The organism is Pusillimonas sp. SM2304 (assembly GCF_031628915.1).
Lineage (GTDB): Bacteria > Pseudomonadota > Gammaproteobacteria > Burkholderiales > Burkholderiaceae_B > Pusillimonas_C.
Genome location: NZ_JAVLUJ010000003.1, coordinates 848,250 through 904,512, shown reverse-complemented (window position 1 = coordinate 904,512; position 56,263 = coordinate 848,250). Strand labels below are relative to the sequence as shown.

General features: G+C 63.4%; 52 protein-coding genes, 1 tRNA gene and 1 other RNA gene (2 of these 54 only partly in view). 27 read left to right on the top strand and 27 right to left on the bottom strand.

Translation table 11 applies throughout. From position 1 onward, the window contains the following. Nucleotides 1-1,285: the 3' portion of an acyl-CoA dehydrogenase gene (locus tag RE432_RS19175; RefSeq protein WP_310935122.1), read on the top strand. Its footprint begins 953 nt before the window's first position; only the last 1,285 of its 2,238 coding nucleotides appear in the window; its start codon lies off the left edge, out of view; it ends in the stop codon at nt 1,283-1,285. A 21-nt stretch (nt 1,286-1,306) separates the two neighbouring features. Here the strand turns inward: RE432_RS19175 and gloA are convergent, their stop codons facing one another. From gloA to glyQ, 6 genes are read right to left on the bottom strand one after another with little or no spacing between them, the layout of a single operon-like run. Further along, complete coding sequence (gene gloA, locus RE432_RS19170; protein ID WP_310935121.1) at nt 1,307-1,702, bottom strand: lactoylglutathione lyase; 396 nt, start codon at nt 1,700-1,702, stop codon at nt 1,307-1,309. Between the two features lie 37 nt (nt 1,703-1,739). Then, entirely contained in the window at nt 1,740-2,618 is an 879-nt protein-coding gene (locus tag RE432_RS19165; RefSeq protein ID WP_310935120.1) for a SprT family zinc-dependent metalloprotease, read from the bottom strand. Further along, nucleotides 2,605-3,348 (bottom strand): lysophospholipid acyltransferase family protein, encoded by a 744-nt coding sequence (locus tag RE432_RS19160; protein ID WP_310935119.1) that lies wholly within the window; start codon nt 3,346-3,348, stop codon nt 2,605-2,607. Before RE432_RS19160 ends, RE432_RS19165 begins: the two co-directional genes overlap by 14 nt. 4 nt (nt 3,349-3,352) lie before the next feature. After that, the gene (gene gmhB, locus RE432_RS19155) at nt 3,353-3,892 is read right to left on the bottom strand and encodes a D-glycero-beta-D-manno-heptose 1,7-bisphosphate 7-phosphatase (RefSeq protein WP_310935118.1); all 540 of its coding nucleotides are present in this window, start codon (nt 3,890-3,892) and stop codon (nt 3,353-3,355) included. After that, a complete protein-coding gene (gene glyS / locus RE432_RS19150) occupies nt 3,889-6,042 on the bottom strand; it encodes a glycine--tRNA ligase subunit beta (RefSeq protein WP_310935117.1) in 2,154 nt (717 codons plus the stop codon). The genes gmhB and glyS overlap by 4 nt, the downstream gene beginning before the upstream one ends. Next, a complete protein-coding gene (glyQ, locus tag RE432_RS19145) occupies nt 6,042-6,950 on the bottom strand; it encodes a glycine--tRNA ligase subunit alpha (protein WP_310935116.1) in 909 nt (302 codons plus the stop codon). The genes glyS and glyQ overlap by 1 nt, the downstream gene beginning before the upstream one ends. Nucleotides 6,951-7,149: 199 nt before the next feature. Between glyQ and RE432_RS19140 the strand changes: the two genes are divergently transcribed. From RE432_RS19140 to RE432_RS19120, 5 genes are all read left to right on the top strand, one after another. Continuing rightward, nucleotides 7,150-7,917, top strand: a complete 768-nt coding sequence (locus RE432_RS19140) for a crotonase/enoyl-CoA hydratase family protein (RefSeq protein ID WP_310935115.1) — start codon at nt 7,150-7,152, stop codon at nt 7,915-7,917. Nucleotides 7,918-7,981: 64 nt separating this feature from the next. Beyond that, nucleotides 7,982-9,508: a fumarate hydratase gene (locus tag RE432_RS19135; RefSeq protein WP_310935114.1), complete on the top strand. Its 1,527-nt coding sequence runs from the start codon at nt 7,982-7,984 to the stop codon at nt 9,506-9,508. Between the two features lie 226 nt (nt 9,509-9,734). Then, a complete protein-coding gene (locus tag RE432_RS19130) occupies nt 9,735-10,565 on the top strand; it encodes a MaoC family dehydratase N-terminal domain-containing protein (protein WP_310935113.1) in 831 nt (276 codons plus the stop codon). A gap of 2 nt (nt 10,566-10,567) precedes the next feature. Next, entirely contained in the window at nt 10,568-11,797 is a 1,230-nt protein-coding gene (locus RE432_RS19125; protein WP_310935220.1) for a CaiB/BaiF CoA-transferase family protein, read from the top strand. Next, a complete protein-coding gene (locus RE432_RS19120) occupies nt 11,797-12,609 on the top strand; it encodes a CoA ester lyase (RefSeq protein ID WP_310935112.1) in 813 nt (270 codons plus the stop codon). Before RE432_RS19125 ends, RE432_RS19120 begins: the two co-directional genes overlap by 1 nt. On the opposite strand, the gene folK is transcribed toward RE432_RS19120, so the two are convergent. The 4 genes from folK to hda are packed head-to-tail and all read right to left on the bottom strand — an operon-like array spanning nt 12,606 to nt 15,861. Then, nucleotides 12,606-13,088 carry a 2-amino-4-hydroxy-6-hydroxymethyldihydropteridine diphosphokinase gene (gene folK, locus RE432_RS19115; RefSeq protein ID WP_310935111.1) on the bottom strand — a complete coding sequence of 161 codons (483 nt, stop codon included), beginning with the start codon at nt 13,086-13,088 and terminating at the stop codon, nt 12,606-12,608. The two genes, RE432_RS19120 and folK, sit on opposite strands and share 4 nt — an antisense overlap. Further along, nucleotides 13,085-14,446: a polynucleotide adenylyltransferase PcnB gene (gene pcnB / locus RE432_RS19110; protein WP_310935110.1), complete on the bottom strand. Its 1,362-nt coding sequence runs from the start codon at nt 14,444-14,446 to the stop codon at nt 13,085-13,087. Before pcnB ends, folK begins: the two co-directional genes overlap by 4 nt. A 9-nt stretch (nt 14,447-14,455) precedes the next feature. Beyond that, nucleotides 14,456-15,154, bottom strand: a complete 699-nt coding sequence (locus RE432_RS19105; protein ID WP_310935109.1) for an HAD family hydrolase — start codon at nt 15,152-15,154, stop codon at nt 14,456-14,458. 2 nt (nt 15,155-15,156) lie between these two features. Further along, on the bottom strand, nt 15,157-15,861 hold the full coding sequence (hda, locus tag RE432_RS19100; protein ID WP_310935108.1) for a DnaA regulatory inactivator Hda: 705 nt from the start codon (nt 15,859-15,861) through the stop codon (nt 15,157-15,159). 112 nt (nt 15,862-15,973) lie between these two features. Between hda and purM the strand changes: the two genes are divergently transcribed. Continuing rightward, nucleotides 15,974-17,026 (top strand): phosphoribosylformylglycinamidine cyclo-ligase, encoded by a 1,053-nt coding sequence (purM, locus tag RE432_RS19095; RefSeq protein WP_310935107.1) that lies wholly within the window; start codon nt 15,974-15,976, stop codon nt 17,024-17,026. A gap of 33 nt (nt 17,027-17,059) precedes the next feature. Here purM and miaA read toward each other — a convergent pair whose 3' ends face one another. Together miaA and mutL are read right to left on the bottom strand one after the other, a co-directional pair. Beyond that, nucleotides 17,060-18,001: a tRNA (adenosine(37)-N6)-dimethylallyltransferase MiaA gene (miaA, locus tag RE432_RS19090; RefSeq protein WP_310935106.1), complete on the bottom strand. Its 942-nt coding sequence runs from the start codon at nt 17,999-18,001 to the stop codon at nt 17,060-17,062. Next, nucleotides 17,998-19,875, bottom strand: a complete 1,878-nt coding sequence (mutL, locus tag RE432_RS19085; RefSeq protein ID WP_310935105.1) for a DNA mismatch repair endonuclease MutL — start codon at nt 19,873-19,875, stop codon at nt 17,998-18,000. The genes miaA and mutL overlap by 4 nt, the downstream gene beginning before the upstream one ends. A 106-nt stretch (nt 19,876-19,981) precedes the next feature. Here mutL and RE432_RS19080 point away from each other — a divergent pair, with 106 nt between their 5' ends. After that, on the top strand, nt 19,982-20,623 hold the full coding sequence (locus tag RE432_RS19080; RefSeq protein ID WP_310935104.1) for a VTT domain-containing protein: 642 nt from the start codon (nt 19,982-19,984) through the stop codon (nt 20,621-20,623). Between the two features lie 34 nt (nt 20,624-20,657). Here the strand turns inward: RE432_RS19080 and RE432_RS19075 are convergent, their stop codons facing one another. Genes RE432_RS19075 through RE432_RS19065 form a run of 3 tightly spaced genes read right to left on the bottom strand, consistent with a single transcriptional unit; the run spans nt 20,658 to nt 23,413 of the window. Beyond that, nucleotides 20,658-22,016 (bottom strand): N-acetylmuramoyl-L-alanine amidase, encoded by a 1,359-nt coding sequence (locus tag RE432_RS19075; RefSeq protein WP_310935103.1) that lies wholly within the window; start codon nt 22,014-22,016, stop codon nt 20,658-20,660. Continuing rightward, a complete protein-coding gene (gene tsaE / locus RE432_RS19070; RefSeq protein ID WP_310935102.1) occupies nt 21,950-22,504 on the bottom strand; it encodes a tRNA (adenosine(37)-N6)-threonylcarbamoyltransferase complex ATPase subunit type 1 TsaE in 555 nt (184 codons plus the stop codon). The genes RE432_RS19075 and tsaE overlap by 67 nt, the downstream gene beginning before the upstream one ends. A gap of 6 nt (nt 22,505-22,510) precedes the next feature. Continuing rightward, nucleotides 22,511-23,413 carry an AEC family transporter gene (locus RE432_RS19065; protein ID WP_310935101.1) on the bottom strand — a complete coding sequence of 301 codons (903 nt, stop codon included), beginning with the start codon at nt 23,411-23,413 and terminating at the stop codon, nt 22,511-22,513. Between the two features lie 192 nt (nt 23,414-23,605). Here RE432_RS19065 and RE432_RS19060 point away from each other — a divergent pair, with 192 nt between their 5' ends. Together RE432_RS19060 and RE432_RS19055 are read left to right on the top strand one after the other, a co-directional pair. Then, nucleotides 23,606-24,595, top strand: coding sequence for a tripartite tricarboxylate transporter substrate binding protein BugE (locus RE432_RS19060; RefSeq protein WP_310935100.1), 990 nt, complete (start codon nt 23,606-23,608; stop codon nt 24,593-24,595). A gap of 129 nt (nt 24,596-24,724) precedes the next feature. Continuing rightward, nucleotides 24,725-24,799 (top strand) — tRNA-Arg (locus RE432_RS19055). Nucleotides 24,800-24,823: 24 nt separating this feature from the next. Here RE432_RS19055 and RE432_RS19050 read toward each other — a convergent pair. The 6 genes from RE432_RS19050 to RE432_RS19025 all read right to left on the bottom strand — a co-directional run bounded on the left by RE432_RS19050 (nt 24,824) and on the right by RE432_RS19025 (nt 31,716). Next, nucleotides 24,824-26,935, bottom strand: coding sequence for an acetate--CoA ligase family protein (locus tag RE432_RS19050; protein ID WP_310935099.1), 2,112 nt, complete (start codon nt 26,933-26,935; stop codon nt 24,824-24,826). 52 nt (nt 26,936-26,987) lie between these two features. After that, nucleotides 26,988-27,962, bottom strand: a complete 975-nt coding sequence (locus tag RE432_RS19045) for a tripartite tricarboxylate transporter substrate binding protein (RefSeq protein ID WP_310935098.1) — start codon at nt 27,960-27,962, stop codon at nt 26,988-26,990. A 69-nt stretch (nt 27,963-28,031) separates the two neighbouring features. After that, nucleotides 28,032-28,394 carry an OB-fold domain-containing protein gene (locus RE432_RS19040; protein ID WP_310935097.1) on the bottom strand — a complete coding sequence of 121 codons (363 nt, stop codon included), beginning with the start codon at nt 28,392-28,394 and terminating at the stop codon, nt 28,032-28,034. Then, on the bottom strand, nt 28,391-29,536 hold the full coding sequence (locus RE432_RS19035) for a thiolase family protein (RefSeq protein ID WP_310935096.1): 1,146 nt from the start codon (nt 29,534-29,536) through the stop codon (nt 28,391-28,393). Before RE432_RS19035 ends, RE432_RS19040 begins: the two co-directional genes overlap by 4 nt. A gap of 24 nt (nt 29,537-29,560) precedes the next feature. Next, nucleotides 29,561-30,334: an IclR family transcriptional regulator gene (locus tag RE432_RS19030; protein ID WP_310935095.1), complete on the bottom strand. Its 774-nt coding sequence runs from the start codon at nt 30,332-30,334 to the stop codon at nt 29,561-29,563. A 161-nt stretch (nt 30,335-30,495) separates the two neighbouring features. Next, entirely contained in the window at nt 30,496-31,716 is a 1,221-nt protein-coding gene (locus RE432_RS19025; RefSeq protein WP_310935094.1) for an MFS transporter, read from the bottom strand. A gap of 139 nt (nt 31,717-31,855) precedes the next feature. Between RE432_RS19025 and RE432_RS19020 the strand changes: the two genes are divergently transcribed. Next, nucleotides 31,856-32,626, top strand: coding sequence for a helix-turn-helix transcriptional regulator (locus tag RE432_RS19020; protein ID WP_310935093.1), 771 nt, complete (start codon nt 31,856-31,858; stop codon nt 32,624-32,626). 90 nt (nt 32,627-32,716) lie between these two features. On the opposite strand, the gene RE432_RS19015 is transcribed toward RE432_RS19020, so the two are convergent. Both RE432_RS19015 and RE432_RS19010 read right to left on the bottom strand, forming a co-directional pair. After that, nucleotides 32,717-33,880, bottom strand: coding sequence for a mandelate racemase/muconate lactonizing enzyme family protein (locus tag RE432_RS19015; protein ID WP_310935092.1), 1,164 nt, complete (start codon nt 33,878-33,880; stop codon nt 32,717-32,719). A 46-nt stretch (nt 33,881-33,926) separates the two neighbouring features. Beyond that, nucleotides 33,927-34,892 carry a tripartite tricarboxylate transporter substrate binding protein gene (locus tag RE432_RS19010; protein ID WP_310935091.1) on the bottom strand — a complete coding sequence of 322 codons (966 nt, stop codon included), beginning with the start codon at nt 34,890-34,892 and terminating at the stop codon, nt 33,927-33,929. Nucleotides 34,893-35,007: 115 nt separating this feature from the next. On the opposite strand from RE432_RS19010, the gene RE432_RS19005 reads away from it, so the two are divergent. Next, nucleotides 35,008-35,907, top strand: coding sequence for a LysR family transcriptional regulator (locus tag RE432_RS19005; RefSeq protein ID WP_310935090.1), 900 nt, complete (start codon nt 35,008-35,010; stop codon nt 35,905-35,907). A gap of 54 nt (nt 35,908-35,961) precedes the next feature. Here the strand turns inward: RE432_RS19005 and RE432_RS19000 are convergent, their stop codons facing one another. Further along, the gene (locus RE432_RS19000; protein WP_310935089.1) at nt 35,962-36,453 is read right to left on the bottom strand and encodes an aminoacyl-tRNA deacylase; all 492 of its coding nucleotides are present in this window, start codon (nt 36,451-36,453) and stop codon (nt 35,962-35,964) included. Between the two features lie 37 nt (nt 36,454-36,490). Further along, complete coding sequence (gene xerD / locus RE432_RS18995; RefSeq protein ID WP_310935088.1) at nt 36,491-37,390, bottom strand: site-specific tyrosine recombinase XerD; 900 nt, start codon at nt 37,388-37,390, stop codon at nt 36,491-36,493. Nucleotides 37,391-37,551: 161 nt separating this feature from the next. Between xerD and modA the strand changes: the two genes are divergently transcribed. Genes modA through RE432_RS18980 form a run of 3 tightly spaced genes read left to right on the top strand, consistent with a single transcriptional unit; the run spans nt 37,552 to nt 39,742 of the window. Next, nucleotides 37,552-38,307: a molybdate ABC transporter substrate-binding protein gene (gene modA / locus RE432_RS18990; RefSeq protein ID WP_310935087.1), complete on the top strand. Its 756-nt coding sequence runs from the start codon at nt 37,552-37,554 to the stop codon at nt 38,305-38,307. An 11-nt stretch (nt 38,308-38,318) separates the two neighbouring features. Next, a complete protein-coding gene (gene modB, locus RE432_RS18985) occupies nt 38,319-39,008 on the top strand; it encodes a molybdate ABC transporter permease subunit (RefSeq protein WP_310935086.1) in 690 nt (229 codons plus the stop codon). Further along, the gene (locus tag RE432_RS18980) at nt 39,005-39,742 is read left to right on the top strand and encodes an ATP-binding cassette domain-containing protein (protein WP_310935085.1); all 738 of its coding nucleotides are present in this window, start codon (nt 39,005-39,007) and stop codon (nt 39,740-39,742) included. The genes modB and RE432_RS18980 overlap by 4 nt, the downstream gene beginning before the upstream one ends. On the opposite strand, the gene RE432_RS18975 is transcribed toward RE432_RS18980, so the two are convergent. Beyond that, a complete protein-coding gene (locus RE432_RS18975) occupies nt 39,694-40,521 on the bottom strand; it encodes a TOBE domain-containing protein (RefSeq protein ID WP_310935084.1) in 828 nt (275 codons plus the stop codon). The two genes, RE432_RS18980 and RE432_RS18975, sit on opposite strands and share 49 nt — an antisense overlap. Nucleotides 40,522-40,728: 207 nt before the next feature. Between RE432_RS18975 and RE432_RS18970 the strand changes: the two genes are divergently transcribed. Continuing rightward, nucleotides 40,729-41,946 (top strand): ABC transporter substrate-binding protein, encoded by a 1,218-nt coding sequence (locus RE432_RS18970; protein ID WP_310935083.1) that lies wholly within the window; start codon nt 40,729-40,731, stop codon nt 41,944-41,946. A gap of 59 nt (nt 41,947-42,005) precedes the next feature. On the opposite strand, the gene RE432_RS18965 is transcribed toward RE432_RS18970, so the two are convergent. Beyond that, nucleotides 42,006-42,845, bottom strand: a complete 840-nt coding sequence (locus RE432_RS18965) for an AraC family transcriptional regulator (RefSeq protein WP_310935082.1) — start codon at nt 42,843-42,845, stop codon at nt 42,006-42,008. A gap of 42 nt (nt 42,846-42,887) precedes the next feature. Between RE432_RS18965 and RE432_RS18960 the strand changes: the two genes are divergently transcribed. From RE432_RS18960 to RE432_RS18910, 11 genes are all read left to right on the top strand, one after another. After that, nucleotides 42,888-43,718, top strand: a complete 831-nt coding sequence (locus RE432_RS18960) for a phosphoenolpyruvate hydrolase family protein (protein WP_310935081.1) — start codon at nt 42,888-42,890, stop codon at nt 43,716-43,718. A 14-nt stretch (nt 43,719-43,732) separates the two neighbouring features. Next, nucleotides 43,733-44,176 carry an SRPBCC family protein gene (locus RE432_RS18955; protein WP_310935080.1) on the top strand — a complete coding sequence of 148 codons (444 nt, stop codon included), beginning with the start codon at nt 43,733-43,735 and terminating at the stop codon, nt 44,174-44,176. Then, nucleotides 44,173-45,414: a Tm-1-like ATP-binding domain-containing protein gene (locus tag RE432_RS18950; protein ID WP_310935079.1), complete on the top strand. Its 1,242-nt coding sequence runs from the start codon at nt 44,173-44,175 to the stop codon at nt 45,412-45,414. The genes RE432_RS18955 and RE432_RS18950 overlap by 4 nt, the downstream gene beginning before the upstream one ends. A 107-nt stretch (nt 45,415-45,521) precedes the next feature. Next, complete coding sequence (locus RE432_RS18945; RefSeq protein ID WP_310935078.1) at nt 45,522-48,176, top strand: PD-(D/E)XK nuclease family protein; 2,655 nt, start codon at nt 45,522-45,524, stop codon at nt 48,174-48,176. Beyond that, nucleotides 48,166-51,507, top strand: a complete 3,342-nt coding sequence (locus RE432_RS18940; RefSeq protein ID WP_310935077.1) for a UvrD-helicase domain-containing protein — start codon at nt 48,166-48,168, stop codon at nt 51,505-51,507. The genes RE432_RS18945 and RE432_RS18940 overlap by 11 nt, the downstream gene beginning before the upstream one ends. A 71-nt stretch (nt 51,508-51,578) precedes the next feature. Beyond that, nucleotides 51,579-51,676, top strand: an RNA gene (gene ffs, locus RE432_RS18935) — signal recognition particle sRNA small type. A gap of 98 nt (nt 51,677-51,774) precedes the next feature. Further along, on the top strand, nt 51,775-53,916 hold the full coding sequence (locus tag RE432_RS18930; RefSeq protein ID WP_310935076.1) for a DNA polymerase III subunit gamma/tau: 2,142 nt from the start codon (nt 51,775-51,777) through the stop codon (nt 53,914-53,916). A gap of 61 nt (nt 53,917-53,977) precedes the next feature. Then, nucleotides 53,978-54,304, top strand: a complete 327-nt coding sequence (locus RE432_RS18925) for a YbaB/EbfC family nucleoid-associated protein (RefSeq protein ID WP_310935075.1) — start codon at nt 53,978-53,980, stop codon at nt 54,302-54,304. Next, entirely contained in the window at nt 54,304-54,912 is a 609-nt protein-coding gene (gene recR / locus RE432_RS18920) for a recombination mediator RecR (RefSeq protein WP_310935074.1), read from the top strand. Before RE432_RS18925 ends, recR begins: the two co-directional genes overlap by 1 nt. 98 nt (nt 54,913-55,010) lie before the next feature. After that, nucleotides 55,011-56,051 (top strand): ABC transporter substrate-binding protein, encoded by a 1,041-nt coding sequence (locus tag RE432_RS18915; RefSeq protein WP_310935073.1) that lies wholly within the window; start codon nt 55,011-55,013, stop codon nt 56,049-56,051. Continuing rightward, nucleotides 56,044-56,263 carry the 5' portion of an ABC transporter ATP-binding protein gene (locus RE432_RS18910; protein ID WP_310935072.1) on the top strand. It continues 590 nt past the right edge of the window, so the window shows 220 of its 810 coding nt (coding positions 1-220); it begins with the start codon at nt 56,044-56,046; its stop codon lies off the right edge, out of view. Before RE432_RS18915 ends, RE432_RS18910 begins: the two co-directional genes overlap by 8 nt.

Sequence of the window (56,263 nt, the reverse complement as noted above, 5' to 3'; positions counted from 1 at the left end):
CATATCGCTGCCGTCCTTGTCGGCGGCCGCCTGCACTTTTACCGCGCATACCGCCGGCGCCTATGCGCGGGTACGCACGCAGTTCGGCATACCGGTCGGCCAGTTCGAGGGCGTGCAGGAAATGCTGGGCCGCCTGGCCGCCAATGCCTATCTGGTCGAAGCCGCGCGCCGTTTCACCTGCGCCGGCCTTGACCTGGGGTACAAGCCCTCGGTGATCTCGGCGATCATGAAGCTGCATGCCACCGAGCGCATGCGCCAGTCGGTCAATGCCGCCATGGATATTCATGCCGGCAAGGCCGTCATCGACGGCCCGTCCAACTATCTAGGCAACCTGTACCGGGCGCTGCCGGTGGCCATCACGGTAGAAGGCGCCAACATCCTGACGCGCAGCCTGATTGTGTTTGGGCAGGGCGCCATACGCGCCCACCCTTATCTGATGCAAGAGATCGTCGCTGTCGGCAACAGCGATCGGGCGGCCGGCGAAGACGCCTTCGATGCCGTGATCTGGAAGCATTTGTCCCATAGCGTCAAGAACGCCTTGCGGGCCACAGGCATGGCCTGGACGGCGGGCGTATTTGCGCGCGCGCCCAAAGAGGCCGGGCCCACCGCCAAGTACTATCGCAGCCTGAGCCGCTATGCGGCGGCCTTTGCGCTGGTGGCGGAACTGACCTTGCTCACGCTGGGCGGCTCGCTCAAGCGCAAGGAAATGCTGTCGGGCCGTCTGGGAGATGTGTTGGCGGAGCTTTTCCTGGTGTCGGCGGTATTGAAGCGCTGGCTCGACGAGGGCCGGCACGAGTCCGACCTGCCTCTGGTCAGGCTGTGCGCCCTGCAGAGCTTTGCCACGATCGACAGAAGGCTGGACGAGGTCCTGCTGAATTTCCCCTCCAAGGGGCTGGCCTGGACCTTGCGCGTCTTGCTGCTGCCGGCGGGGCTGCGCTCTGCGCCGCCCGCCGACAAGGTGGCCGCCGCTTGCGCCAACATTCTGCTGGAACCGTCGGATACCCGGTCGCGCCTGGTGGGCGCGGTCTGGGAGGGGCACGACAGCCCCAGCGTCGAGCAGTTGGAACGCGCCTTTGAGCTGGTGATAGAAGTGCAGCCGCTGCTCGACCGGATCAAGCATGCCGGGCTGAAGGATTGGCGCATGGCGCATGAAAAGGGCGCGCTGACCGATGCCCAGGCCAGTGCGCTGGAAGCGGCGGAACAGGCCGTTGCGCGGGTGATCGAAGTGGATGACTTCGCGCCCGGCGAATTGGCCCGTCCGCCCGCGGCAGGCCTCGGGGCCTGAGCCTGAACGGGCCGCTGGGATTCAGTCGGCCCGGCTCTTGCGCTGTATCAGTTCGATCTTGTAGCCGTCGGGGTCCTCGACAAAGGCGATGACCGTCTGGCCATGCTTCATGGGGCCGGCTTCACGGGTGACGTTGCCGCCTTTTTCCTTGATGCGGGCACAGGCGTCATAGGCGTCTTCGACTTCCAGCGCGATGTGGCCGTAGCCGTTGCCCAGGTCGTAGGAAGGCGTGTCCCAGTTATGGGTCAGTTCAATGACGGCGCCTTCGCTTTCGTCCTGGTAGCCCACGAAGGCCAAGGTGAATTTTCCGTCGGGGTAGTCTTTCCGGCGCAGCAGTTTCATGCCCAGCACGTCGGAATAAAAAGCCAGCGAGCGATCCAGATCGCCCACGCGTAGCATAGTGTGCAATAAACGCATCAAAAATCTCCTTGATGGTTGTTAAGGAAAGGATGTATCAGATCAGCGGCAGCGAGCCGGGGTCATGCTGGCGCAGGGCGTCGCGCGCACGCTCGAAACCCGGCAGTATGCGGCCGACTTCACGCCAGAAGTCCTTGCTGTGGTTCATGACGCGCAGATGCGCTATTTCGTGCGCAATCACGTAATCGATGATGTCAGGCTCAAAGTGTATCAAGCGCCAATTAAGCATGATGTTGCCGTCGCTGCTGCATGAGCCCCAGCGGGTTGCGGCCGACGACAGCCGCCAGCGCCGGATGCTCAGGCCGCTGACGGCCAGAAAGTGCTGCAGGCGCAGCTCGAACCAGGCCAGCGCCTGCTGTTGCAACCATGAATGAACGCTATCGCGTATGCGGCTGCGTCCGGCGTTGGCCGGCAGCGCCAGGCATAGCGGGTCGCCGTCCCTGGGCGAGAACGGCGACCCGGTAAACACGGGTGTCTTCTGGGTATCGTCCAGGGCCAGGACGATACGCTTGCCCAGATAAGGGATCTGGCCGCCATGCTGCCATAGTGTGTCGGCGGTGGCCAACTGCTGTTGACGCGCTTGCCGAAGGCGCAGCTTGCCCAGCACCCAGGCCGATTTCTCGATCACGGCGGCGTCTATCTGGCCCAGCGTCACCCAGTTGGGCGCGGTCACTTGCAGCCCGTCGTCATTGATGGTCAGGCCTATGCTTTTACGCCGCGAGCGTTGCAGGACGAAGCCTATGGGCTGTTCAGGCGCCCGTACTTCGCGCCAGCGCGCGCCGGGCGGCAATGAAGGCGGGCAGGCCGTGGGGATGGCGGACTCGGATGGGGAAGGGCGTGGCGCGGGAACGGGAACAGGAGCGGGTTGCGCAGCGGGCGTGTCGGAAAACAGTTCGAGTTGCTTAATGTGGCCCATATCGTTCGGGATTCAGTACGCGCATTTCGGATTCGATCCAGTCCTGCACCTTCTGGTTGACGGCATCCGGGCTCAGGCCCGCAGGATCGATCAGCGGGCCGATCGAGACGGTCACCAAGCCAGGCTTCTTGATGAAGGCCTTGCGGCGCCAGCATTCGCCTGCATTGTGGGCGACGGGAATGATGGGCGTGTTAGTGCGTGTGGACAGCAAGGCCCCGCCCATTTTGTAGCGGCCGGCTTTGCCTGGCGCGATGCGTGTGCCTTCGGGGAACAGTATAGGCCATCGGCCTTCGTCAATCCGTTGCTGGCCGGTGCGCACGACTTGCTCGAAGGCATCGCGCCCTTTGCTGCGGTCGATGGGGATCATGCGCAGCAGGGCCAGGCCCCAACCGAAAAATGGAACCCAATGCAGTTCCCTTTTATAGACGAAGCACAGCTCGCGCGGCATATAGGCGGGGAAGAACAGGGTCTCCCACGCCGATTGATGCTTGGACAGCAGGATGCCGGGGCCGTCAGGCAGGTTTTCGGCGCCTTTCAATTGCCAGCGTATGCCCAGGATGACTTTGGCGCCCCACACCGCCAGCCGCGGCCAGCCCACCGTCAGCCGGTAGCGCCAGTGCAGGGGCAAGGGCGACCACAGCACACAGGCAATGGCATAGGGGATGACGGTCACGATCAGGAACAGTTGATAAACCGTTGCGCGCAGGGCGGCGACGCTCAGTGTGAGCATGTGTTCATTCCTCGGTCAGCCAGGCGTCGACCGCTGCGGCCAGATTGCCGGCGATTTGCGTTCCGGCGGGCATGCCGCCCTTGTCCCGGGTTTTTTGCCCGTTGCCCGTCAGCACCAGCCAGGGCGAGCAGCCGGCCGTGGCGGCGGCTTGCAGGTCGCGCTGCGAGTCGCCGACAGCGGGCACGCCCTGAAGGCTGACGTCATAGCGGTTGGCAATGTCCAGGAACATGCCGGGCAAGGGCTTGCGGCAGGCGCAGCCATCGTCGGGACCATGCGGGCAGATGAAGATGGCATCGACCACGCCGCCCGCCTGTGCGGCCTCGCGGCGCAACTTGGCGTGGATGGCATTGAGCGTATCCATGCTGAACAAGCCGCGCGCGACGCCCGACTGATTGCTGGCAATGACCACGCGCCAGCCCGCACGCGACAGCCGTGCAATGGCTTCCATGCTGCCGGGCAGGGCGACCCATTCGTCGGGGCTTTTGATATAAGCGTCGCTATCCTGGTTGATGACGCCGTCGCGGTCGAGTATGGCGAGTTTCATCGCGCCAGCCTGGAAATATCGGCAACCTGGTTCATGATGCGGTGCAGGTCATTCAGCAGCGCCAGGCGGTTGGCGCGGATGTCGGGGTCGTCGGACATGACCATGACGTCATTGAAAAAAGCATCGACGGCATCCCGTGCCTGCGCCATGGTGGCCAGGCTGGCGCTGAAATCACCCTGAGCCAACTGCGCCTGCGCCTGCGGTTCCAGTTTGACGATGACGTCGGCCAGCGCCCGCTCCGCGGGTTCGACCAGCTTGCCGTGCTCGACCTGGCCCAGTGCCGCATCGGCTTTTTTCAGCAGGTTGGCAATCCGCTTGTTGGCCGCCGCCAGGCTGTCGGCTTCCGGGCGTTGCGCAAAGTCGGCGCAGGCCGCCACACGGGACTGCACCTGATGCAAGGCCGGCGCCAGGGCCAGCACGGCCTCGACGACGTTGCGGTCGAACTCGTTGGCCAGCAGGTTGCGATAGCGTTCGTAGATGAATGCCTGGACCTCGTCGATGGTGCTGGGGGCCAGGACGCCCAGCGCAAAGGTGCCGGCCGCATGCTTGAGCAAATCGTCCAGGCGCAGCGTGGTGTCGTCATGGGTCTGAAGATAGCCGCCCGCCTTCAACTGCTCGAACGCGCTGATCAGGCCCAGTGCGGCACGGCGCAGGGCATAAGGGTCGCGTTCCCCGGTGGGGGCGAGCCCTATGCCCCAGATGCCGACCAGGGTTTCCAGCCGTTCGGCCATGAATAGGATGGCGGAAGTCAGCGTGCCCGCGTCCACGGCGGTATCCAGGCGGATGCGGTACTGGTTCTTCACCGCCAGGACGACGTCGCCGGGCTCGCCATCGGCGGCGGCGTAATAGGCGCCCATGATGCCTTGCAGCTCGGGGAATTCCCCCACCATATTGGAGCCCAGGTCCGCCTTGGCCAGCAGGGCGGCGCGGCCGGCATGGGCAACGTCGGCGCCCAACTGCTCGGCGAGGTGGCGTGCCAGCTTGCGTACGCGCTCGACGCGATCCAGCTGCGAGCCCAGTTTGTTGTGATACACGCTGGAGGCCAAGGCCACGACACGGTCGGCCAGCGGCGTCTTCAAGTCGGTTTCGAAGAAAAACTGGGCGTCCGCCAGGCGGGGGCGCACCACGCGCTGATTGCCCTCGATAATGTGCGAGGGATCGTCAACCTGCATATTGCTGACGATCAGGAAACGATGGGTCAGCTTGCCGCTATCGGGCTCGAACAGAGGGAAGTATTTTTGATTCAGGCGCATGGTCAGAATCAGGCATTCGGGCGGCACGCTTAGGAACTGTTCCTCGAAGGCGCCCACGTAGACGGTGGGATGTTCGACCAGCGCCGTGACCTCGTCCAGCAGGGCATCGACGTCAGGACCGGCGCCTATCGTGGCGTGCAGCGCTTGTGACTGTGCCTGCAACTGGTCGTTGATCAGCGTCCGGCGGGCGGCAAACGATGCGATGACTTTGCCTTGCTCCAGCAATTGCTGTTCGTAGCTGTCCGGGCTGCGCAGATCGATAGGCTGCTGCGACATGAACCGGTGCCCCAGCGTTTGACGGCCCGCGGTCAGGCCCAGCGCCTGTACAGGGATGATCTGCTCGCCCCATAGCGCGACGAGCTGGTGGGCCGGCCGCACGAACTTGACGCTGCTGACGCCGTCGGCCAGCTGATAGCGCATGACCTTGGGGATGGGCAGGTGGGCAATGGCAAAGTCCAGCGCTTCCTGAAGGGCATCGGCCAGCAGGGCGCCGCTGGCTACCCCCTTGGCGTACAGATAGTCCTGCTTGCCGTCGGATTCGTGGATCAGGTCGGCGGCGGTCACGTGCTGCAGGCCCTTGCTGGCCAGCTTTTTGGCCAGGGCGGGCGTCATGTCGCCGGTTTCCGTCAGCCCGATCTTGGCGGGCATGAGTTTTTCGGTATAGCGCTGCTCCGGCGCCTGATCCAGCACCGCGCTCAGGCGTACGGCCAGGCGGCGCGGTGTGGCGAAATCCGTGCTGGTGCAGTCGCTGGCCAGCAGATGGTGCTGGTCCAGCGTCTTGCGCAGGCCTTCGGCAAAGGCCTGGCCCAGTTTCTGCAAAGCCTTGGGGGGCAGCTCTTCGGTCAGCAGTTCAATCAGCAGCGGCCGCGTGCTTGCGGTAGAGGGCGTGGACGTCATTATTTCGCCTCCGCGGCCAAGGGCTGGACGAGCATGGGGAATCCTAGTTTTTCTCGTGAATCAAAATAAGCCTGGGCAACGGCGCGCGACAGGTTGCGGATGCGGCCGATATAGGCGGCGCGCTCGGTGACGCTGATCGCACCGCGCGCATCCAGCATGTTGAAGGTATGCGCGGCCTTGAGCGCGGCCTCGTAGGCGGGCAGGGCCAGCGGCACGGTGATCAGGCGCTGGGCTTCGGCTTCGTAATCGTTGAAGTGGGCGAACAGCATCGTGGTCGACGCGTGCTCGAAGTTGTAGGTGGACTGTTCGACTTCGTTCTGGTGGAAGACGTCGCGGTAGAGCACCTTGCGTCCGTCCGCCGATTCGGTCCAGACCAGGTCGTAGACGCTTTCTACGCCTTGCAGGTACATGGCCAGCCTTTCCAGGCCGTAGGTGATTTCGCCGGTGGTGGGCGTGCAGTCCAGGCCGCCTACTTGCTGGAAGTAGGTGAACTGGGTGACTTCCATGCCATTGAGCCAGACTTCCCAGCCCAGGCCCCAGGCGCCCAGCGTGGGGTTTTCCCAGTCGTCTTCGACAAAGCGGATGTCGTGCACCAGGGGATCGATGCCCAGTTCTTTCAGTGAACCGATGTACAGATCGATGATCTCGGGCGGGGCGGGCTTGAGCACCACCTGGTATTGATAATAATGCTGCAGCCGGTTGGGGTTTTCGCCGTACCGGCCATCTTTGGGGCGGCGCGATGGCTGTACATAGGCGGCACGCCATGGCTCGGGCCCGATCGACCTTAAAAAAGTCGCGGTATGCGAGGTGCCGGCGCCGACTTCCATGTCGTAGGGTTGCAGCAGCGCGCAGCCCTGCCTGTCCCAGTATTGCTGAAGCGTTAAAATAATTTGCTGAAATGTGAGCATGAACGAAAGCCAGTAAAGCGAAAAGCCGCAAAATTTTTCAATTTTAACTGGTTCCGCGTCAAAGACGGTATGCCCCGGGCCAGGGTCCGGCGCAATTGGTCGTATGATGTCGGCTTGCCGGCCGACTCAAGGGCGGTTCGCAGTGCTCAAACGATTCGTTACCTGTGCGTTCGCGCCGCAGCTTTTTAAGGATAGCTTTATGTCTGACTTGGTAAAGGTGGAAGTGGTTGACCGTGTCCAGATCATCACGATCAACCGGCCCGAGGCGCGCAACGCCATCAATTACGAAACCGCCCACGAGCTGGCCCGGGCGTTCGATCGGCTCGACGCCGATGACGACGCTGTCATCGGCATTCTGACCGGCGCGGGCAATACTTTTTCATCCGGGATGGACCTGAAGGCATTCGCGCATAATGGCCAGCGCCCCCTGGTTGAAGGCAGGGGGTTTGCCGGCTTGTGTGAAAAACCGCCCCGCAAACCGATGATTGCGGCCGTGGAAGGCTATGCCCTGGCGGGCGGCTTCGAAATGGCGCTGGCCTGCGACCTGATCGTTGCCGCCAACAATGCCACGTTCGGCCTGCCGGAAGTCAAGCGCGGCATTGTCGCAGGGTCGGGCGGCATGGTGCGCCTGCCCAGCCGCATTCCCTATCATATCGCCATGGAAGCCGTGCTGACCGGCGAGATGCTGCCCGCCCAGCGCGCCCATGGATATGGCTTGATCAATCGCCTGGTCGAGCCCGGCCAGGCGCTGGACGGCGCGCTCGAGCTGGCCCGGGTCGTGGCCGCGAACGGCCCCCTGGCCGTGCAGACGGCCAAGAAGATCGTGGCCGAATCCCGTGATTGGCGCCAGGCCGACATGTTCGATCTGCAGCGCCCGCGCGTGGCGCATATTTTTACCTCGGCCGACGCCAAGGAAGGCGCCACCGCCTTCGCGGAAAAGCGCAAGCCTGTGTGGCGCGGCAAGTAAGTCCCCGCGTTGTCAATGAACCTTCGGGACTGCATGCAGTCCCCTTTTTACGATAGCAAGCCTTATGACCACCCTGATCAAAGAAAGCGACCTGATACAGTCGATCGCGGACGCTGTGCAGTTCATCAGTTTTTATCATCCCGCCGACTACATCAAGCATCTTGCCCGCGCCTACGAACGCGAGGAAAGCCCGGCCGCCAAAGACGCCATTGCCCAGATTCTGACCAATTCGCGCATGTGCGCCGAAGGGCATCGCCCCATTTGCCAAGACACGGGCGTCGTCAACGTTTTCCTGAAGGTCGGCATGAACGTGCGCTTTGATACGCAACGCAGCATGCAGGAGCTGTGCGACGAGGGGGTGCGCCAGGGTTATCTGAATCCCGACAACCCGCTGCGGGCGTCTATCCTGTCCGATCCGCTGTTCACGCGCAAGAACACGCGCGACAATACTCCCTGTATTGTCAGCGTCGAGCTTGTCGCGGGCGACAAACTCGACATACAGGTCGCGGCCAAGGGCGGCGGTTCCGAGAACAAGTCCAAGTTCGCCATGCTCAACCCCAGCGATTCGCTGGTCGACTGGGTGCTGAAGACCGTGCCGCAAATGGGCGCGGGCTGGTGTCCGCCCGGCATGCTGGGCATTGGGGTGGGCGGCACGGCCGAAAAGGCCATGCTGATGGCCAAGCAGTCGCTCATGGAAGACATCGACATGTACGAGCTGCTGCAGCGCGGGCCGCAGAACAAGCTTGAAGAGCTGCGCATCGAGCTCTACCAGAAGGTCAATGCCCTGGGCATTGGCGCCCAGGGCCTGGGCGGGCTGACTACCGTGCTGGACATCAAGATCAACACCTTCCCCACGCATGCGGCCTCCAAACCCGTGGCCATGATCCCGAACTGTGCGGCAACCCGCCACGTGCATTTCGAACTCGATGGCTCGGGCCCGGCGGCACTGACCCCGCCGTCATTGTCGGACTGGCCCGATGTGCATTGGGCGCCCGATTACAACAAGTCGCTGCAAGTGGATCTGAACACGCTGACCAAAGAGCAAGTCGCCAGCTGGAAGCCGGGCCAGACCTTGCTGCTGTCCGGAAAAATGCTGACGGGCCGCGATGCGGCGCACAAGCGTATCCAGGATATGCTCGATAAAGGCGAACCGCTGCCTGTCGATTTCACCAATCGCGTCATTTACTACGTCGGCCCGGTCGACCCGGTGGGCGGCGAGGTCGTGGGGCCCGCGGGCCCCACCACGGCGACCCGCATGGACAAGTTCACCGATACCATGTTGTCCAGGACGGGCCTGATTTCCATGATCGGCAAGGCCGAGCGCGGGCCGGTCGCCATCGAATCCATACGCAAGCACGGTTCGGCCTACCTGATGGCCGTGGGCGGGTCCGCCTATCTGGTGTCCAAGGCCATACGCGCTGCGCGGGTCGTGGGCTTCGAAGACCTGGGCATGGAAGCGATCTACGAGTTCGACGTCCAGGACATGCCTGTGACCGTCGCGGTCGACTCGCAAGGGACTTCGGTCCATGAAACCGGGCCCAAGGCCTGGCGCGCCCGCATTGCGGAAATTCCATTGGTGCCGGTCGCTTAGGTCAGTTCGCGTTCCACCAAAAAACCGGGGCAGTGCACTGCATCCGGTTTTTTTGCATGCCGGCCGCGAGGTGGACCGCGAGCCAAAGACATGGCTTGGGGGCTTTCTTGTCGGCCTGCCCGCTGTTTGCTATCTGAAAACCAGGCCTTATCCAAAAACGAATTCAAAAAGCGGCGGTATGCAGGCAAGCTAGAGGCTGTACGATTTTCGACCTGGAACCAAACTGATGACGACACAAGGTTGGGATGCCTGGATTGGCCGCAGTGAGCGCTGCGACGACAATCTTGATATCGGGCACATACAAAAAATTGCGCTGAGCCTGGATGCGCCCGCGCCGGAGCACGGCGATCCCCTGCCTTTGTTGTGGCAATGGGGCCTGTTCATCAAGGGCTTGCCCTACAGCGAGCTGGGCGCCGACGGCCACCCCAAACGGGGCGGCTTCCTGCCGCCTGCGGACGACCGCAACCGGATGTGGGCCGGCGGGCGGCTGACCTTCCTGCAGCCCCTGCGTGCCGGGATCAAAGGCCATAAAACGTCCACCATCGTAGGGGTCAAGGAAAAAGAAGGCCGCACGGGCAAGCTGCTGTTCGTGACCGTCAAGCACGAATATGTGCAGGACGGCACGTTGTGCATCACCGAGGAACAGGACATCGTCTATCGCGAGCCCAGCCCGCCCAAGCTCGAAGGCAGCATCCCGACGCCCTCGGCGCAATGGTCCGAAACGGTGGATCCCAGCCCCGTCATGCTGTTCCGCTATTCGGCCGTGACGTTCAACGGCCACCGCATCCATTACGACGAGCCCTATGCCACCCAGGCCGAGGGGTATCCCGGCTTGGTCGTGCACGGCCCCATGATCGCCACCTTGATGTGCCGCGCATTTACGCGCGCCCACCCCGGCAAGACGGCCGCGTCGCTGTCGTATCGCGGCCTGCGGCCCCTGATTTCGCCCAAGCCGTTCAATGTGCAGGGCGTTTTGTCGGAAGCAGGCGTGGCCCAGTTGTGGGCGGAGCAGGACGGCACCCTGGCGCACCAGGCCGAATTAAGGTTCAAGGTATGAATATGAACACCGATCACATTGACCCGAAGGCGGCTGCGGGGCGGTCCGACAGGCCGCGCCCCCTGGATGGCGTGACCGTCATCAGCCTGGAGCACGCGATTGCGGCGCCGTTCTGCACGCGCCAACTGGCCGACCTGGGCGCACGCGTCATCAAGGTCGAGCGCCCGGGCGTGGGGGATTTTGCGCGCGGCTATGACGAGCGCGTCAAGGGGCTGGCGTCGCACTTTGTCTGGACCAACCGCTCCAAGGAAAGCCTGGCGCTCGATCTGAAGCATCCCGATGCCATCCGGGTCCTTGACCAGTTGCTGGCGCAAGCCGATGTGCTAGTCCAGAACCTGGCGCCGGGCGCCGCGGCGCGCCTGGGGCTGTCCTTCGAGGCCTTGCACGAAAAATACCCCCGCCTGATCGTCTGCGATATTTCAGGGTACGGCGAAGGGGGGGCGTACCAGGACAAGAAGGCCTACGACCTGCTGATTCAAAGCGAAAGCGGCTTCCTGTCGGTAACGGGCGACCCCCAAAGCCCCGCCAAGGCAGGCTGCTCCATTTCGGATATTGCCGCGGGCATGTATGCCTACAGCAGCATTTTGTCGGCCCTGATGCTGCGCGAACGCACGGGCGAGGGCAGCCGGCTCGATGTCTCCATGCTTGAAAGCATGGTGGAGTGGATGGGTTTTCCCATGTACTACGCCTTCGATGGCGCATCGCCTCCGCCGCGGGCGGGCGCTTCGCACGCCACCATTTACCCCTACGGGCCTTTTCCCGTCTCGGACGGGAGCGAGGTCATGCTGGGGCTGCAGAACGAGCGCGAATGGGCCTCGTTCTGCACAAAAGTGCTGCAGCAGCCCGACATGGCCACCGACAGCCGGTTCAGTTCGAACACCCAGCGTGTGAGCAACAAAGAGGCGCTGCGGGTATTGATCGTCACCGCCTTTGCCTCCTTGTCGCGGGAGCAGGTCATTGAACGGCTTGAAGCCGCCCATATCGCCAACGCCAGCGTCAATACCATGAGCGATGTGTGGGCGCATCCGCAACTGGCCGAACGCGGCCGCTGGCGCGACATCGACAGCGCCGTCGGCACCCTGCCGGCCCTTATTCCGCCGGCCAGCAGTTCGGCTTTCGAGGCTCGCATGGACAAAGTCCCTGCCTTGGGCGAGCATTCGGCCTCCATTCTTGGCGAGCTGGGCTATACCGAAGCGCAAATACAGTCATTCGCCGAACAAGGGGTCATTTAATGGAACCAGCCATCAGAGCGGCGCTGTTCGTCCCGGCCACCCGGCCGGAGCGCTTCGCCAAGGCGTTGGCCGCGGGCGCCGAGGCGGTCATCATCGATCTTGAAGACGCGGTCGAGCGGCACCTGAAAGACCAGGCGCGCGACCATCTGCGCCAGTTTGCGCAGGCCAACCCGCAGGCGGCGGTCCTGGTGCGTGTCAATGATGCCACCACGGCCTGGTTCGACGACGACCTGGCCGCCTGCGCGGCGCTGGACGCGGTCACAGGCATTGTGCTGCCCAAGGCCGAGTCGGCCGAGCAGATAAAGCGGGCGGCCGCCGCCGGCAGGCCGGTGCTGCCCATTGTGGAAAGCGCAAAAGGCGTGCTGGCGCTGGAGGGCATTGCCGGCGCCGCCGGGGTAGAACGCCTGTCATTCGGCAGCCTGGACTTGATGCTTGAAACCGGCACCACCCCCGACACCGCAGGCGCCCGGCTTCTGCTGGATCACATCCGCTGCCAGATCCTGCTGCACAGCGCCGCGCACGGCCTGGCCGCGCCGCTTGACGGCGTGTATCCCAACTTCTCCGACCAGGAAGGCCTGGCGGCCATCGCGGGCCAGGTGCGCGATATGGGCTTCGGCGGGATGCTGTGCATACATCCGGCGCAGATTCCCGTCATACAGCGCGCATTCGCCCCCACCGATGCCGACCGGGCATGGGCAAAACGTGTCGTCGATCTTGCCGAGTCCACAGGCTCGTCGGCCTTTCAGCTGGATGGCAATATGGTGGATGCGCCCGTCATCGAGCGGGCGCGGCGGATACTGGCGCAGGGCTAGTCCTGGGCGGGGATCACGCTCAGGATTTGATCCGAGCAGGCCTGCAGCAGCACGGGCAGCGTCCCCTGGCGCAGCTGCAATGCCGGCGCCAGCTCGTGCAGGGGGCGCAACACAAAAGCCCTTTCGTGCATGCGGGGATGCGGCACCGTCAGCCCGGGGGTGTCGATCGCCTGATTGCCATACAGCAGCAGATCCAGGTCCAATGTTCGCGGCGCATTGCGGTAAGGCCGCAGCCGCCCGTGGTCCTGCTCTATGTGTTGCAGCGCGGCCAGCAGCGCCGTAGCCGTCAGGCTGGTGTGTATTTCAGCCACGGCATTCACATAGTCCGGCCCGCTGGAATCGATGGGTGCGCTGCGATAAAAGCGCGATAATCTGAGCGCCGTAATGCCGGGCGTGGCCGACAGCGCCTGGGCCGCCTGCCGCAGGCTGGCCAGCGGGTCGCCCAGATTGGCGCCCAGGCCGATATAGGCCGTGATCACGCTTGCGGCGTGGTGACGGCCTGTGTGGCGGGCCGCTTGCGCGGCCGCCGCCGGCGCTTGGCTCCGGCGGGCCGGCTGCCGCGCGTCTGGGCCTGATAGCTTTCTATCATCTCGCCGCGGGTCGCGTGATCGGCGTCGGCCAGATCCATCCACCACTGCGCTTGTACGCTGTCGACTTCGCGGGCTTCGGCGCGCAATTGCAGGAAGTCGACGGCGGCGCGAAAGCGGGGTTGCTCGAGCATGCGCCAAATGGCTTTGGCATTGACGCGGTCGAAGCGTGCCTGCATGAACCAGATTTCGCGCATATCGGCCTGGAAGCGGCGCTGTATGGCCAGTTTGCGGGTCTGTTCCGCGACGACGGAGTCGGCTGCCTGCATCAGGGCCTGCGCGGGGGGCTCGCCCGAGGCGCACAGGGATTGCCAGCGCTTGTTGACCAGTTTCCAAAGCAGGGCGGCAAACAGGAAGCTGGGGCTGACCGTTTTGCCGGCGCGCACGCGCGCGTCGGTGCGCGCCAGGGCCAGGTCCACGAATTGTTCGCCGCCTTCTTCCGCGAAGATGACGTCGATCAGGGGCAGCAGCCCCCGGTGCAGGCCCGCTGTCTGCAGTTGGCGCAGGCAGTCCATGGCATGGCCGCAGGTCAGCAGCTTAAGGGTTTCGTCGAACAGGCGCGATGACGGCACGTGTTCGATCAGATCGGCAAGCTGGTTGATGGGCGCCAGGGTGGCCGGGTCAATGGTGCCATTGAGCTTGGCGGCAAAGCGCAGGGCGCGCAGCATGCGCACCGGGTCTTCGCGGTAGCGCTTGTCGGGGTCGCCGATCATGCGCACGACGCGGTTCTTCAGGTCGGCCACGCCGCGATGGTAGTCGATCACTTCTTCATTGATCGGGTCGTAATACAGCGCGTTCAAGGTGAAGTCGCGGCGCGCGGCGTCTTCCTCTTGGGTGCCGAACAGATTGTCGCGCAGGATGCGGCCGTGCTCGTCCGTGTGTTCGTCGCTCGAGGTGCTGGCCCGAAAGGTGGAGGTTTCGATAACCTCCTGCCCGAACACCACATGCACCAGTTGAAAGCGCTTGCCGATGATGCGGGCGCGGCGGAACAAGGGGCGGATCTGATTGGGCGTGGCGTTGGTGGCCACGTCGAAATCCTTGGGTTCCAGCCCGACGATCAGATCGCGCACGGCGCCGCCCACGATGTAGGCATCGTAGCCTTCGGCGCGCAATACTTCGCACACTTTGATCGCATGGCGCGACACATTCCTGCGGTCTATGCCGTGCTTGTCGCGTGAAAGACGCTCGGGGCCGCTGACGGGCGCGGCAAACAGGCGGCCGACAAAGTTTTTTATTGTTTGTTTAAGCATGGCTGTATTTTAGGACTTTGCGTCCTGCATGTCCTTGAACAGATCCAGTATGGGCCAGCCGCGCTCGCCGGCCAGTTGGCGCAGCGTGGGGCTGGGGTTGGTGGCGACAGGGTGGGTGACGGCTTCGAGCAGCGGCAGGTCATTGGGTGAGTCGCTGTAGAAATAAGACGATTCGAAGTCCGGCAGCGCCAGGCCCATGCCGTCCAGCCAGGCGTTCACGCGCACGACCTTTCCGGCCTGGAAGCTGGGCACGCCCTGGATACGTCCGGTATAGCGGCCATCCCGGGTTTCCGGAATGGTGGCAATAAGGTGCGGGATGCCGAAGGCGCGCGCGATGGGCGCCGTGACGAATTCGTTGGTGGCCGTGACGATGGCGCACAGGTCGCCCTGGGCGATATGCTGTTGGACCAGCTTTTCGGCAATGGGCAGGATGGCCGGGCGCACGACCTCGGCCATGAAGGTTTCGTGCCATTCGGCCAGTTCCGTCATGGCGGCGCGGCTGAGCAGGCCCAGCATGAATTCGGCCGACTGCTCGGCAGTCAGGTTGCCGGCGTTGTAGCGTTCCATCAGCTCTTCGTTGCGGCGCTGGGCTTGGGCGGGGTCGCCTGCGCGGCCGGTGCGGGCCAGGAAATCGGCCCATTGATAATCGCTATCCAGGGGCAGCAGGGTGTGGTCAAGGTCAAATAAGGCCAGGCGTTTTGCAGACATGATCAGTTATCGGTTTGGTTGGCGGGCTGGCCGGAGGCCAGCAGGTCCTTTAGCAAGGGCAAGGTAATTGCCCGGTGTTTTTCCAGCGAGTAGCGATCCAGGGCGTCTATCAGCGCGCTCAGGTGCCGCATGTCGCGGGTGTAATGGGTCAGCACCCAGTTGACGACTTCGGGTGAAAGCTGCAGGCCGCGGTCGCTGGCCCGCTTCGACAGGGCCTGGGCACGCGCTTCGTCCGACAGCTGTTCAAGGCGGAAGACCAGGTCCCAGCCCAGCCGGGTCCGCACATCTTCCCGCAGCGGCATGGCCAGCGGCGCCCGGTCGCCCGCCAGCACCAGCGCAAAGCCCCGGCCTGTCGAGGCGACCTCGCGCCAGCGATTGTACAGGGCGAACAGCGCGGCCTGCTGATCGGCGTCCAGGCTTTCGACGTTATCGATGGCAATCAGCCTGTGCTGCAAGGTGTCCGCCGTGGCAATGGCTTTCAAGGACTGGGCCTGGTCGCCATGGTGGAAGTACAGCGTTTCCGGGCCCGAGGCGGCCGATTGCAGCAGATGGGTGCGCCCGACGCCCGGCGGGCCCCACAGATAGATCGCCCGGCCTGGCCGGCAGTCCCGCAAGGCTTGCACAGCCGCTTGATTCTGCCCAGCCTCGAAGTTGTCCAGCGTGGGGGGCGAAGGGGGCAGAAGGTCTAATATCAGTTGCTGTGTCATGTGTTGTTTAATGGGAGGCCGCCCGCCGCGGAAAAGCCAGCCGCATTCATCGTAAAATCAAGCTTGGTAATTCATTCAACACGCAATTCTTACATATCCCACGGCATTTCTCATGACAAACAAACATTCCGCCTCCCTGACCTATCGCGATGCAGGGGTTGATATCGATGCCGGCGATGCGCTGGTTGACCGCATCAAGCCGCTTGCCGCCAAGACCATGAGGGCGGGCGTCATGGCGGGCATAGGCGGTTTCGGCGCGCTTTTCGAAGTGCCGCGCCACCTGAAAGAGCCTGTGCTGGTATCGGGTACCGATGGCGTCGGCACCAAGCTGCGGCTGGCGTTCGAGTGGAACCGGCACGATACCGTGGGCATCGATCTGGTCGCCATGAGCGTCAACGATATTCTGGTGCAGGGCGCCGAGCCCTTGTATTTTCTTGATTATTTTGCCTGCGGCAAGCTGTCCGTCGATACCGCCGCCGCCGTGGTCGGCGGCATTGCCAAAGGCTGCGAGCTCTCGGGCTGCGCGCTGATCGGCGGCGAAACCGCCGAAATGCCCGGCATGTATCCCGATGGCGAGTACGACCTGGCGGGTTTTGCCGTCGGCGCGGTTGAAAAATCGCGCATTATCGATGGCAAGTCGATCGCCGCCGGCGATGCCGTGCTGGGCCTGGCTTCCAGCGGCGCGCACTCTAACGGGTTTTCCTTGCTGCGCAAGATTCTGACGCATGCCAACGCCCGGCCTGGCCAGGAACTGGCCGGCCGTCCGCTTGAAGACGTTGTCATGGAACCCACCCGCATCTACGTCAAGTCTGTGTTGGCGGCCCTGGCCGAACACGGCCCCGCCATCAAAGGCCTGGCGCATATTACCGGGGGCGGCCTGCTTGATAACGTGCCGCGCATTCTGCAGCCTGGCCTGGCCGCCCGCCTGCACCGCGATGCCTGGACCATGCCGGCGCTCTTCAGCTGGCTGCAGCAAAACGGCGGCGTGGCCGATGCGGAAATGCATCGGGTGTTCAACTGCGGCATCGGCATGGTCATTGTGGTGCCGGCCGACCAGGCCGATGCGGTCACGGCAACGCTGGCGGCGCATGGGGAACAGGTCAGCCGCCTGGGTGAAATCATTGAGCGGCAGGGCGCGGATGCGCCGCAAACCGTCGTAGCCTGAACGGGCTGGCAGGGCATTGCCGCGCACGCGGCATCATGATCCTGCTGGCCATGCCTTGGCGGCGTGCCGGACGACTTGTTCGGCCGCGTCGGGCGCCAGGCAGTCAATCACCTGGCGTTCGGGCTGCGCGCGCAGCCAGGTCAACTGGCGCTTGGCCAACTGCCGCGTGGCCGCGATGGCCTGTTCGATGGCCTGTTCCAGGCTGATGCGGCCATCCAGATGATCCCACAATTGCCGGTATCCCACGCAGCGCACCGACGGCAGGCCGGTATGCAGGTCGGGCCGGGCGTGCAGGGCGGCCACTTCGTCCAGCAGCCCCTTCTGGATCATGGATTGGTAGCGCGCCGCAATGCGTGCATGCAAGGCCAGGCGGTCGGTCGGTTCCAGGCTCAGGGTGACGAACTGCACGCTGTTTTCCGGCTCAGGACGCTTGTCGGCCAGCCAGGCCGACATGGGGCGGCCGCTGATGCGGTAGATTTCGATGGCGCGCTGCAGCCGTTGGCTATCGTTGGGGGCCAGCCGGGCGGCGGTGGCCGGATCGAAGGCCGACAACTGGCGGTGCAGGGCGGGCCAGCCGCTGGCTTGCGCCTCGCGGTCGATGTCGGCGCGGATGCCGGCGTTAGCGCCGGGCAGCGCATTGAGCCCCTCGCGCAGGGCCTTGTAGTAAAGCAGGGTGCCTCCGCATAGCAGCGGCAGCTTGCCCCTGGCGCGGATCCGGGCAATCAGCTGGCTGGCGTCGCGCTGGAACTCGGCGGCTGAATAGCTTTCGGCAGGGTCGCGGATATCGAGCAGATGATGCGGCATCCGGGCCTGTTCCGCCTTAGAGGGCTTGGCCGTGCCGATGTCCATGCCCCGATAAAGGGTGGCCGAGTCCATGACGATGACCTCGATCGGCCAGCGTTCGGCCAGGGCCAGCGTGGCCGCGCTTTTTCCGGCGGCGGTGGGGCCGGCCAGGCAGATAACCGGCGCCGTCATTGCCCGCGCATGAAGAGTTTGTCCAGCTCCCCGACCTTCCATTGCACCCAGGTGGGCCGGCCATGATTGCACTGGTCGGCGCGTTCGGTCTGTTCCATTTTCCGCAACAGGCCATTCATTTCGTCCAGGGTCAGGCGGCGGTTTGCCCGCACAGAGCCATGGCAGGCCATGGTGGAAAGCAGTTCGTTGCGCTGCTCGGTCAGGCGCGGCGAGACGCCCACGTTGGCCAGGTCGCGCAACACATGGCGGGCCAGCGATTCGATGTCGCCGTTGGCCAGCAGGGCGGGCACGGCGCGCACCGCCACAGACGCGGGGCCCGCCGCCCGGATATTCAGGCCCAGCTCGGCCAGGGTATCGGCATGCTCTTCTATCAAGCCGATGTCTTTTTCGGTGACGCTGAAGACAAGGGGCACCAGCAGTTCCTGGCTGGGCAGGCTTTGGGCGTCCATGGCTTTTTTCAGTTGTTCATAGACCACCCGCTCGTGCGCCGCATGCATGTCGACCAGGACCAGCCCTTCATGGTTCTGGGCCAGGATATAAATACCATGCAGCTGGCCCAGCGCCATGCCCAGGGGATACTCGGCTGTGCCGGCGGCGGTATCGGCTGGGCGATTGCTGCCGGCCTCGTCGATGGGACGATACAGCGACTGCCAGTCCTGATGGCGGTCGCTGGCCTGATCGCGCAACGAGAAGGCTTGCTGGTGCTGCATGGGCCTGAAGGAAGCGGGCAGGGGAGGCTGGCCGTTAAGGGGGCGGGCCGGCGCTTGCGGCGGCAGTCCGTCGTATCCGGATGCGGACGCCGCGGGATTGCCACCCGCCCCAGCGTCGGCCGCCTGGCCGGCCAGGGAAGGGGCGCCGCCGGGCTGCGCCGGCGCCAGGCCCTGGCCGCCGGCCGCCGACAGCACCTGGCCCAGCGTCTGGCTTACAAAGCGGTGGATGGCGCCGCTGTCGCGGAAGCGCACCTCGTGCTTGGCCGGGTGCACGTTGACGTCCACGGCCGCGGGGTCCACCGACAAGAACAGGACAAAGGCCGGCTGGCGGTCGCCATGCAGGACGTCGGCGTAGGCCTGGCGCACCGCATGCGCCACGGTCCGGTCTTTGACGTAGCGTCCGTTCACATACAGGTACTGCCGGTCGGCGCGGCTGCGGGCGTAGGTGGGCCGGGTAATGACGCCCTGCAGGGAAATCAGCCCGTGCTCATGCTGCACGTACAGCCCCTGATCGGTAAATTCGGCGCCCAGCACATCGCGCACCCTTTGTCCGACTTCAGCCGGGCGCCAGTTGCGCTGGGCCTTGTCGTTGTGGAACAGGCGGAAGGCGATGTGCGGATGCGCCAGCGCGATGCGTTCCAGCGCATCCACGCAGTGACCGTACTCGGTGTTTTCCGATCGCAGGAATTTGCGCCGCGCCGGCACTTCGTCAAACAGCTGGCGCACATCGATGGTGGTGCCCACCGAACCCGAGGCGGCCATGGGTTCACCCAGCGAGGCATCAATTTGCCAGGCGTGCGGCGCTGCGGCGGTGCGCGACGTCAGCGCAAGCCGCGCCACGGAGGCCACCGACGCCAGCGCTTCGCCGCGAAACCCCATGGAGTCGACCGACTCCAGTTCGTCCAGCGTGGCGATCTTGCTGGTGGCGTGGCGCGTCAGGGCCAGTTTGAGTTCGTCCTTGGGGATGCCGCCGCCGTCGTCGCTGACCGAGATGCGCCGGATGCCGCCGCCGTCGAGCCGGACTTCAATCGCTCGCGCGCCGGCATCGATGGCGTTTTCCAGCAATTCCTTCAGGACGGACGCCGGGCGCTCGATGACCTCGCCGGCTGCGATCTGGCTGATCAGCAGGTCGGGAAGCGGAGCAATGGAGCGGCGTTCAGGCATGGTGTATTTCCTTGGGTTTGACTGATTTTAGCCCGTGACGGCCATGCGTTCTTTTGTTGCGTGCGCGAACAGGCTATATTGCATTAACTTTTTCCGGGTAGCGAGTATGCTTGATTTATTCAACATGATTCTTCATATCGACCAGACGCTGGGCACATGGGTGGCTGAGTATGGGGAATGGATATACCTGGTGCTGTTCCTGATCATTTTTGGCGAAACGGGCCTGGTGGTGCTGCCTTTTCTGCCGGGTGATTCGCTGCTGTTCATCGCCGGCGCCTTTGGGGCTTCGGGGCTGCTCGATCCGGTCTTGCTGGCGGGTTTGCTGATGGTGGCGGCCATTCTGGGCAATACCGTCAATTATTCCATAGGCCGCTACATCGGCCCCCGCGTGTTTTCCAGCAACTTCCGGTTTCTGGACCGCAAGGCCTTGATGAGAACGCATGCTTTCTACGAGAGGCATGGCGGTAAAACCATCGTGCTATCCCGCTTCCTGCCTATTTTCCGCACCTTTGCACCGTTTGTGGCGGGTGTCGCCAGCATGAATGTCGTGCGTTTCCAGTTGTTCAATATTTCGGGTGCGGTGCTGTGGGTGGGCGGCCTGGTCACGCTGGGCTACTTTTTTGGGAATGTGCCTATCATCAAGGAACACCTGAATACCATTGTGCTGATCGGGGTCAGCGCCGCAGCCGTGCCGGTGCTGTTTGGCGCCGTCTGGAAACTGCTCAAACGTAAAACGCCACCAGCCTGACCAGGCTGATGGCGCGGTCTTGCGGCAAGCCCCTCTAGCTGCGGCGGGCGATGGCCGGACTGGAATCGAAATAGTTGGTGACGCCCACCAGCATGGCCCGCGCAATGCGGTCCTGATGGGCGGGGCTGCGCAGCAGGCGTTCTTCTTCCGGATTGCTGATGAACGCGGTTTCCACCAGGATGGACGGAATATCGGGCGCCTTTAATACGGCAAACCCCGCCCGTTCCACCCGCTTCTTGTGCAGGCGGTTGATTTTGCCGATTTCGTCCAGGACCCGGCCTCCGACTTGCATGGAGTCATTGATCTGAGCGGCGGTCGACAGGTCCAGCAACACTTGCGCCACTTGCTTGTTGTGGGAACCCAGGTTCACCCCGCCGATCAGGTCGGCATCGTTCTCGCGTTGGGCCATCATGCGCGCCGCAGCGCTGGTGGCGCCGTTCTGCGACAGCGCGAACACCGATGAGCCGCGTGCGCTGGGCTTGATCCAGGCGTCGGCGTGGATGGAAATGAACAGGTCCGCCTTGACCCGGCGCGCTTTCTGGACGCGCACGTGCAAGGGCACGAAGTAGTCGTTGTCGCGTGTCAGATAGGCGCGCATATTGGGTTGGGCGTCGATCAGTTTTTTCAGCCGGCGCGCGATACTGAGCACAATGTCTTTTTCGCGCGTGCCGTTGCGGCCGATGGCGCCGGGATCCTCGCCGCCATGGCCAGGGTCCAGCGCCACCAGGATGGGCTGGTTTCTGCCCGGCGGGGCCACGCTGGGCGGCGGGGGCGGCGGTGATTTGGGCTTCTGGGCGACGGGCGGCAGTTTTTGGCCGGGAACCGAGGGAACCGGAGCGTCCGAAGGTGAATTGCGCGCCAAGTCTTCAAGCACCTCGGCCAGCGGATCGGTATCCGCATTGTCCATAATCGCCATCAGCGGATCTTGCGCGATCTTCGGATACAGGTCGAGCACCAGCCGGTATTTGTACTCGCCGATGGGCTTCAGCGTGAAAACCTGGGGGGCGATGGGCTGCTTCAGATCGATCACCAGGCGCACGACGCCGGGCCGGTTCTGGCCCACGCGCACGGTGCCGATGTAGGGATCGTTCGGCTTGATCTTGGAGACCAGGTCGTTGATGGTCGTATTGATGCTCAGGCCTTCGATGTCGACCACCAGCCTGTCGGGGTTTTCCAGCGTGAAGTGTTCGGCTTTCAGCTCGCTGTCCATTTCGAGCGTGACGCGCGTGTACTCATCGGCCGGCCAGGTGCGGACGGCGACAATCGTGGCGGCCTTGGCCTGGGTCGTGATGACCGGCAGCACGAACAGGGTGCCGGCCGTTGCAATCAGCCGGCGTCGCGCGGCCCCGGTGGGCGAGATTCCTGCGTGGGAAGGGCAAGTGTCGTCAGCCATAATATTCCTTTGTCGCTGTGGGCTGTAAGGCTGGCGCAGCGCCCGATGTCTGCATAGTCGAAGTGGATATCAAGGTCGGGAGGCGGTAATAAGGCGCCCGCCTGCTCCGGCCATTCAATCAAAACGATCGCTTCTTTTTGCAGAATATCTCGAAAGCCAGCATCTAACCATTCGCGAGAATCGCTAAATCTATAAAAATCAAGGTGATAGAAGTATAAGTTAGAAAGATTATAGCTTTCAAGTAAAGCGTAGCTGGGACTTTTGATTCTTCCGGTGATTCCGGACGCTCTTAACAGCGCTCGGGCGAAGCTGGTTTTGCCCGCGCCCAGGTCGCCGCGCAGGTGAATGCGGCCGCCGCGCCGGGCTTCACCCACGGCGGGATGTGCCCCGCTCAGCAAAGGGGCAAACTGGGCAGCCAGCATGGATGTGGCCTCTTCATCTTTTAAATAGACGTATCTTGTGCTTAATTCATGCTTTTTTTTATTCATGATGGCTTACCAGAATGTGGGGCCCGACATCAGCCAGAAGGGAATGGTCAACGCCGACAGCAGGGTGCCGATGGACATCGTGACGGCCACCAGGCGTCCGTTTCCGCCCATTCTGGCTGCCAGGACATAGGCGGACGAGGCCGTGGGCAAGGCGCTAAATAGCAACAGCATTTGCTTTTCCACCACACTCAGCCCAAGCGCCCAGCCGATAAACAGGCCTGCCAGCGGCATGACCAGCAGGCGCAAAGCGATCATCCAGGCCATGAGCTTTCCGGCTTGTTGGGCGCCTTGCAAAGACAAGGTTGCCCCCACGCACATCAGGCCGATGGCCAGGGCGCAGGCGCCAAGGCGCTTGAGCGTGGCGTCCACCGCCGCCGGAATGGGGATCTGCAGGAAATTGCAGAGCAGGGCCAGCACCGTGGCAATAATAAATGGGTTGCGGGCGATTTCCCGCAGCGCCTTGCCGCCGTTCTGGCGGGCCAGGGCGTGTACGGCCGCCACATTCGAAATGGGCACGGCAAACCCCACCAGCACGGCCATGGCAGTCTGGCCCGCCGATCCGGCCAGGCCGCCCGCCAGCGACAGGCCCATATAGGTATTGAAACGATAGCCGCATTGGGCGATTGAAGCGTGTGCAAGGGGGTCGGGGCGCAATAAGGGTACGGCCAGCCAGGTCATCGCCACCCCGAACAGCATGACGCCGGCGGAAGCTTGCAGCAACACGTAGGCATCTGAAAGGCTCAGGGGAGTTTGGGTGATGGAGTGAAACAGCAGCGCGGGAAACAGCACAAAATAGACCAGTTGTTCCGCACCCTGAAAAAAATCGCTGGAAAAGCGCAGCTTGTGAAACAGCAGCCAGCCTAGCCCAATAAGCAGAAAATCCGGTAATACAAGCTGAAATACAGACATGGAAATAGGGTGGGAGTAGAGTGCGGGCCTTGGCTTCAGACGGTTTTCAGGCGTTCGCAAAAATTCGGATCAACTGTAACCGGGCAAGACAAGCGAGCCGGATTACTGTTATCCTGCTGTTCGAATAAGCGAGCTTAACGCAAAAATCAAGCGCTTGTTTTTCAGCTTCTATACCTACAGAGAGACTATTACATGGCAACTCTTCATAAAAAATTCGCAGCGGTGACCCTGGCTGCTGGTGTGGCGTCCCTGTTCGGCGCCGGCGTTGCACAGGCTGCCGATTACCCCTCGCAGCCCATTCGCGTCATTGTTCCATTTGCCCCCGGCGGATCTACCGATATCGTGGCCCGTATCGTGACGCAACGCATGAGCCAAGAGCTTGGCCAAACCATGGTGGTCGAGAACAAGGGCGGCGCCGGCGGCGCCATCGGTGCGGCCGAAGCCGCGCGCGCCAAGCCCGATGGCTATACATTGTCGATCGCAACCGTTTCGACCATGGCCGTCAACTCGGCATGCCGTCCGAACGATCTGCCCTATGATCCGCTGAAGGATTTCGTGCCGGTCACCAACTTCGCCAATGTGCCCAACGTGATCGAAGTCAACCCCAAATTCCCGGCCAAGAACTTCAAAGAATTCGTCCAGATGCTGAAAGACAATCCGGGCAAATACACCCACGGCAGCTCGGGCACCTGCTCGGTGCTGCACTTGTTTGGCGAAGCCTTCAAGCTGGCGACCGGTACGGACGCCATCCACGTTCCCTATAAAGGTTCGGGTCCGGCGGTGACCGACGCCGTGGGCGGCCAGATCGACAGCATGTTCGACAACCTGCCTTCCTCCATGGGTCAAATCCAGGCGGGCAACCTGCGCGCCCTTGCCGTGGCGTGGCCCGAGCGCCTGAAGTCGCTGCCCGATGTGCCTACGCTGGCTGAAGAAGGCTACCCGCAATTGAACCAGCCTGCCTGGTACGGTTTGCTGGCGCCTACCGGCACCCCTGACGAGATCATCAAGAAGCTGCGCGATGCCGCCGTGGTGGCCCTGGAGGACCCCAAGGTCATCGAGACGCTTGAGAAACAGGGCGCCGCGCCTTCGGGCAATACGCCTGAAGAATTCGGCAAGGAAATCAAAGAGCAATACGATTGGGCCAAGGACGTTGTCGCCAAGGGCAACATCACGCTCGAATAAGGTGCGTCTATCAATGAAGCGGACCCGCATCGTTGCGGGCCCGCTTCGGCAAAACCGGGGCATGCCCCGGTTTTTTTCGCCCTGGCTTCGTGCAGGGCGAGTCTGCTTTATAATCTCAGCCCTAGCTGCGTCCCTGTAGTTAAATGGATATAACTTTCCCCTCCTAAGGGAAGATTGCAGGTTCGATTCCTGCCGGGGACGCCATCCGCGTGGCCCAGTACGCCGCAGCTATTCCTGATGCGGGCAAAGACGCTCGATCAGGGCATCGACGGCCCATGCGCCTTCTCCTGGCCGTCCCAGCATGACCGGGTTGATATCCACGGACTGGATCTGTCCACTGCTGCCTTGCGCAAACCGTCCGAACCCGACAACCAATTCGGCATAGGCGTGCACATCGGCGGCGGCTTCGCCGCGTACGCCTTGCAGCAACGGCCAGATGCGTAGCCCTTGCAGCCTTTCAATGACTTGCCCGGTTGAGAACGGCGGCAGCATGACGGCCACGTCGGGCACCGCTTCCACGTACTTGCCGCCCGCTCCGAAAACAACCAGCGGACCGAAGACAGGATCGAAATTCAGGCCCAGCATCATTTCTTGCTGGCCCTTGCGCAGCGGCGCCACGATCCAGCCGTCGAACGGCACGCCCAGCCTGTCCAGGGCGGCTTGCTGCACGCTGATCGCATCACGGATCGCCTGCTCCGTGTTCAAGCCCAATGCAACCAGCCCGTGTTCGGACTTATGGGGAATCCGGGCCGAGCAGGCCTTGAGCACGACCGGCGCGCCATACTGGCGCCAGGCCGCTAGCGCGGCGTCGGCGTCCTGGCAGAGTGCATGAGGCACCACCGATACGCCGTGCCCGGCCAGCAGGGACAAGCTGTCGAATTCGGACAGCATCGCCGCGCCATCTTGCGGCAGCGCGACGCTGCAGGAGGGCGCTGATCCGGTGCGCGTAGCGCCCGCTTGCACGAAACGGGCATGCCGGACCAGGGCCGACAGGGCCGCCATCGCTTGCTGTTCGTCGGCGTAGACAGGCACGCCCCTGGCACGAAATGCCTGCGCCACCGGTTCCTGCCAGGCGACGACGGCCACGGGCTTACCGGAGCGTTCGGCAAAGCTGGCGGCATCTTGCGCGAACGACGCCACATCGTAGCCACGGCCGGCAACCGGAATATCCAAGACGAACATATCCGCGGCGGGGTCGCCTTCGATGGCGGCCAGGACTTCGCCGAACAAGCGGTTGTTCGACAGCAGGGCCGCTGTAATGTCCACGGGGTTGTTCGTGGTGGCAAAGTTGGAAAGAACCGTCGATAACTGATGCTGGGTGCTGTCGGCCAGCGAGGCCACCTGCAGTCCGGAGGCATCGGCCGCGTCGGAGGCCAGCACGCAACTGGCGCCGGAATTGCTGACGATGACCACGCGCGAGCCGCCGGGACGCGTGTCATGAATGAACAGTTCCGCATAGCGCGCAAGTTCCTGAGGGTCGCGCGCGCGCAAAATGCCATGGAGTTCGAAAAATGCTTCGACGGCCCGGTCTTCGTTGGCCAGGGCGCCCGTGTGCGATGCCGCCGCCCTGAGGCCTGCTTCCGAGCGGCCGGCTTTCACGGCAATGATGGGCACGCCGCGCCGGCGCGCCATGTCGGCGGCTTCCGCCAAGGCGCCGGCATCCTGCAGCGACTCCAGATACAGCAGCACGATGCGCACTTCAGGATCGCCCAGCACGGCGCGGGCCAGATCAGCCACCGTGATGTCGGCTTCATTGCCGGTCGCGTGCATATGGCGCACGCCCACGCCGCGCTGGCGCAAAATGCCGTAAATCATGGCGCTCATGCCCCCGCTCTGGCTAATGACCGCCACAGGCCCGTCCTGAGGCTCGATCTCCAGGAACATGGTCGAGAAGCTGGCTATCGCCCCGGTGCCGAAATTGGCCAGGCCTTGCGAGTTCGGGCCGACAATGCGCAGCCCCGCCTGGCGCGCGCGCCGCGTCATATCGTCTTGCAGGGCACGCCCCTCGGGCCCGATTTCCGAAAAGCCGGCCGCGATGACAATGGCGGCTTTTACGCCCAAGGCGGCGCAGTCGTCCACGGCTTCGACCGCTTTCATGCCCGGCACCGCCACGATGGCCAGGTGGGGCGCTTCGGGCAGGCTGGCCACCGACGGCCAGGTTTTTTCCCCCTGTACCTGCGGACGTTGGGGGTTGATGGGATACAGCTTGCCCTGGTAACCATGGCGGCGCATGTAGAAAATGGGCCGCCCTCCGATCTTGTCGGGGTTATCGGACGCCCCGACAATCGCGATCGAGGCGGGGTCAAGCAGGAAGTCCAGGTCGGACGGTATAGCAGTCATGCGAACTCCAGAGAAAACCAGGACGCCCGTGGGAAAAGGGGCGCGCAAAACATCAGTTGACGGTGGCGCCCGATGCCTTGACCACCTGGGCCCATTTGTTGACTTCGTTGTCAAGGTAAGCCTTGAAGTCTTGGGGCGCCATCCAGTTGGGGGCAAAGCCCTGCGCCGTAAAAGTGTCTTTTACTTTGGGCTGGTTCATCACGTCTTTCAGGGTGGCGCTCAGTTTGTCCACAATGTCGGCGGGCGTATCCTTGGGCGCCAGCAGGCCGTTCCAGGCCGTGGCTTCATAACCGTCAAGCCCTGCTTCATCGATCGTCGGCAGATCGGCGGCGGCGGGAGAACGCTTGGCGCTGGTTACCGCCAGGGCTTTCATTTTTCCGTCGGTCACATACGGCATGGACGAGAGCATGGTATTGAACATGATGTCTACCTGCCCTCCCATGACGTCGGTCATGGCCGGCGCGCTGCCGCGGTAGGGTATGTGGGTCATGTCGATGCCCGCCATGCTGCTGAACAGCTCAGCCGCAAGGTGGGTGGACTGGCCGTTTCCGGATGAGGCGAAGGTCATGGGCTGCGCGGCCTGTTTCGCGTGCTGAATCAGTTCCTGCACCGTGTTCACGCCCAGGTCGGGCCGGGTGACCAGCATGAGCGGGCCTTCGGTCAGGGCGGAGATGGGTTCGAAGCTGCCGCGCGTGTCGTAGTTCAGATCCTTGAACAAGGACATATTGATGGCATGCGCGGTGGTGGCGATGAGCAGGGTGTAGCCATCGGGCTTGGCGCGGGCCACGATGTCGGCGCCAATGTTGCCGCCGGCGCCCGCCTTGTTGTCGACGACCACGGTCTGGCCCAGTTTTTCGCCCAGTCCTTGGGCCACAACGCGCGCGACGATATCGGTGGGGCCGCCCGGCGGATACGGTACGACCATGGTGATGGTCTGTTCGGGCCAGGCTGCGGCGCCCGCTGCCGGAGCGCCCAGAACCAAGGCAAGTACGGCCAGGGGGTGCAGAAGTCTTCTTGTCTTTCTCATGATGTCTCTTCCTTTAATGAAATGAAAACGTATGCCCCGGGTTGCGGGGCATGGGGGTGTGATGCCTGGTCAAGCGACCGGACTGAACCTGACGAGTGGGTGCTGTCCCGACAGATGTTGCGATGCCCGCACCTGTTGGCCCACTTGCAGGTCGCCGTCGGCATGCCCCATGACGGTGACGCCCTCCTGTAATGCAACCAGCGCCACGGTGTAGGGAAGGCGCTGGCGCCAGAAGGCATCCGGGGCGCGCGAAATGGTGGTGATGGCTTTCACGCGGCCGATGCCGCTGACGGGCCGGAGAACCAGGTCGTGGCCGCCGCAATGCCGGCAAGCATAGGGATGCAGGGACCACCAGGCCATGCACGAGCGGCATTGCAGCAGCGCCAGCGGTGTCGTGGTTGTTGCGGTTGTTGCGGTCGTTGCGGTTGTCATGCGGCCTCCCTTGCCTCAAGAATCAGGCTGACATGCGCCGACAGCACGCCTCCGTCGGCATGTACGAAAGCCTTGCGGCGAGGACCGGGAATCTGGCGCGCGCCGGCCGTGCCGCCAAGTTGATGCCAGGCTTCGACGATGTGCGCCATGCCGCCGGCGACGCCGGAATGCCCGAACGACAGCAGGCCGCCATGGGTATTCAGGGGAAGCGTGCCGTCGGGGTCGAAGTGACCCTGGCGCAAGCGATGGGCCGCCTTGCCCCGGGCGGCAAAGCCCAGCTCTTCCAGCAGCATCAGCAAAGTGATGGTGAAAGAGTCGTAGATGGCCAGGTAGTCGACGTCATCCAGCGTGGTTCCGGCCTCACGCAGCGCGTGCTGGCAGGCCTGGCTTGCGCCGGTATCGAAAATGTCCGCCATCGCGGAAATGTGCTGATGGCGATGGGCTTGCCCGGCGCCGCTGATTTCCACCGGCCCGTGCTCGGCACTGACAATCAGCCCGGCGGCGCCATCGGAAATCGGACAGCAATCGAGCAGGTGCAAGGGGGTGGCAATGGGCTTGGAAGCAAGCACATCTTGCCGGGTAATGGTTTCCTTCAGGTGCGCGTCGGGGTGGCTCGCCGCGTTCTGGCGCATGCGGACGGCAAAATCGGCCATGTCCTCGCGGCGGGTTCCGGTCCGATGCATATATTCAGAGGCCAGCAAAGCGTAGTAGGCGGGTACGGACATGCCGTTGGGCACTTCGGCGAGCGCTTCCCCCACTTGGGCCAGGGTCTGTATGGAGGTGTCGGCCGCTTGTCCGGTCAGGCGGTTTTCACCGGCCAGCACCAGGACGTTGCGGCAGCGTCCCACGCGCACCAGGTCGCGCGCCAGCATGACCATGGCGGCCCCGGTGGCGCCGCCGGCCTGCATGCCATGGGCATAGTCTGGCTGTATGCCCAGTTTTTCAGCCATGAGGCTGGCCAGCATAAGATGGGGATAGGTGGTGGCGTAGCCGCACAGCACGCCATCGATGTGCTGGCGGGCGATGCCGCTCTCGTCGAACAAGGTGTTCGCCACACCGGCCATCAGGTCGGTGGCCGACTTGCCTTCGAGCCGCCCGAATGCCGAATGGGCGGCAGCCCGGATATAGGCCGTGTTTTGCATGATGTGTTTTCCAGGATGGACGCGTTACGGCAGCCAGGCCCGCTCTATGGCGTGAACCTCTTCTTTGAGCGCCTCGGCCAGCTCGCGCTCGCGCGAACTGATGCGTTCGCTGAGCGCCGCAATGCTGAGCGCCGCAATGGGTTGGCCGTCGGGCCCTTTTACGGGAATCCCCAGGCCGCCCATTTTCTGTATGACGACGTCGAGCAGCATGGAATAGCCGCACGCGCGCGCGCGCTGAAGCTGTTCATCCAGATAGGCCTGGCTGTACAGGGGATAGCGTTTGGCCATGCGCGCATGGATCAGGGGCAGGACGGCCTGTTGTTCCGAATTTTTCATGGCGACAAGCAGGGCCAGGCTCCCCGCGCCGACCCCCAAAGGGCGTCTGCTGCCCACATGCAGATAATTGGCGCGTATGGGGTAGTCGCCAAAGCACAAGTCGATGCACACGGATTCCCAGCCAGCCGGCATGGAAAGTATGGCCGTGTCGCCGAACTTCCTGGACAAGCGGATCAGGGACGGGCGGGCCTCTGCCCTCAGGTCCAGGCCGGCGACCATCGCGTGGTGCATGGCATACACCTGGGGACCCAGCACGTATTGCTTGCTGACCGGGTCTCGCTCTACGAAACTCTGGTGTTCCAGCTCTTTCAGGATACGCAGCGTGGTCGATACATCCAGGCCCGCCGACTCGGCAATATCCGTCAGGCGAACATGGCGGGGATCCGTCATGCTGGCCAGGATGCGGCACGTCTTTTGTATGGAGGATAAGGGTTTGCTGGGCCTATCGGTGGGGATCGCCATGGGTCTTGTCTGTTTCCTTGCAGGTTTCAGACAAGATACCTAGCCCGCTTGCAGAGCTAAAGTTGCATTGCAGCATTATTTCATCAGATGAAAGTGCCGCCGGGGCGAGGCGGCGGGGGCAGGGGAGTGAAAGGCGGGGCGGCCGATAGAAATCAGCCAGGTTACGCCGCGGCTTTTTTAGGGTGTCGTTCAGGCAGCATGAATGCGGTCAGGCCAAGCAGCGGCAGGAACGAACACACCTGGTAGACGAATTCGATGCTGGTCGCATCGGCCAGGCTGCCCAGCGCGGCCGCGCCGACACCGGCCATGCCAAAGGCCAGGCCGAAGAACAGGCCCGAGATCATGCCGGTTTTGCCCGGAACCAGCTCCTGGGCGTAGACCAGGATGGCAGAGAACGCCGAGGCGATGATCAAGCCGATGACGAACACCAGCGCAATGGTCCAGAACAAATTGGCATAGGGCAGCAGCAGCGCGAATGGCGCGGTGCCCACGATGGAGCCCCAGATGACGCGTTTGCGGCCGATGCGGTCGCCCACCGGGCCGCCGACCACCGTGCCGACGGCGACCGCGAACAGGAAGACGAACAGGCAGTACTGGGCGTTCTGGACCGACAGGGCAAAGCGCTGCATCAGATAGAAGGTCAGGTAGCTGTTCAGGCCGGCCAGATAAAAGTACTTGGAAAAGACCAGGACAAGCAGGATGCCCAGCGCCGCCTGGACTTGCCGGCGGCTCAGGCCTGTCTCGGTACGGCCCAGGGTGGAGCGGCCGCGAACGGTATTCAGGTTGGCGGCATACCAGCGGCTTACGCGTATCAATATCAACATGGCCGCCAGGGCCGCCAGTGACACCCACGCCACGCTGCCCTGGCCGAAGGGGACGATGATGAGCGCGACCAGCAGCGGGCCCAATGACGATCCGATATTGCCGCCGACCTGAAAGATGGACTGGGCCAGGCCGTGCTGGCCTGCTGACGCCATGCGCGCCACGCGGGACGATTCGGGATGGAACACCGATGAACCCATGCCGATCAGGGTTGCCGCCACTACGATACTGGCAAAGTTCCAGGCCTGCGACAGCAATAGCAGGCCGATCAGGGTGAAGCCCATGCCAATCGGCAGCGAGTAGGGCTTGGGCCGCCGGTCGGTGAAGGCGCCGATCAAGGGCTGCAACAACGACGATGAGAACTGGAAGGCCAGGGTGATGACGCCGATCTGCGCAAAGCTGAGCGAGAAATTACCCTTGAGCACCGGATACAGGGCCAGCAGCACCGACTGCATCATGTCGTTGAGCAGGTGCGAGACACTGATGGCGCCCAGGACGCGGTAGGCGACGCCGCTGTCTTTATTGGATTTCGCCGGGAGGGTTGCGGTAGCTTGGGTCATGGTCGGGGCTGCATGAAGCGGGGCGGTGAAACAAGGGGCTGAATAGTCGGTTTTCAACGGCTGAAACCAGAAATATAGGCACAAGCGGGTTGACTGTCATTAGAATATTGGACATTCACCATCGAATTTCGGCCAGTCCATGAATCCTTCCATAGCATTGCTTGAAAAAGCGGACCGCGATGTGGTGCTTGCGCAATCCGACTATCCGGACGGCTATGTCGGGGTCAGCCATACCCACCAGCGCGTTCAGTTGCTGCATGCCATCAGCGGCATCATGCAACTGGAGACCGACGGGGGCACGTGGATGGTGCCGCCGGGCTTTGCGCTGTGGATTCCCGCGGGCTTGCGGCATTTGCTGCGCACCACGCGCGTGACGACGCGCAGCCTGTATTTTCGCGCGCAGGCCTTGCCCCGGGCGCCCCTGGCCTGCCAGGTGGTCGAGGTGTCCCCCTTGTTGCGCCAACTGATCGACGCGGCGGCGCAACTGCCCGTTTTGTACGATGTGCGCCAGCGCGACGGCGCATTGATGCGCTTGCTCCTGCTCGAAGCCAGCCAAGCGCCTGCTGCGTCTTTTCACCTGCCCATGCCGCGCGATGCCGCGTTGGCGGCGATGTGCAATGCTTTTTTCGCGGCCCCCATGCAGACGGCCACTCCCGTTCAGTGGGCGCAGGCGCTGCATGTCAGCGAGCGCACCTTTTATCGCCGCTTCGTCGCCGGCACCGGCTTGAGCTTCATTGAATGGCGGCGCAAAGCCTGCGTGTTCGTCGCGATATCGCGGCTCTCGCGTGGCGATAGCGTAACCCGCATCGCGCTCGACATGGGTTACGAAAGCCCGTCGGCCTTCTCCACCATGTTCAGGAAGGCGACAGGACAGCCCCCCAGCGCCTATGCGCGGCGGTCTGGTGGATGAGCCGTCGCGGTCACTGCCAACCGCCCGGCATGCGGGGCGATGGCGTCGCGCTTTCATCGGCGCTGGCTGGCAGGCCGCAAACCTGCGGCATTACTGGTCGACGATGAAGCCGTCGAAGTGGGGCCGCATGGCGATGGGTTTGGAGAGCGGGGGGCGGATCTTTTGTGCATCGGGCACCAGGTTCATGCCCAGCCCCGGGCCAGTCGGGATATCCACAAAGCCATGCTGAGGCAAGGGAACGCTATCCACAATGTCGCTGCCCAAGTGTTCGGCTCTTGATTCGAAGGTGCCTGCCTCGAAGCCGGTTGCATATTCCTGGATCGCGAAATTTGGTATGGACGCTGCTATCTGCAGGCAGGCGGCCAGGCCGATGGGCGATAGGGGGTTATGCGGCACGACCTGGACCTGGTGCGCTTCGGCAATCGCGGCGACTTTCTTTGCGCCGGTGATGCCGCCGCATAAACACAAATCTATCCGCGCATATTCCGCGCCATTGCGCGCCAGCAGCGCCTCGAACTCATAGAGGTTTGAGAAGCGCTCCCCGGTCGCGATGGGAATGTTGATCTTTGCCGCCACCCTGGCCATGGCGTCATTGCTTTCCGGCCGTATCGGGTCCTCGATGAACATCGGGTGTGTATGCTCGATGCCGTTTGCGAAAACAATGGCTTCGGCGGGCGTCAGCCGGCGGTGAATCTCGATCAGCAAGTCCACGCGATCGCCGACCACTTCACGCATGCGTTCGGTGTTTTCGATGGCGTCGCGCATTTTCTTGATGTGTGTCTTGAAATAGACCTGGTCGTATCCTTCGTCCAGGAAGGGGTTGAGATGGCCGAAGGCAGTGAACCCGGCGTTCATTTTCTTCTCGCATTCCACGAGCATCTTTTCTATCGTGTTTTCGTAGATATGGCCATAGATGCGCGCCTTGGTGCGCGCCGCGCCGCCCAGGAGTTCAAAAATGGGTACGCCCAGTGCTTTGCCCTTGATGTCCCACAAGGCCATGTCGATGGCCGAGATGGCCGCGTTCTCGGCCAGGCCCTGGAAGTAACTGAACCGGTGCATGACATTCCAGTGGTGTTCTATGGGGAAAGGGTCTTTCCCTTCCAGGTACTCGGCAAATCGCGTAATGCATGCGCCGGCGGCCTGGATATGGCCCCACGTCCCTGCTTCACCAAATCCGACAATGCCTTCATCAGTGGAAATACGTACAAACATGAATTGCCCGATATGCAAGGGCTCGACTTTTATGATTTTCATTTACAACCAGACTCCGGATTGCTAGTGGGCGGGATAAGTAGAACGATTACTGATTGACGATGTTCGCTTTCTTGACAAGCGCGCTCCATTTCCTGGCTTCGCTCTGGATAAACTGGCCGGTTTCTTCTGGCGACATCGTGACCGGCTCTGCGCCGGCGGCAACCAGCTTGTCGCGGAACGCTTGCTTGCTCAGGGCTTTCTTGATCTCTTCAAACAGAACGGTGCTGACCTGTTCCGGCGTGTCTTTGGGAACGGCCAGGCCGAACCAGTTCGCCACACGGAACTCGGGTAGTCCGGCTTCCACCGACGTGGGCACGTCAGGCAAGGAGCTGACCCGCTTGTCATGCGCTACGGCCAGAACCTTTATTCGTCCTGAGTTGACATAGGGCGCCGCAGTGGGCGCGGCGGTGATCAGTACATCGACCTGGCCGCTCAGAAGATCGTTGAGCGCGGGGCCCGATCCTTTGTACGGGATATGCGTCATGTCAATGCCGGCAACGGATTTCAGCAGTTCTCCGGCCATGTGCGGGCCGCTGCCCACCCCGCCGGAGGCGAAGTTGATGTCGCCCGGTCTTGCTTTGGCATAGTCCACGAACTCGCTGAGCGTGGTGACGGGCAGTTTTGCATTGATGGCCAGCACATAAGGCGCTTCGGCGTAGATGGAAACACCCTTGATATCGTTGACGGGATCAAAAGCGAGGGAAGAAAAAAGGCTGGGCACAATCGTTTGGGTCATTTCATTGGACAACAGCGTGTAGCCATCGGGCTTGGCGGTGGCCACAATGCTCATGGCAATGGTGCCGCTTGCCCCGCCTTTGTTTTCGACCACGAAGGATTTGCCGGTTGACTCCATGAGCGCCTGCGCGGTGATGCGCGCCATGATGTCCGTTGTGCCGCCCGGCGCATAAGGAACGACGACCGTGACGGCGCGCGCCGGATAATCGGTGGCGGCGTGAGCGGAAAAGCCCGCCAGGCATAGGCCTGCCAACAGAAACTGGGTCAGTTTGTACATGTGATCTCCTGATTGTTATATCGGTCTGGATGCGTTCAACGTACAAGATTAGACATGCATTTGCGGTGTTTATAATGCGTGGAAACTTACTCTACTTTTCAGCTTAAGGTTAATAATGAAAGAGCTGACCAGCGCTTCAGCCGAAATGGCGTTCTTCAGTCTTCTCATCAATGCAGGAAGCCTTACCGCCGCAGCAAGGGAGCTTGGCATTTCTCCCCCCGCCGCGACACGGCGCCTGAATCTCATTGAGAAACGATTGGGTGTTTCTTTGCTGGCGCGCACGACGCGCCGCATGAGCCTGACCGCGGAAGGCGAGGAATATCTGCGTCATGCACGGCGCGTTCTGTCCGACATACAAGACTTCGAGCATTCCCTGACCCAATCGATGGTGGAGCCCCAGGGCTTGCTGCGGGTCAATGCCACGCTGGGCTTCGGGCGCAGCCAAATCGCGCCGCTTATTTCAACCTTCTACCAGCGCTATCCCAAGGTCCATGTCGAGCTGCAGCTGACCGTCAACCCGCCGTTGGTCTCGGATAACTCTTTCGATGTGTGCATTCGGTTCGGCGAGCCGCCCGACTCGCGGATGATTGCGCGCAAGCTTGCCGACAATCGCCGATTGCTCTGTGCCGCGCCGGCCTACCTGGAGAAGTACGGCAACCCAAAAACACCCCGAGAGCTTGCGCGCCACCATTGCATCACCATCCGGCATGGGGATGAAGCGCATGGCCTGTGGCGGCTGTCGTCCACGCAGGGCACGGAACTGGCCAAGATCAATGGGCCGCTGGTCACGAATGACGGCGACATTGCCGTGCAATGGGCGCTGGATGGCCTGGGCATCATCATGCGGGCGGAATGGGACATCGCACGCTATCTGGACAGCGGGCGCTTGCAGGAGGTCCTGAAGCACTACCGCACGCCGGAAGCCAATATCTATGCGGTCTATCCGCAGAGGCATCAGATGGCGCGGCGCGTCAGGGTGTTCGTCGATTTTCTGAGCGAAGCATTTGCCCGCTGACCTGGCAGGCGCGGCGCAGCAACCGGCTTGGGCAAGGAGTATGGCATCGGCCGATTACTTTGCCAGCCCCGCGTTGACGGGCTTGGCGCCCAGCAGTTCAGTCAGTGCCGAGGGCGCAACGCCGATCAGATAGCCGCGGCGTCCGCCGTTCACGTAGATCGCCGGATACGCCAGCAAGCCTTCCTCGACCCATACCGGCATTTTCTTGCGTGTGGCGAAGGGCGAGGTGCCGCCCACCAGGTAGCCCGAGTGTTTCTGCGCCGTATCGGGTGAACAGGGGGCGATTTTCTTGGCGCCCGTCTGGCGGGCCAGGTTCTTGGTCGATACCTCGCAGTCGCCGTGCATGACGACCACCAGCGGGCGGGCGTTCTCGTCTTCCATGATCAGCGTCTTGGCCACCTGATGCAGGTCCAGGCCCAGTTGCCGGGCGGCTTCCGTGGCGCCGCCGTGATCCACGTAGTGGTAGGGGTGCTCGCTGAAGCCGGTCTTGTTTTTCTTCAGGAACTGTGTGGCGGGGGTTTCCGAGACGTGTTTTTCTTTGGACATTGTTCTGGGGTCATGAAGATAAAGAGGGCGTGGCGTTTCAGGCACGCGGGTGGTGCTTGGCATGCATGGCCTTCAGGCGTTCGCGCGCTACGTGAGTATAAATCTGCGTGGTGGAGATGTCGGCATGGCCGAGCAGCATCTGCACCACGCGCAGGTCGGCGCCGTGGTTCAGCAGGTGCGTGGCAAAGGCGTGGCGCAGAACGTGGGGGGACAGTGGCGTGTGGATGTCGGCCACGGCTGCGTATTTTTTGACGATCAGCCAGAACGACTGCCGCGTCATGGCGGCGGCGCGGGCGGTAACGAACAGGGCATCGCAGCGGCGCTGGCCCAGCAGGCTGGGGCGCGACTGCTTGATATACAGGTCTATCCAGTGCTGGGCCTCGTCGCCCAGCGGCACCAGCCGGTCTTTGCCGCCCTTGCCCTGGTTGATCCGCACGACGCCTTCGGTCAGGCTGACATCCAGCATGCCCAGGCCGACCAGTTCGCTGACGCGCAGGCCGGTGGCGTAAAGGGTTTCCAGCATGGCGCGGTCGCGCAAGCCCAAGGTGTCGCGGTGGTCGGGGGCCTGCAGCAGCGCATCGACCTGGTCTTCCGACAGCGATTTGGGAAAGCGTGCCGCCTGTTTGGCGGCACGCAGGGTCAGGCAGGGATCTTTGCCGACCAGGCCTTGCCGCAGCGCCCACAGATAGTAGCGTTTCAGGGCGGCCAGGCGCCGGTTGGCCGTCGTGGCCTTGGTGCTGGCGTGCTTGGCCGCAAACCAGTCCTGGATGTCGGCGGCGTCCGCCTGCTCCAGCGTTTTTCCAGGCTTGGCATGCAGCCACTGCGCAAAGGCGGACAGGTCGCGCCGGTAGGCCGACAGCGTGTTCTGCGCCAGGCCGTCTTCCAGCCAGATGGCATCCAGGAAGGTGTCGATGGAAGCGGGGGGGAGATAAGCCAATCGTGTCGTATCGAGGGTTAGCAGGTCAGTCGGTGCCCAATAACAGGCTTGCATGGACATGTTATCGCAGGCCGGGTTTGACGTATCGTTATGTAGGTATATATATTACGATCTGTGTCAACCTATTCATCCATCAAAACGATTCAGACAAAGGGCAAACCATGAAACTGAAAAAATTCATCGCGACCGCGGTATTTGCCGCCATGGGCTGGCACGGGCAGGCTTCGGCGGCCGATATGCTGGTGGGTGCGGCGGCCAGCCTGACCAACGCGTTTGCCGAACTGGCGACCCAGTTCCAGCAGGCGCACCCCGAGACCAAGGTGCTGATGAGCTTTGCCGGCTCCGACGCGGTGGCGGCGCAGGTGATACAGGGGGCGCCCATGGACATCTTCGCCTCTGCCGACCAGAAAGCCATGGACAAGGCGGTTGCGGCAGGCAGCATCCAGACTGATACGCGGCGCGATTTTGTCCGCAATGAAGTCGTGCTCATCGTGCCCGCCAATGACCCCAACAATATTCAGTCGGTGGCCGACCTCAAGGCAGCCGGCATCAAGCGCATTGCACTGGGCAACCCGGCCACGGTGCCCGTGGGCCGCTATACGCAAGGTTCGCTGGAGCAGACCGGCGATTGGGATACCGTCAAGAAAAGCGAGGTGCTGGGCCAGAATGTGCGCCAGGTGCTTGACTACGTCGCGCGGGGCGAGGTCGATGCCGGCTTTGTCTTTGCCACGGATGCGGCCATCATGCCGGACAAGGTGAAGGTCGTTGCCAAGCTGCCGTCGCCGACGCCTGTGCTGTATCCGATCGCGCTGGTCAAGCGCGACGGGCTGCACCCGCAGGCGAAGGACTTCCTGGACTTCATCGGTTCGGAGCAAGGCGGGGCGGTGCTTGCCAAGTACGGTTTCTCCAAGCCCTAAGCAGGATCCGCATGTCTGCCATCAGCGTTCCGCTGCTGCTGTCGCTCAAGGTAGCCGGCTGGGCCACCTTTTTTGCGGCTGTCCTGGGGATTGCCGTGGCCTACGGCCTGTCGCGCTGGCGTTCGCGCTGGTCCGATGTCGTGGATTCGGTACTGACCTTGCCCATGGTGCTGCCGCCCACAGTCATCGGCTATTACCTGCTGGTGCTGCTGGGGCGCCGGGGCTGGCTGGGCGCTTTTCTGTCGGACCTGGGCATAGAGCTGGTATTCACCTGGCAGGGGGCCGTCATTGCGGCAACGGTCGTGGCGTTTCCCATGGTGCTGAAGGCGGCCCGGGCCGCCTTTGAAGATGTGGACCACACGCTGGAAGATGGCGCAAGGGTGTTGGGCATCGGCGCATCCGGTATTTTCTTCAGGATCACGCTGCCGTTGGCCATGCGCGGCATCCTGGCCGGCGTACTGCTTGCGTTCGCCCGCGCGCTGGGCGAATTCGGCGCCACGCTGATGATCGCCGGCAGCATACCCGGGCGTACGCAAACCCTGTCGATTGCCATCTACGAGGCGGTGCAGGCGGGCAATGACGACGCGGCCAATGTCCTGGTGCTCGTCACGGCCCTGACATGCATCGCGGTGTTGTTGATCGCCAGCCGGCTGGCGCCCGACCGTACGCGGATGATGGGCGTGGGCGGAGCCTTGCGATGATCGATGTAAACATCCAGCGGCGGGTTTTGTCGGGCAAGCGGGCGTTCGTGCTGGATGTCCAGCTGCAGTCCCAGGCGCGCCGCATCGCCCTGTTCGGCCCCTCCGGGGCGGGCAAGACGCTGACGGTGCAGGCTATTTCCGGGCTGATGCGTCCTGAAAGCGGCCATATCCGGGTCAATGGCTTTACGCTTTACGATGCGCAACGAGCGGTTTTCCTTCCGCCTCAAGACCGTAAACTGGGCTATCTGCAACAGGATTACGGCTTGTTCCCGCACTTGACGGTCGAGCAGAACATAGGCTTTGGCTTGCAGAAAGGGCTGTTCAATCCCAGGCGGCATGGCCTGCCGTCCACGGCCCGGCGCTGGGTCGACGCCTTTGAGCTGCAAAGCGTGTTGCAGAGCTACCCGCGCGAAATATCCGGCGGCCAGAAGCAGCGGACGGCGCTGGCGCGGGCCTTGTCGGTGGAGCCCAGGCTATTGTTGCTGGATGAGCCGCTGTCGGCGCTGGATGCCGGGCTGCGTCATAAAATGCGCGAAGAACTGGCCGCCCTGCAGGCCAAGCTCCAGATTCCCACCATTCTGATTACGCACGATCCCGAAGACGCCGTCATGCTGGCCGACGAAGTGCATCAGATTCGGGATGGCCGCATCGTGGGTTCATGCCATCCCTTGGAACTGCTGCGGCATCAGTCCAGCACGCCCAGCATGACGCTGGATGCCTTGAAGATCGCATAAGCCTCTTGGCCTGTTTCCAGGCCCATCGAGGCCTGGCTTGCCCTGGTGATGATGGCGGCAATGACCTGCCCCGTGGGCAGCTCCACGCAGACTTCGGCATTGACGGCGCCTTCGGTGATGCGGCTGATCTTGCCCAGCAACTGATTACGCGCCGACAGTTTCAGATTGCCGCCCGGAAGGCCGATGAGCACCGACGACGCTTTGATGAAGGCCAGCGCGCGTTTTCCCGGCTGCAGCCCAAGGCTTTGCACGCTTTCGCTGGTGATGGACGCGACGATCGCCGTACCGGCGTTCAGTTCAAGCGTGACTTCGTCGTTGACGGCGCCCGGCGTAATCTGCTGGATGAGGCCGACGAGCTTATTGCGGGCCGAGGTATCGATCATCATGTGTTGGATGAGCTCCAGGTGATGGCTGGCGTGTGCATTGACCGCTGCCAGCCGAGCCATGAAGCGTTCGTGTTCGGCATGCAGGAGCTGGTAGACGCGTATCAATTCCTGTGCACGCGCCGTCAGGCTTGCGCCGCCGCCGCGCTGGCCGCCCGTTGTCCGCAGCACCAGCGGTTCGCCGGCCAGGTTGTTCATGGTGTCCACGGCGTCCCAGGCGGCCTTATAGCTCAGGCCGATTTTTTTTGCCGCCGCCGTGATCGAGCCTTCCTGACCGATGGCGGTCAGCAGGGCCATGCGTTTCTGGTTGCCCCAGTTCTGCTGGCCCGACCGGAACCAGATCGATCCGCCCAGCTCGACCGGGGGGGCGCTATTGTCCTTGTTCTGTTCTGACATGGCCTTAGTGTAATGCCTGCGCTGCCGGCTGTGCAGGCATGCGGGCGCTGTTCGCCCCCGCCCCGGGCAGAGGTGGATTTAGGATAGGTGCTGGTGCCTTGGCGGTATGGACGCCCGGACGCCCGAAATCTAGCATGGACGCATGCCTTGGAAACACAAGGTTCGGATCGCAATCGCTGCGAACGGCATACACACAGGAGACAAATCATGCAGACCAGATTATGGAAGTGTGCGGCGGCGTCCATCGCCCTGACCGCTGGCGCCGCAACCGTCCATGCCCAGACGCTTTCCGGCGATGCGCTGCGCATCGGCGTGCTCACGGATATCTCGGGCGTCTATGCCGATGTGTCGGGCAAGGGCGCCATAGAAGCCGTGAAGATGGCCGTCGAGGATTTCGGCGGCACCATGTTTGGCAAGCCTATCGAAGTCCTGTTCGCCGACCACCTGAACAAGCCCGACATCGGTGCCGCAAAGGCGCGCGAATGGTTCGATCGCGACGGCGTGGACATGATCACCGATCTGGCCAATTCCGGCGTGGCGCTGGCCGTTGCGGGCATCGCCAAAGAGAAGAAGCGGCACATTATCGTCAACAACCCGTCCAATATGGGCCTGACGAATGCGATGTGTTCGCCCTACACCATTCACTATACCTACGACGCCTATTCGCTGGCCCACGGCACGGGGCGCAACGTGGTCGAGCAGCCGGGCGGAGACACCTGGTATTTCCTGACGGTCGATTTCGCTTTCGGCATCGGGCTGGAGGAGCAGGTCAGCGATGTCGTGCGCGCCGCCAACGGCAAGGTGCTCGGTGCCGCCCGCCACCCATTGGGCACGACCGATTACTCGTCCTACATCCTGCAGGCCCAGACATCGGGCGCCAAGATCATCGGCCTGGCCTCGACGGGGCATGACACCATCAATGCCATCAAGGCCGCCCATGAATTCGGCTTGACGCCTAAACAGAAACTGGCTGCCTTGCTGTTGTGGATCAATGATATACATGCCTTGGGCCTGGACGTGGCGCAAGGCCTGTTGCTGACCAATGCCTGGTATTGGGACATGAATGAAGGATCGCGCGAGTTTGCCAAGCGCTACTATGAACGCATGCAAAGCATGCCGAATATGGCGCATGCCGGCGACTATTCGTCCACCATGCATTACCTGAAGGCCGTAGAGGCGGCGGGCACCGATGATCCGGACGCGGTATCCGCCAAAATGCGCGAAACGCCGATCAATGACTTTTTCGCCCAGGGCGGCAAGGTCCGCGAGGACGGGCGCATGGTTCATGATATGTATCTGTGGGAGGTCAAGAGCCCGGCCGAGTCCAAGGGGCCCTGGGACTATTACAAGCTGGTCAAGACCATTCCGGCCGAGCAGGCGTTTGCACCCCTGGCCGACAGCACCTGCTACCTGGTCAAGAAGTAGGGCGGGGCCGAACGATGGAGTCCTTGATGTCCGGCATCCATCGGCGGCGCAGCGGCTTGCTAGGGGCGCGGCTTGGACCGGTATTCCGATGGACGGAAGCCGGTCAGGCGCTTGAAGGTGTTCGAGAAGGTGAACGGATTCACATAGCCCACGTCCCGGGCAATGGCTTCGATCTTCTTCGGGGTGGTGGCCAATTGGTGCGCGGCCTGCGCAATGCGCATCGTGGTCAGCTGCTTGCCGGGACTGCGTCCAAAGTTCTTCCAGCACAGGCGGCGCAGGTGCTCCGGGCTGATATTGGCCAGGCGCGCAAGCTCTTCAAGACTCCAGCTGTGTCCGATATCGGCCAATACCGCCGACCACATGCCATTCAGGCGTGGTTCCCGTTGCCAGGGGTCGACCATGCGGGATACATAGCGCTCGATGATGTCGACCCAGATGGCGCACGTGCCGGGGTCGGCGCCGTCCTGCATCTCGGCCGAGAGACCCAGGACGGCGCGTTCAAGCGGACGCCCGTCGAACCCGGTAAAGCCCGGCGCCATGGCCCCGGCCAGCGACCTGGGCGAACTGGGCATGAAACGCACCCAGCAAAGCTGCCAGCGCTGACCGGGAAGGCAATGGAAGGCATGCAGCACATGGGCGGGCGCAAAGCTGGCCACCCCGGCGGTGTGGCTGCGCCAACTGCCGTCCAGCAGGGTCTGCCCTTCGCCGCCCAGGCACACTTGCAGGAAAGCACCGCTAAGGTGCGTGCGGACAATCGTATAAGGAGCGGCGGCGTCAATGACCGCGACGTGGGCAATGTGGCGCGCGGCAAGCGCCTCGCAGTGCTCGGCACGAACTGTGACGACGTGGGTGTCGTCGCCGAAAATATGCGTTTCGGTCAGCAGATCTGGCTTCTCCATACCTCGAATCATTACACAAAAACGCTTTACTAAGGAGTCGTTATGGCAAGGCATGATCGCCAGGCATTGATGCAGAAGTTTCAGGGGATGGTCGCACGGGGCGAGCCCATCATCGGCGGGGGCGCAGGCACCGGCATCTCGGCCAAGTGCGAAGAAGCCGCCGGTATCGATCTTATCGTGGTGTACAACTCGGGCCGCTATCGCATGGCCGGGCGCGCATCGTCGGCCGGCTTGCTGGCGTACGGCAACGCCAACGAGATTGTCCTGGAGATGGCCGGCGAGGTCCTGCCCGTATGCAAGCGCACGCCGGTGCTTGCCGGCGTGAACGGCACAGACCCGTTCATCGTCATGCCCGTGTTCCTGAGGAAACTCAAAGACCTGGGCTTTGCGGGCGTGCAGAATTTTCCGACGGTAGGCATTATCGACGGTACATTCCGACTAAGCCTGGAAGAGACAGGCATCAATTTTTCCACGGAAGTCGATATGATCCGCCAGGCGCACGAACTGGACTTGCTGACGACCCCCTATGTGTTCAGCGCCGACGAGGCGGTCGAGATGGCCAAGGCCGGCGCCGATTTCATTGTGCCGCACATGGGCGTCACGGTGGGCGGAAGCATAGGCGCCAGCTCGTCCAAGACGCTGGAAGAGTCCGTCCGGCTGATCGACGAATGGGGCGAGGCCGCCCGCAAGGTGCGCAAAGACATTATCGTTATTGCGCACGGCGGGCCGATCTCGATGCCCGACGACGTGCAATACGTCTTGAGCCATAGCGAGCATTGCAACGGCTTCTATGGTGCGAGCAGCATGGAGCGCCTGCCTGTCGAGGTCGCCATCACCGAGCATGTGGCGTTGTATAAAGCGCTGTCCCGATAAGACGGAGGAGAACCATGGCTAGAGTCTATGTAAGCGCCATCATGGACGCCACGCTGGATCAGGCGTGGGGCATGCTGCGCGATTTTGGCGATCTGGGCAACTACCACCCCTTTTTCGAGAACTCCTACATCGAAGAAGGATGGCCGGCGGACCGCATTGCCTGCGTGCGCCGCTTCACGGTCCGGGACGGCGGCGGCATGCTGCGTGAACGGCTGCTGGAGCTGTCGGACTACGAGCATCGGTGTACGTACGAGATCCTGCACATCGATGCCGACTGGCGCAACTACGTGGCGCAGATGCAGCTGCTGCCGGTGACCGAGACCGGGCAGTGTTTTGGGCAATGGTGGGCGACGTTCGACGTGCCGGCGGACCAGGAAGCCGAAGCCGTCGAACGCGTCGCCGATACGTTCCGTATCTTCTTTCAATGCGTCAACGAACGTTTCGGGAAGGGCGGATGAGCGCAGGGCCCAACGTCTGGGTCGTCGGGACTTTCGACACCAAAGCCGATGAGCTCGCTTACCTGGCCTCGCTCATCAGGCAAGCCGGCGTGCCTGTCGTGACCGTGGACATCAGCACCCGCGGCGCCGGAAGCCAGGCAGATATTCAGGCTGCCCAGGTGGCGTCCCACCATGAGTCGGGCGCCGACGGTGTGCTTGGCGGCGATGATCGGGGCGCGGCGGTCATTGCGATGGGCCAGGCCCTGCGCCGGCTCGTTGACCTGCGCTATAAGGCGGGCGAGATCCGCGGCCTCATCGGCATAGGCGGTTCGGGCGGCACGTCCATGATTGCGCCCGCGCTGCATGGACTGCCCTACGGCATGCCCAAGCTGCTGGTTTCGACGCTGGCGTCGGGCACGGTTACCCCCTTTGTCGGCGTGTATGACATCATGGTGCTCAACCCGGTGACCGACCTGGCCGGCATCAACCGCCTTTCGCGGATGATACTGGCCAACGCGGCACACGCCATGGCGGGCATGGTGCAGCATGCCGCGCCTGCGGCGGCTGCCGATGCGCGTCCCGCCATTGGCTTGACCATGTTCGGCGTGACGACCGAGTGCGTGCAAGCCGTGACGCGGCTGCTGGGCGGCAGTTACGATTGCCAGGTGTTTCATGCCAACGGCATGGGCGGCAGGACCCTGGAGGCCCTGGCGCGCGCCGGCCTGCTCAGGGCCATCGTCGACATCACCACGACGGAAGTGGGACAGCATCTGGCGGGCGGCGTGTGTGATGCGGGCCCTGGCCGGCTTGATGCCGCCGCCGAGCTGGGTTTGCCATGGGTAGGCTCGGTCGGTGCGCTCGACATGATCAATTGGGGGCCGCGCGAGACGATCCCGCCCAGATACCGTGGCCGCCTGTTTCATACACACAATGCCCACGTGACGCTGATGCGCAGCACGGCTGAGGAACTGGCCCTTGCCGGCGAGCATCTTGCCGCGCGCTTGAATCAGTCGCCAGGCATAGTGCGCCTGCTGCTGCCCATGAAAGGGTTGTCCGCCATCGATTGTCCCGGCGCGCCATTCCATGATCCCGACGCCAACAAAGCCCTGTTTTCAGCGATAGAGCGCCACTTCATTCCCACGGCCCGGCATCGGCTCGACAAGCTGCCCCTGCATATCAACGATCCGGAGTTTGCCGCGGCGGTGGCGGCCGCCCTGCGCGGCGTACTGGCCGATTCATGCCCGGCGGCGCCGGACTGATCTGCTTGCAGGGATTCGCCAAGGGCGGGCGCCGCGTTCGGCCGGCCCCATGGCGGAAGTCGTTAGAATAGGCCCATTGCACAACCGGCCCGGCTCTCCCCAGACGAATGATAGACACCTTTCCGACCATCACGCTAGAAGCACTGGCTGAACTGGACGCCCAGGATGTACTGGTGCTGACCGTGAATAACCGGCATGCGCGCCGCGTCCTGGCCGAGCTGTCGGCATCGCTTGATGATGTCCGCAGCGTGATGGCGGTGCCCGACATCGTGCCGCTGTCCGCCTGGCTCAAACGGGCGGCCGACCAGCTTTCTTTCCTTCCTGAATCGGGGCTGGCCTCGCATACGGTGGATGCGTTTGGCGCGCAGTGGCTCTGGCAGCAGGTGGTCGACGATGCGGAGTCCGAGCGCGCCTTGCTGGATGTGGCCCAGGCGGCCAGGCTGGCCGCCGAGGCCGATCGCCTGATGGACGACTGGCATATACAGGTTCCGCCTGAACTGGAAACGGTCGATTACCAACATTTTATGGAATGGCGCCGGCGCTACAGGGCCTTGTTGGCGCAACGGGACATGGAGGACGGCAATCTTGCCTATGGGCGCATCGATCAGGCCGTGCGCAGCGGTTTATTGAAAGCGCCCGCCGGTACGCTGGTGCTGGCGGGGTTCAACGAATTGCCGCCGCGCCTGTCCGGCATGCTTGCCGCCTTGCTGGCACAGGGCGTCCGCCTGGCTGTCCTGGATCGGCCTGCGCAGGCCGCCGGGGCGGTATGCCGTGTGGTGGCGCCCGATCCCGATGGCGAATGGCGCCTGGCCGCCCAATGGGCCGCCGAGCGGCTGCGCGCCGATCCGCAAGGCCGCTATGCGGTGGTGGCGGCCCGGCTTGAGGCCGACGTGGTGCTGGCGCATCGGTGCTTGCGGGCGGCGCTGGATGATGGCCAGGGCCGCGTGCAGCCTTACAACGTGGCAGTGGCGCGCCCCATGAGCGACTGGCCCCTGGCGGGGGCCGCTTTGTCATGGCTGCGCGTGCTGGCCGAATTGACCGTCAGGAAAACCTGCGCGCCTGCCGATCTGGGGCAGGCCCTGCTGGCAGGCGCATGCGTGTCCGACAGGCAAGAGGCCTCGGGCCGGGCAGGCATCGATGCGTTTTGGCGCAGGCGGGCCATGGTCGCCGTCTCGGAACCCGCCTTTGCCCGGCTGCTGGATCAACATGCGCCGCAGCTTGCCCAGGCTTGGCGCGACGGCTACGAGGCGGCGTCCGAACAGGCCGGCCCGGCCCCGCTTGATGTCTGGGTACAGCGCTTTCGCGCCTGGCTGCAGGCCCTGGGCTTTCCGGGGTCGCCGGCGCTGGACAGCCATGCTTACCAGCAGCTTGAAGCGTTTGATGGATTGATGGACAGCCTGGCCAGGCAAACAGTGGTCGTGGGCAAGGTGGGGTTTTCGATGGCGGTGAGCCTGCTGCGGCGGCTTGCCCGCGAAACACCCTTCCAGCCTCAGCGCGACCCGGCGGCGCGGCTGGACGTACTGGGCTTCCTGGAGTCCGAAGGCGGGCGCTGGGACGGGGTGTGGGTGCTGGGCCTGACCGACGAGGTCCTGCCCGCCGTGCCCAGACCCAATCCCTTTATTCCGCTTGCCGCGCAACGCCAGGCGCGTGCCCCGCGCGCCACGCCCGAGCGCGAGCTGCATTGGGCCAGGACGCTGTACGCCAGCCTGTTGGCCAGTGCGCCGCAGGTCTGGCTGAGCCATGCGGCCTATGAAGGCGAGCGCGAACTGCGGCCCAGCCCGTGCATCGCCGCGCTCGAGGCGGCCGAGGCGGCGCTTGAGCCTCGGGCCATGCGCCCCTGTGTACTGGAATACCTCCGCGATGAACAGGGCCCCCCATTGCGGGCCGGCGAGATCACCCGTGGCGGGATTGCCGTCATCGATACCCAGGCGCGCAATCCCTTGTGGGCCTTTGCCAAATACCGCCTGGGCGCCAGCGAACTGGCCGCCTATGCCGAGCTGTCCGACCAGAATGCCCGTGGGCTGTTGCTGCACAAAGCCATAGAGCTGGTCTGGCGGATGCTGCCGGATCAGCAGGCGCTGCGCGACCGGCATGCGCAGGGCGGCTTGCAGGACTTGCTGGAACAATCGGTGCAGCAGGCGGCGGATGAATGCCTGCAGGACTACGGCGTGGTGGTCCGGCGGCTGGAAACCGATCGCGCCATGGCCATCCTGCATCAATGGCTGGCGCTGGAGCGGGCCCGCGCACCGTTTCGTGTGCGCGATGTGGAGCAAACTTATCTCTGGGCGCATGGCGCACTGCAACTCAGTTTGCGCCTGGATCGTATCGACGAGCTCGATGACGGGCGCCTGGCCGTCATCGATTACAAATCGGGCGGCGGGCGCATCGACCCCAGGCCGGACTGGATGCGCGAGCGCCCGGTGGGTCTGCAACTGCCTTTCTACGCGTCGGTGCTGGCGCAGGAAGACGCGCGCGTGGCGGCACTGGTGCTGGCGCGGCTGCATGCCCGCGATGTACAGGTAAAGGGCCTGGCCGATGGGGACTATGGCTTCGAGGGCCTGGCGGCATTGGCCGACTGGCCTGCGTTTGCCGATTACACCTGGGAACAGTTGATGAGTGAATGGCGCCGTGTCATCTGCCTGATGGCGGATGAGTACGTGGCTGGCGTGGCGCGCAATCAAAGCCTGCGCCCCGACGATATTCAGTATTGCGATGTCTTGCCTTTTCTGCGCCTGAACGAGGAGTACCATCGTGCCGATTAAGCAACCCAGCGATCATGCCGTACGCGCTGCGGCCATCGACCCGGCGCGCTCCTTCCTGATCCAGGCGCCGGCCGGGTCGGGGAAGACCGAGTTGCTGACGGACCGGATTCTGGCCTTGCTGGCCACCGTGAACCGGCCCGAAGAAATCGTGGCCATCACCTTTACCCGCAAGGCAGCCTCCGAAATGCACGCCCGCGTGCTGGCGAAGCTGCGGGCGGGGCAGGCGCCCCAGCCTGAAGAACCCTACAAACTGCGCGGCTGGCAACTGGCGCAGGACGTTTTGCGGCGCGACCGCGAGCTGGGCTGGAATCTGCTGGATTATCCCGCCAGGCTCAGTATCCGCACCATCGATTCATTCTGCACCTGGCTGGTGCGGGCCATGCCCTGGCTCAGTTCGCTGGGCGGCCTGCCCGCGGTCACGGACAATGCCCGCGAACACTACGAGGCGGCCGCGCAGGCAACCTTGGCCATGGCTGACGATCATGCATCGGTGGCGGGCTTGATCGCGCATCTGGACGTGGACCTTCGCGCCGCGCAGAGCCTGTTGGCCGACATGCTGGCCAGCCGCGATCAATGGCTGCCTTTGCTGGGACAAGGGGCGGACGTCGATGCGCTGCTGGATAACCTGGACAGCGCCATCGCGGCCGATCTTGCCAGCCTGGCGCGGGCCATGCCTGCGGGCTGGGCGCAAGCGCTGGCCCCATCGGCGTCCACGGCCGCCAATGTGCTTGCCGCCGGCAACGACACACTGGGGCTTGAAGCGCTGCAGCACTGGGACGGCACGCCATTCGGCGACGAGGTGTCCAGCCTGCCCCAGTGGCAGGCGCTGGCCAATCTCCTGCTGACGGCCAAGGGCGGCTTGCGGCGCCGGGTCACCATCAAAGAGGGCTTCGAGGCCAAGGCCGCCTACAAGGACGATTTCCTGCGCTGGCTGAATGCCGCCTCCGAATCAGAGGCATGGGTGTCCATGCTGGCCGGCATACGCCTGGCGCCGCGCGAAGGCTATACCGGCGATCAGCAGGCCGTCCTGCGCCTGCTGATCGAGGTGTTGTGGCTGGCGGCCGCCCAACTGAATGTGCGCTTTACCGAAGCGGCCGAAGTCGATTTTGCCGAGATCTCGCAGCGCGCCCTGCAGGCCCTGGGGCAGGCCGACGAGCCGACCGACCTGCTGCTGGCGCTCGACACGGTCATCCAGCATATTCTGGTCGACGAATTCCAGGACACCAGCCAATCGCAGATCGATCTGCTGGAGCGCCTGACGTCAGGCTGGCAGGCGGGCGACGGCCGGACGCTGTTCCTGGTGGGCGACCCCATGCAGTCCATTTACCGCTTCCGCAAGGCCGATGTGGGTTGCTTCCTGAAAGTGAAGGAGCAAGGCCTGGGCGGCATCGCCCTGACCGCGCTGGCGCTTACGGACAATTTTCGTTCCCAGGCTCATCTGGTCGAATGGGTCAACAGCACTTGCGGTCCCGTTTTTCCCAAGAAAAATCACAGTGGCCTGGGGGCGATCACCTACACCCCGTCCGTGCCATTCAAGGAGGGCGTGCAGGGCATCAGCGCGGAGTTCCACCCGGTATGGCTGCGCAAGGGCGGCGCGGACGATGCGGACGACGATCCCGTGGCGGCGGCCGAGTCCGTCGCCATCCAACTGGCCAAGGAAGCCTTGCTGCAACACCCGGACAGCGAGCACCCGGTGGCCATTCTGGTCAGGGCGCGTACGCATCTGGACGGCATTGTGCATCGCCTGGCGCAGCAAAATATTCCATGCCGCGCGGTAGAGCTGGTGTCCCTGCAGTCGCGCCAGGCCGTGATCGACCTGGCCCAGCTGGCGCGCGCCTTGTCGCATGCGGGCGACCGCCTGGCCTGGCTGTCCGTCTTGCGTTCGCCGCTATGCGGCTTGACGCTGGACAGTCTGCATGCCTTGTTTGGCGCCGACCTGACGGCCACGGTGCCGGCCTTGCTGTCCGCCTGGCTGGCGCGCGACGCCGCCGGCCAGCCCGGGATCGACGACATGGAGGCCCGGCGACTGCGCCATGCCGCAGCCGTCTTGCTGGATGCCGGCAACGCTTCGGGCACGATTCCTTTTGCCGCCTGGCTGGAAGCCTGCTGGCAACGCCTGGGCGGCGCCGACATCTACTGCAGCGCCAGCGACCGGACCGATGCCGAGCGGCTGTTGCGGCTGATCGAAGAGCTTGCGCCCTACGGCGGCTTGAATCCGGTGGACCTGGAAAGCAGGCTGGCCAAGCTGTACGCGGCGCCCAGCGGCAGCGGGCGCGCTGTTGAAGTCATGACCATACACAAGTCCAAGGGCCTGGAATTCGATACCGTCATCTTGGCGGGCCTGCATAAACGGCCGCGCGGCGATACGCCGCCGCTGATGCGTTTTGAGCAAGGCGGCGGGCAGTTGCTGCTGGGGCCCATCAAGCACAAGGCGTCCGAAGACCACGACCCCGTTTCGGTCTATCTGGCCGAACGCGAAAAAAAGCGGGCCGCGTATGAAACCGACCGTTTGCTATACGTTGCCCTGACACGGGCCAAACAGCAGTTGCATCTGATTGGCGTCGTCGGCGTCGATGACATGATGAGCGTCAAGCGCCCGGCGGGCGCCTCGCTGCTGGGACGCTTGTGGGAGCACATGAAAACGCCCGATGCGCCCGAAGCGTCCGATCTGAGCGGCGACGCCGATCTGGCCGCAAGCACGCCTGGCGGGCGCCTGCTGGTGCGCATGGCCCACGACAGCCTGCCCAGGGCGCAGTCCGCCAGTCCGGCGGCCGGACAAGGCACCCCATGGCAATGGCGGCCCGAGGCGGGCGATGAAAGCGTGATCGGGACGGTCGCGCACGCCTGGCTGGAAAGGCTGGGAAAAGAGGGTATTGACGCCTGGCCGGCGCGGCGGCTCGAAGCATGCCTGCCGGTGTTCCGCAAGCAACTGGCGCGGGCCGGCCTGGCCGCGCCGGCGCTGGACGCCGCGGCGCAGGTATTGCGCGATGCGCTGGTCGCCACGGTGGAGAGCGAAAAAGGGGCGTGGCTGCTGCGCGTGGCCCGGGCCCATCGCGAGTGGTCGCTGCTGGATATCAGCGGCCGGGTGTCCATCATTGACCTGGCGATTTCCCAGGAGCACGACTGGCTGGTGGTGGATTACAAGACGGGCGTGCCGCAAGACGGCGAAACACGCGACCGGTTCGCTGCGCGCATGCGCGAGCGTTACCGCGAGCAGATCGAACGGTATTGCGCGCACGTCAGCGCCCTGGATGGCCGCCCCGCGCGCGGCGCCCTGTATTTTCCCCGGGCCGATGTCTGGGTGGATTACGCGCAGACCGTGGCCGCCTAGCCTGTCGGGCGCGCCGCGCGCGATGCGCGGTGTCCCGGCAGGCCAATGCAAGTCCTGTTAAACTTCTACGTGGCGGGCCCCTTCGCATGGTCCGGCGGTGAAACTGGTCAGGTCGGGAACGAAGCAGCCATAGTCGCTCAGGATCAGTGCCGAAGTCAGGCTCGCCTCTTCATTTTTTCTGTTTGCTCCCCAAATACCCCAAGCGGCATCGAATCCGGTACACTTTTCGTTTATCGATCCGATAGCTTCCGGCTTTAAGCTCCCTGCATGACTTATCTGGTACTGGCGCGTAAATGGCGGCCACGTTCGTTTGAGACCCTTATAGGCCAGGATCACGTGGTTCGCGCGCTCACACATGCGCTGTCCACCCAACGCCTGCACCATGCCTGGCTGTTTACCGGCACACGGGGGGTGGGCAAAACGACCCTGTCCCGCATACTGGCCAAATCGCTGAACTGCGAAACCGGCATTACCGCCACGCCTTGCGGGGTATGCCGGGCCTGTACCGAAATCGACTCCGGCCGTTTTGTCGACTACGTCGAACTGGACGCCGCGTCCAATCGCGGTGTCGATGAAATGACGCAGTTGCTGGAACAGGCGGTGTATGCGCCCGGCAGCGGCCGGTTCAAGGTCTACATGATCGACGAAGTCCACATGCTGACCGGCCATGCGTTCAATGCCATGCTGAAAACGCTGGAAGAACCGCCGCCGCACGTCAAGTTCATCCTGGCCACGACCGACCCCCAGAAAATCCCCGTGACGGTCCTGTCGCGCTGCCTGCAGTTCAACCTGAAGCAGATGACGGCCGAGTCGATCGTGGGGCACTTGCAGGAAGTCCTTGGCCAGGAAAGCATTCAATACGAAACGCCCGCCCTGCGCTTGCTGGCGCAAGCGGCTTCGGGGTCGATGCGCGATGCGCTGTCCCTGACGGACCAGGCCATTGCCTATAGCGCAGGCAACCTGACAGGCGAGGCCGTGCAGGGCATGCTGGGCACGATAGACCAGCGGCATCTGGTGAACCTGCTGCAAGCCCTGGCGGCGGGCAGCGCCGCCCAGGTGCTGTCGGTGGCCGATGAGCTCGCCGCGCGCGGCCTGTCTTATTCGGGCGCCCTGGCCGACCTGGCCGTGCTGCTCTCCCGGGTGGCGGTTCAGCAGCGTATTCCGGGCACCGTCCCGGCCGACGACCCGCTGGCCGACGACATCGTCCAGCTTGCCGGCGCCCTGCATCCGGACCAGGCCCAGCTTTTTTACTCGGTCGCCGTGCACAGCCGCAGCGAATTGTCGCTGGCGCCGGACGAGTATGCGGGTTTTGTCATGGCCTGCCTGCGGATGCTCGCCCTGGTGCCGGCCGGCACCGTGCCGCCGGCATCGCCTCCGCCTGCGTCCAGGCCCGACGCAGACCCTGCGCCGGCCGGCAGCGGGCAAGACGCCGCCGCTGGCGCCGGGCCGGCGGCAGAACCCGCTTCGACCCTGCCGCAGGCAGAACCCGCCGCCAGGGCAAGCAGTCCTGTTGCGTCGTCGTCCGTGACATCACCGTCACCCGCCGCAGCGGAAATCAAGCCGGCCGCGCCGCAAGTCGCCGCTGCCGCCATTGCGCCGCCCGCCGCGCCAACGCCAACGCCGGCGCCAACGCCAACGCCAACGCCGGCGCCAACGCCAACGCCAACGCCGGCACCGGCACCGGCACCGGCACCGGCGTCAACGCCTGGGCTCCGGCATGCTGCGCCGCCTGGACCCAGCGCCGATCCCGGCGATATTCCCGCCTGGGAAGATGCCCCGGCCGATCCGCGCGACACGCCGCCGCAAGCCCAAGCCCAGCAGGCCGATGAGTTCGAAACCATGCAAGCGTATGACGAAGTCTACGACGAGGCGCGGTTCGAGCCCGTGGGCATGAGCGACCCCGAATTCGATGGCCCGCCCGATGATTTCGATGCGGCCGCCCTGGTTCAGGACCAGGCCGTGCCCGCCGTGTTTTCGGGCGGACGCAAAAAAAACAGGTCGCCGCTCGTGGGCGACATGACGGCACAGGATTGGCCCGCGCTGGCCGCCGCATTGCCCTTGACGGGCTGGGCCGCCGAATTGGCGCGGCAGAGCGAATGGCTGGGCGCCGAGGGCGAGCAGGTCAACCTTCGGGTGGCCATCCTCTCGCAGGCCGACAGTGCAGGGCGGTCGCGTCTGCAAACGGTGTTGTCCGAACACTTTGGCACCGTGGTGCGCTTGAACATCGAGTACGGCGCGACGGGCGACGAAACCGCCCACGCGGTCGAACAGGCGCAAAAAGCCGTACGCCAGCAAGAGGCCGAACAGGCCGTGGCCAACGATCCTCTGATCCAGACGCTGATCACCGAGTTCGGTGGCCGGGTGGTGCCCGGGTCCATCAGCCCTGCGCCAAGCGCCCGGGCCGCCTAGGGTTTGGTCAACGGGCGTCAGGACTTATTTCTTCAATTTTTATCTTCAGGAAAATCCAACCATGATGAAAGGTCAGATTGCCGGGTTGATGCGCCAGGCGCAGCAAATGCAGGAAAACATGAAAAAAGCCCAGGAAGCCCTGGCGGACATCGTCGTCGAAGGCGCTTCGGGCGGCGGGCTGGTCAAAGTCTCCATGAGCTGCCGGCACGACGTAAAGCGCGTGACGATCGATCCCAGCCTGCTGGCCGACGACAAGGACATGCTGGAAGATCTGGTTGCCGCGGCATTCAACGACGCGCTCCGGAAGGCGGAAGCCACTTCGCAGGAAAAAATGTCGGCCGTCACCGCCGGCATGCCCATGCCTCCCGGGATGAAGCTGCCGTTCTGATGCAATCGCCGCTGCCCGAGCCCGAGCCGCTTACCAGCTTGATTGAGGCATTGCGCCGCCTGCCCGGCGTAGGGATACGCTCGGCCCGCCGCATGGCCTACCACCTGTTGCAATACGATATCGGCGGGGCGGACCAACTCAGCCGCGCCCTGGCGTCGGCCGTGCAGGGCCTGCGCCATTGTTCGCGGTGCAACGGCTTCGCCGAAGAAGAGGTCTGCGTGACCTGCGCCAATCCCAAGCGCGATCCGTCCCTGCTGTGCGTGGTGGAAACACCCGCCGACCAGAACATGATCGAGTCCAGCCATGGCTATCGCGGCCTGTATTACGTGCTGATGGGGCGCCTGACCCCGCTCGAAGGCGTCGGCCCGCAGGCGCTGCATTTCGACCGTCTGCTTCAGCGCGCCACAGACGGCGTAGTGAAGGAAGTCATTCTGGCCACCAACTTCACCGCCGAAGGCGAAACCACGGCGCATTACCTGTCCGAGCTGTTGCGCGCCCGCGACCTGACCGTTACCCGGCTGGCGCGCGGCGTGCCGGCCGGCAGCGAGCTGGAGTATGTGGACGCCGGCACCATTGCCTGGGCGCTGATGGAACGGCGCAATACCTGACGGGGCCGGCGCCGGTACGACATGGTGCAAGCCCCGATAAGCAAGGGTAAGTTTCTCGGGTAATATGTCACAAAATTATTACTGCCCAGGAGACTTTCATGTCCTTATCCCGTCGTGATTTACTGAAATTGGCTGGTGTCGCCGGCGCCGCCACCGTTGCCCCCGGCATGGTGCGCGCCCAATCGCTTGAAAAAAAAGAAGTCGTCATCGCAGTGGGCGGCCAGGCCCTGATCTATTACCTGCCCCTGTCCATCGCCCATATCAACGGCTATTTCAAAGACGAAGGGCTCGATGCCAAGATCGTGGATTTTGCCGGCGGCTCCAAGGCCTTGCAGGCCGTTGTGGGCGGTAGCGCCGATGTGGTATCCGGCGCTTTCGAGCACACCATCAATCTGCAGTCCAAAGGCCAGATGTACCGCGCGTTCGCCCAGCAGGGCCGGGCGCCCATGATCGTGCTGGTCGTGTCGAACAAGACCATGGCCGACTACAAATCGCCGGCCGACCTCAAAGGCAAGAAGATCGGCGTGACCGCCCCCGGTTCGTCCACCAACATGATGGCCAGCTTCTTCCTGGCGCAGCACGGCCTCAAGCCTACCGACGTTTCCTTCGTCGGCGTGGGCGCCGGCGCGGGCGCCATCACCGCCATGCGCACCGGCCAGATCGATGCTATGGCCAACCTGGATCCCGTCATCAGCACTTTGGTCAAGGAAGACGCCGTCAAGGTCATTGCCGATACGCGCACCCTGAAAGACACCATCCAGATTTTCGGCGGCAACATGCCTTCCGGCTGCCTGTATACCTCGCAGGAATTCATCGACAAGAACCCCAACACCACCCAGGCGCTGGCCAATGCCATTGTGCGCGCCGACCAGTGGATACAAAAAGCGACCCCCGATGAAATCGCCAAAGTGGTGCCCGAGGGCTATCTGCTGGGCGATCCCGATCTTTACAAGCTGGCGCTGACCGGCAACAAGGAAGCCCTGTCGCCCGACGGCTCCGTGCCCGACGATGGCCCGGAAACCGCGCTGAAGGCGCTGACCGCCTTCGTGCCGAATTTCCCGGCCGACAAGATCGACATTTCAAAAATCTGGACCAACGACTTCGTTGCCAAAGCCAAGCAAAAATATCCCAATGCCTGAAGCTGCTCTACTGCTGGAAAACATTACCTGCACCTTTGCATCCAACGAGGGTGCGGGTAAAAGCTATACCGCCGTCAAGGACGCCTCCATCGCCATCGCCCCCGGCGAATTCGTTTCGGTAGTGGGCCCCACGGGCTGCGGCAAGTCCACCCTGCTCAATGTGGGGGCGGGCCTGCTTGCCCCCTCGTCGGGGCGGGTCACGGTGTTCGGCG

Bases quoted from the DNA above. Each gene is read 5' to 3' on its own strand.
- gloA (WP_310935121.1), bottom strand. From the start codon at position 1,702: ATGCGTTTATTGCACACTATGCTACGCGTGGGCGATCTGGATCGCTCG.
- RE432_RS19165 (WP_310935120.1), bottom strand. From the start codon at position 2,618: ATGGGCCACATTAAGCAACTCGAACTGTTTTCCGACACGCCCGCTGCG.
- RE432_RS19160 (WP_310935119.1), bottom strand. From the start codon at position 3,348: ATGCTCACACTGAGCGTCGCCGCCCTGCGCGCAACGGTTTATCAACTG.
- gmhB (WP_310935118.1), bottom strand. From the start codon at position 3,892: ATGAAACTCGCCATACTCGACCGCGACGGCGTCATCAACCAGGATAGC.
- glyS (WP_310935117.1), bottom strand. From the start codon at position 6,042: ATGACGTCCACGCCCTCTACCGCAAGCACGCGGCCGCTGCTGATTGAA.
- glyQ (WP_310935116.1), bottom strand. From the start codon at position 6,950: ATGCTCACATTTCAGCAAATTATTTTAACGCTTCAGCAATACTGGGAC.
- RE432_RS19140 (WP_310935115.1), top strand. From the start codon at position 7,150: ATGTCTGACTTGGTAAAGGTGGAAGTGGTTGACCGTGTCCAGATCATC.
- RE432_RS19135 (WP_310935114.1), top strand. From the start codon at position 7,982: ATGACCACCCTGATCAAAGAAAGCGACCTGATACAGTCGATCGCGGAC.
- RE432_RS19130 (WP_310935113.1), top strand. From the start codon at position 9,735: ATGACGACACAAGGTTGGGATGCCTGGATTGGCCGCAGTGAGCGCTGC.
- RE432_RS19125 (WP_310935220.1), top strand. From the start codon at position 10,568: ATGAACACCGATCACATTGACCCGAAGGCGGCTGCGGGGCGGTCCGAC.
- RE432_RS19120 (WP_310935112.1), top strand. From the start codon at position 11,797: ATGGAACCAGCCATCAGAGCGGCGCTGTTCGTCCCGGCCACCCGGCCG.
- pcnB (WP_310935110.1), bottom strand. From the start codon at position 14,446: ATGCTTAAACAAACAATAAAAAACTTTGTCGGCCGCCTGTTTGCCGCG.
- RE432_RS19105 (WP_310935109.1), bottom strand. From the start codon at position 15,154: ATGTCTGCAAAACGCCTGGCCTTATTTGACCTTGACCACACCCTGCTG.
- hda (WP_310935108.1), bottom strand. From the start codon at position 15,861: ATGACACAGCAACTGATATTAGACCTTCTGCCCCCTTCGCCCCCCACG.
- purM (WP_310935107.1), top strand. From the start codon at position 15,974: ATGACAAACAAACATTCCGCCTCCCTGACCTATCGCGATGCAGGGGTT.
- miaA (WP_310935106.1), bottom strand. From the start codon at position 18,001: ATGACGGCGCCGGTTATCTGCCTGGCCGGCCCCACCGCCGCCGGAAAA.
- mutL (WP_310935105.1), bottom strand. From the start codon at position 19,875: ATGCCTGAACGCCGCTCCATTGCTCCGCTTCCCGACCTGCTGATCAGC.
- RE432_RS19080 (WP_310935104.1), top strand. From the start codon at position 19,982: ATGCTTGATTTATTCAACATGATTCTTCATATCGACCAGACGCTGGGC.
- RE432_RS19075 (WP_310935103.1), bottom strand. From the start codon at position 22,016: ATGGCTGACGACACTTGCCCTTCCCACGCAGGAATCTCGCCCACCGGG.
- tsaE (WP_310935102.1), bottom strand. From the start codon at position 22,504: ATGAATAAAAAAAAGCATGAATTAAGCACAAGATACGTCTATTTAAAA.
- RE432_RS19065 (WP_310935101.1), bottom strand. From the start codon at position 23,413: ATGTCTGTATTTCAGCTTGTATTACCGGATTTTCTGCTTATTGGGCTA.
- RE432_RS19060 (WP_310935100.1), top strand. From the start codon at position 23,606: ATGGCAACTCTTCATAAAAAATTCGCAGCGGTGACCCTGGCTGCTGGT.
- RE432_RS19050 (WP_310935099.1), bottom strand. From the start codon at position 26,935: ATGACTGCTATACCGTCCGACCTGGACTTCCTGCTTGACCCCGCCTCG.
- RE432_RS19045 (WP_310935098.1), bottom strand. From the start codon at position 27,962: ATGAGAAAGACAAGAAGACTTCTGCACCCCCTGGCCGTACTTGCCTTG.
- RE432_RS19040 (WP_310935097.1), bottom strand. From the start codon at position 28,394: ATGACAACCGCAACGACCGCAACAACCGCAACAACCACGACACCGCTG.
- RE432_RS19035 (WP_310935096.1), bottom strand. From the start codon at position 29,536: ATGCAAAACACGGCCTATATCCGGGCTGCCGCCCATTCGGCATTCGGG.
- RE432_RS19030 (WP_310935095.1), bottom strand. From the start codon at position 30,334: ATGGCGATCCCCACCGATAGGCCCAGCAAACCCTTATCCTCCATACAA.
- RE432_RS19025 (WP_310935094.1), bottom strand. From the start codon at position 31,716: ATGACCCAAGCTACCGCAACCCTCCCGGCGAAATCCAATAAAGACAGC.
- RE432_RS19020 (WP_310935093.1), top strand. From the start codon at position 31,856: ATGAATCCTTCCATAGCATTGCTTGAAAAAGCGGACCGCGATGTGGTG.
- RE432_RS19015 (WP_310935092.1), bottom strand. From the start codon at position 33,880: ATGAAAATCATAAAAGTCGAGCCCTTGCATATCGGGCAATTCATGTTT.
- RE432_RS19010 (WP_310935091.1), bottom strand. From the start codon at position 34,892: ATGTACAAACTGACCCAGTTTCTGTTGGCAGGCCTATGCCTGGCGGGC.
- RE432_RS19005 (WP_310935090.1), top strand. From the start codon at position 35,008: ATGAAAGAGCTGACCAGCGCTTCAGCCGAAATGGCGTTCTTCAGTCTT.
- RE432_RS19000 (WP_310935089.1), bottom strand. From the start codon at position 36,453: ATGTCCAAAGAAAAACACGTCTCGGAAACCCCCGCCACACAGTTCCTG.
- modA (WP_310935087.1), top strand. From the start codon at position 37,552: ATGAAACTGAAAAAATTCATCGCGACCGCGGTATTTGCCGCCATGGGC.
- modB (WP_310935086.1), top strand. From the start codon at position 38,319: ATGTCTGCCATCAGCGTTCCGCTGCTGCTGTCGCTCAAGGTAGCCGGC.
- RE432_RS18980 (WP_310935085.1), top strand. From the start codon at position 39,005: ATGATCGATGTAAACATCCAGCGGCGGGTTTTGTCGGGCAAGCGGGCG.
- RE432_RS18975 (WP_310935084.1), bottom strand. From the start codon at position 40,521: ATGTCAGAACAGAACAAGGACAATAGCGCCCCCCCGGTCGAGCTGGGC.
- RE432_RS18970 (WP_310935083.1), top strand. From the start codon at position 40,729: ATGCAGACCAGATTATGGAAGTGTGCGGCGGCGTCCATCGCCCTGACC.
- RE432_RS18965 (WP_310935082.1), bottom strand. From the start codon at position 42,845: ATGGAGAAGCCAGATCTGCTGACCGAAACGCATATTTTCGGCGACGAC.
- RE432_RS18960 (WP_310935081.1), top strand. From the start codon at position 42,888: ATGGCAAGGCATGATCGCCAGGCATTGATGCAGAAGTTTCAGGGGATG.
- RE432_RS18955 (WP_310935080.1), top strand. From the start codon at position 43,733: ATGGCTAGAGTCTATGTAAGCGCCATCATGGACGCCACGCTGGATCAG.
- RE432_RS18950 (WP_310935079.1), top strand. From the start codon at position 44,173: ATGAGCGCAGGGCCCAACGTCTGGGTCGTCGGGACTTTCGACACCAAA.
- RE432_RS18945 (WP_310935078.1), top strand. From the start codon at position 45,522: ATGATAGACACCTTTCCGACCATCACGCTAGAAGCACTGGCTGAACTG.
- RE432_RS18930 (WP_310935076.1), top strand. From the start codon at position 51,775: ATGACTTATCTGGTACTGGCGCGTAAATGGCGGCCACGTTCGTTTGAG.
- RE432_RS18925 (WP_310935075.1), top strand. From the start codon at position 53,978: ATGATGAAAGGTCAGATTGCCGGGTTGATGCGCCAGGCGCAGCAAATG.
- recR (WP_310935074.1), top strand. From the start codon at position 54,304: ATGCAATCGCCGCTGCCCGAGCCCGAGCCGCTTACCAGCTTGATTGAG.
- RE432_RS18915 (WP_310935073.1), top strand. From the start codon at position 55,011: ATGTCCTTATCCCGTCGTGATTTACTGAAATTGGCTGGTGTCGCCGGC.